This is a genomic window from Terrihabitans aquatilis, from assembly GCF_052542005.1.
In genome coordinates this window covers 944,981-1,000,546 of the sequence record NZ_JBOCUO010000002.1, presented here as the reverse complement: position 1 = coordinate 1,000,546, position 55,566 = coordinate 944,981, and the positions used below count along the sequence as shown (strand labels likewise).

The 55,566-nt window shown below is 65.7% G+C and carries 55 protein-coding genes and 1 pseudogene (2 of these 56 only partly in view); 21 read left to right on the top strand and 35 right to left on the bottom strand.

Annotated features, from left to right (window positions below):
• The 5 genes from selA to fdnG all read right to left on the bottom strand — a co-directional run.
• On the bottom strand, positions 1-1,362 hold the 5' portion of the coding sequence (gene selA / locus ACQ6S1_RS10915; RefSeq protein WP_445041200.1) for an L-seryl-tRNA(Sec) selenium transferase. 45 nt of this gene lie to the left of the window's left edge; 1,362 of the gene's 1,407 nt are visible here — the first part of the coding sequence; the start codon lies at positions 1,360-1,362; its stop codon lies off the left edge, out of view.
• A 15-nt stretch (positions 1,363-1,377) separates the two neighbouring features.
• Positions 1,378-2,298, bottom strand: coding sequence for a formate dehydrogenase accessory protein FdhE (gene fdhE / locus ACQ6S1_RS10910; protein WP_445041199.1), 921 nt, complete (start codon positions 2,296-2,298; stop codon positions 1,378-1,380).
• A 101-nt stretch (positions 2,299-2,399) separates the two neighbouring features.
• Positions 2,400-3,104, bottom strand: a complete 705-nt coding sequence (locus tag ACQ6S1_RS10905; protein ID WP_445041198.1) for a formate dehydrogenase subunit gamma — start codon at positions 3,102-3,104, stop codon at positions 2,400-2,402.
• A complete protein-coding gene (gene fdxH / locus ACQ6S1_RS10900) occupies positions 3,088-4,005 on the bottom strand; it encodes a formate dehydrogenase subunit beta (RefSeq protein WP_445041197.1) in 918 nt (305 codons plus the stop codon). The genes ACQ6S1_RS10905 and fdxH overlap by 17 nt, the downstream gene beginning before the upstream one ends.
• A 10-nt stretch (positions 4,006-4,015) precedes the next feature.
• Positions 4,016-7,099, bottom strand: a complete 3,084-nt coding sequence (gene fdnG / locus ACQ6S1_RS10895) for a formate dehydrogenase-N subunit alpha (protein WP_445041196.1) — start codon at positions 7,097-7,099, stop codon at positions 4,016-4,018.
• 378 nt (positions 7,100-7,477) lie between these two features.
• On the opposite strand from fdnG, the gene ACQ6S1_RS10890 reads away from it, so the two are divergent.
• The 3 genes from ACQ6S1_RS10890 (at position 7,478) to ACQ6S1_RS10880 (ending at position 9,370) form a co-directional block, all read left to right on the top strand.
• A complete protein-coding gene (locus tag ACQ6S1_RS10890; protein WP_445041195.1) occupies positions 7,478-8,668 on the top strand; it encodes a PRC-barrel domain-containing protein in 1,191 nt (396 codons plus the stop codon).
• Positions 8,669-8,810: 142 nt separating this feature from the next.
• On the top strand, positions 8,811-9,008 hold the full coding sequence (locus ACQ6S1_RS10885; protein ID WP_445041194.1) for a hypothetical protein: 198 nt from the start codon (positions 8,811-8,813) through the stop codon (positions 9,006-9,008).
• Between the two features lie 146 nt (positions 9,009-9,154).
• Positions 9,155-9,370 carry a hypothetical protein gene (locus ACQ6S1_RS10880; RefSeq protein ID WP_445041193.1) on the top strand — a complete coding sequence of 72 codons (216 nt, stop codon included), beginning with the start codon at positions 9,155-9,157 and terminating at the stop codon, positions 9,368-9,370.
• Positions 9,371-9,372: 2 nt separating this feature from the next.
• Here ACQ6S1_RS10880 and ACQ6S1_RS10875 read toward each other — a convergent pair whose 3' ends face one another.
• The gene (locus ACQ6S1_RS10875) at positions 9,373-9,558 is read right to left on the bottom strand and encodes an MgtC/SapB family protein (RefSeq protein ID WP_445041192.1); all 186 of its coding nucleotides are present in this window, start codon (positions 9,556-9,558) and stop codon (positions 9,373-9,375) included.
• 842 nt (positions 9,559-10,400) lie between these two features.
• On the opposite strand from ACQ6S1_RS10875, the gene ACQ6S1_RS10870 reads away from it, so the two are divergent.
• From ACQ6S1_RS10870 to ACQ6S1_RS10860, 3 genes are all read left to right on the top strand, one after another.
• Entirely contained in the window at positions 10,401-11,066 is a 666-nt protein-coding gene (locus ACQ6S1_RS10870; protein ID WP_445041191.1) for a cytochrome c oxidase assembly protein, read from the top strand.
• The gene (locus ACQ6S1_RS10865; protein ID WP_445041190.1) at positions 11,053-11,244 is read left to right on the top strand and encodes a hypothetical protein; all 192 of its coding nucleotides are present in this window, start codon (positions 11,053-11,055) and stop codon (positions 11,242-11,244) included. The genes ACQ6S1_RS10870 and ACQ6S1_RS10865 overlap by 14 nt, the downstream gene beginning before the upstream one ends.
• A gap of 96 nt (positions 11,245-11,340) precedes the next feature.
• Positions 11,341-12,669 carry a PQQ-dependent sugar dehydrogenase gene (locus tag ACQ6S1_RS10860; RefSeq protein WP_445041189.1) on the top strand — a complete coding sequence of 443 codons (1,329 nt, stop codon included), beginning with the start codon at positions 11,341-11,343 and terminating at the stop codon, positions 12,667-12,669.
• 21 nt (positions 12,670-12,690) lie between these two features.
• On the opposite strand, the gene ACQ6S1_RS10855 is transcribed toward ACQ6S1_RS10860, so the two are convergent.
• Positions 12,691-14,004 carry a solute carrier family 23 protein gene (locus tag ACQ6S1_RS10855; RefSeq protein ID WP_445041188.1) on the bottom strand — a complete coding sequence of 438 codons (1,314 nt, stop codon included), beginning with the start codon at positions 14,002-14,004 and terminating at the stop codon, positions 12,691-12,693.
• A gap of 244 nt (positions 14,005-14,248) precedes the next feature.
• On the opposite strand from ACQ6S1_RS10855, the gene ACQ6S1_RS10850 reads away from it, so the two are divergent.
• The 4 genes from ACQ6S1_RS10850 to ACQ6S1_RS10835 all read left to right on the top strand — a co-directional run bounded on the left by ACQ6S1_RS10850 (position 14,249) and on the right by ACQ6S1_RS10835 (position 19,128).
• Positions 14,249-14,761, top strand: coding sequence for an RNA polymerase sigma factor (locus ACQ6S1_RS10850; RefSeq protein WP_445041187.1), 513 nt, complete (start codon positions 14,249-14,251; stop codon positions 14,759-14,761).
• A gap of 10 nt (positions 14,762-14,771) precedes the next feature.
• On the top strand, positions 14,772-15,761 hold the full coding sequence (locus ACQ6S1_RS10845; RefSeq protein WP_445041186.1) for a FecR family protein: 990 nt from the start codon (positions 14,772-14,774) through the stop codon (positions 15,759-15,761).
• 118 nt (positions 15,762-15,879) lie between these two features.
• Positions 15,880-18,495, top strand: a complete 2,616-nt coding sequence (locus ACQ6S1_RS10840) for a TonB-dependent receptor (RefSeq protein WP_445041185.1) — start codon at positions 15,880-15,882, stop codon at positions 18,493-18,495.
• Positions 18,496-18,534: 39 nt separating this feature from the next.
• On the top strand, positions 18,535-19,128 hold the full coding sequence (locus ACQ6S1_RS10835; RefSeq protein ID WP_445041184.1) for a biliverdin-producing heme oxygenase: 594 nt from the start codon (positions 18,535-18,537) through the stop codon (positions 19,126-19,128).
• Between the two features lie 34 nt (positions 19,129-19,162).
• Here the strand turns inward: ACQ6S1_RS10835 and ACQ6S1_RS10830 are convergent, their stop codons facing one another.
• Both ACQ6S1_RS10830 and ACQ6S1_RS10825 read right to left on the bottom strand, forming a co-directional pair.
• Entirely contained in the window at positions 19,163-19,366 is a 204-nt protein-coding gene (locus ACQ6S1_RS10830; RefSeq protein ID WP_445041183.1) for a hypothetical protein, read from the bottom strand.
• Between the two features lies 1 nt (position 19,367).
• On the bottom strand, positions 19,368-19,556 hold the full coding sequence (locus ACQ6S1_RS10825) for a hypothetical protein (protein WP_445041182.1): 189 nt from the start codon (positions 19,554-19,556) through the stop codon (positions 19,368-19,370).
• Positions 19,557-19,689: 133 nt separating this feature from the next.
• On the opposite strand from ACQ6S1_RS10825, the gene ACQ6S1_RS10820 reads away from it, so the two are divergent.
• The 3 genes from ACQ6S1_RS10820 to copM all read left to right on the top strand — a co-directional run bounded on the left by ACQ6S1_RS10820 (position 19,690) and on the right by copM (position 21,758).
• Positions 19,690-19,932, top strand: coding sequence for a hypothetical protein (locus ACQ6S1_RS10820; RefSeq protein ID WP_445041181.1), 243 nt, complete (start codon positions 19,690-19,692; stop codon positions 19,930-19,932).
• Between the two features lie 118 nt (positions 19,933-20,050).
• On the top strand, positions 20,051-21,283 hold the full coding sequence (locus ACQ6S1_RS10815; RefSeq protein WP_445041180.1) for an MFS transporter: 1,233 nt from the start codon (positions 20,051-20,053) through the stop codon (positions 21,281-21,283).
• Positions 21,284-21,365: 82 nt separating this feature from the next.
• Positions 21,366-21,758 (top strand): CopM family metallochaperone, encoded by a 393-nt coding sequence (gene copM / locus ACQ6S1_RS10810; protein WP_445041179.1) that lies wholly within the window; start codon positions 21,366-21,368, stop codon positions 21,756-21,758.
• Positions 21,759-21,765: 7 nt separating this feature from the next.
• Here the strand turns inward: copM and ACQ6S1_RS10805 are convergent, their stop codons facing one another.
• The 8 genes from ACQ6S1_RS10805 to urtA form a co-directional block, all read right to left on the bottom strand.
• The gene (locus tag ACQ6S1_RS10805; RefSeq protein WP_445041178.1) at positions 21,766-22,542 is read right to left on the bottom strand and encodes an MOSC domain-containing protein; all 777 of its coding nucleotides are present in this window, start codon (positions 22,540-22,542) and stop codon (positions 21,766-21,768) included.
• A 52-nt stretch (positions 22,543-22,594) separates the two neighbouring features.
• Entirely contained in the window at positions 22,595-22,930 is a 336-nt protein-coding gene (locus ACQ6S1_RS10800; protein WP_445041177.1) for an FmdB family zinc ribbon protein, read from the bottom strand.
• Between the two features lie 2 nt (positions 22,931-22,932).
• The gene (gene fmdA, locus ACQ6S1_RS10795) at positions 22,933-24,162 is read right to left on the bottom strand and encodes a formamidase (protein WP_445041176.1); all 1,230 of its coding nucleotides are present in this window, start codon (positions 24,160-24,162) and stop codon (positions 22,933-22,935) included.
• A 55-nt stretch (positions 24,163-24,217) separates the two neighbouring features.
• A complete protein-coding gene (urtE, locus tag ACQ6S1_RS10790; RefSeq protein WP_445041175.1) occupies positions 24,218-24,907 on the bottom strand; it encodes an urea ABC transporter ATP-binding subunit UrtE in 690 nt (229 codons plus the stop codon).
• 10 nt (positions 24,908-24,917) lie between these two features.
• A complete protein-coding gene (gene urtD / locus ACQ6S1_RS10785; protein ID WP_445041174.1) occupies positions 24,918-25,697 on the bottom strand; it encodes an urea ABC transporter ATP-binding protein UrtD in 780 nt (259 codons plus the stop codon).
• Positions 25,698-25,711: 14 nt separating this feature from the next.
• Positions 25,712-26,851: an urea ABC transporter permease subunit UrtC gene (gene urtC, locus ACQ6S1_RS10780; protein ID WP_445041173.1), complete on the bottom strand. Its 1,140-nt coding sequence runs from the start codon at positions 26,849-26,851 to the stop codon at positions 25,712-25,714.
• Positions 26,852-26,858: 7 nt separating this feature from the next.
• Entirely contained in the window at positions 26,859-27,785 is a 927-nt protein-coding gene (gene urtB / locus ACQ6S1_RS10775) for an urea ABC transporter permease subunit UrtB (RefSeq protein ID WP_445041172.1), read from the bottom strand.
• Positions 27,786-27,875: 90 nt separating this feature from the next.
• On the bottom strand, positions 27,876-29,135 hold the full coding sequence (urtA, locus tag ACQ6S1_RS10770) for an urea ABC transporter substrate-binding protein (RefSeq protein WP_445041171.1): 1,260 nt from the start codon (positions 29,133-29,135) through the stop codon (positions 27,876-27,878).
• A 216-nt stretch (positions 29,136-29,351) separates the two neighbouring features.
• Between urtA and ACQ6S1_RS10765 the strand changes: the two are divergent.
• Together ACQ6S1_RS10765 and ACQ6S1_RS10760 are read left to right on the top strand one after the other, a co-directional pair.
• Positions 29,352-32,704: pseudogene (locus tag ACQ6S1_RS10765) on the top strand (hybrid sensor histidine kinase/response regulator).
• Between the two features lie 58 nt (positions 32,705-32,762).
• Positions 32,763-33,611, top strand: a complete 849-nt coding sequence (locus ACQ6S1_RS10760; protein WP_445041273.1) for a response regulator — start codon at positions 32,763-32,765, stop codon at positions 33,609-33,611.
• 138 nt (positions 33,612-33,749) lie between these two features.
• On the opposite strand, the gene ACQ6S1_RS10755 is transcribed toward ACQ6S1_RS10760, so the two are convergent.
• The gene (locus ACQ6S1_RS10755) at positions 33,750-33,947 is read right to left on the bottom strand and encodes a hypothetical protein (RefSeq protein WP_445041170.1); all 198 of its coding nucleotides are present in this window, start codon (positions 33,945-33,947) and stop codon (positions 33,750-33,752) included.
• Position 33,948: 1 nt separating this feature from the next.
• Here ACQ6S1_RS10755 and ACQ6S1_RS10750 point away from each other — a divergent pair, with 1 nt between their 5' ends.
• Positions 33,949-34,119 carry a hypothetical protein gene (locus ACQ6S1_RS10750; RefSeq protein ID WP_445041169.1) on the top strand — a complete coding sequence of 57 codons (171 nt, stop codon included), beginning with the start codon at positions 33,949-33,951 and terminating at the stop codon, positions 34,117-34,119.
• A gap of 50 nt (positions 34,120-34,169) precedes the next feature.
• On the opposite strand, the gene ACQ6S1_RS10745 is transcribed toward ACQ6S1_RS10750, so the two are convergent.
• Together ACQ6S1_RS10745 and ACQ6S1_RS10740 are read right to left on the bottom strand one after the other, a co-directional pair.
• Positions 34,170-34,775: a helix-turn-helix domain-containing protein gene (locus ACQ6S1_RS10745; protein WP_445041272.1), complete on the bottom strand. Its 606-nt coding sequence runs from the start codon at positions 34,773-34,775 to the stop codon at positions 34,170-34,172.
• 6 nt (positions 34,776-34,781) lie between these two features.
• Positions 34,782-34,970: a hypothetical protein gene (locus tag ACQ6S1_RS10740; protein ID WP_445041168.1), complete on the bottom strand. Its 189-nt coding sequence runs from the start codon at positions 34,968-34,970 to the stop codon at positions 34,782-34,784.
• A 265-nt stretch (positions 34,971-35,235) separates the two neighbouring features.
• Between ACQ6S1_RS10740 and ACQ6S1_RS10735 the strand changes: the two genes are divergently transcribed.
• Entirely contained in the window at positions 35,236-36,867 is a 1,632-nt protein-coding gene (locus ACQ6S1_RS10735; RefSeq protein WP_445041167.1) for an alpha-D-glucose phosphate-specific phosphoglucomutase, read from the top strand.
• Positions 36,868-36,874: 7 nt separating this feature from the next.
• On the opposite strand, the gene ACQ6S1_RS10730 is transcribed toward ACQ6S1_RS10735, so the two are convergent.
• The gene (locus tag ACQ6S1_RS10730; RefSeq protein ID WP_445041166.1) at positions 36,875-38,188 is read right to left on the bottom strand and encodes an MFS transporter; all 1,314 of its coding nucleotides are present in this window, start codon (positions 38,186-38,188) and stop codon (positions 36,875-36,877) included.
• Between the two features lie 14 nt (positions 38,189-38,202).
• Positions 38,203-38,598 (bottom strand): MarR family winged helix-turn-helix transcriptional regulator, encoded by a 396-nt coding sequence (locus ACQ6S1_RS10725; protein ID WP_445041165.1) that lies wholly within the window; start codon positions 38,596-38,598, stop codon positions 38,203-38,205.
• Between the two features lie 120 nt (positions 38,599-38,718).
• Between ACQ6S1_RS10725 and ACQ6S1_RS10720 the strand changes: the two genes are divergently transcribed.
• Entirely contained in the window at positions 38,719-38,934 is a 216-nt protein-coding gene (locus tag ACQ6S1_RS10720) for a hypothetical protein (RefSeq protein ID WP_445041164.1), read from the top strand.
• Here ACQ6S1_RS10720 and ACQ6S1_RS10715 read toward each other — a convergent pair.
• Positions 38,920-40,095 (bottom strand): acetate/propionate family kinase, encoded by a 1,176-nt coding sequence (locus ACQ6S1_RS10715; RefSeq protein ID WP_445041163.1) that lies wholly within the window; start codon positions 40,093-40,095, stop codon positions 38,920-38,922. The two genes, ACQ6S1_RS10720 and ACQ6S1_RS10715, sit on opposite strands and share 15 nt — an antisense overlap.
• Before the next feature lie 10 nt (positions 40,096-40,105).
• Positions 40,106-40,924, bottom strand: coding sequence for a Cof-type HAD-IIB family hydrolase (locus tag ACQ6S1_RS10710; RefSeq protein WP_445041162.1), 819 nt, complete (start codon positions 40,922-40,924; stop codon positions 40,106-40,108).
• A 260-nt stretch (positions 40,925-41,184) separates the two neighbouring features.
• Here ACQ6S1_RS10710 and ACQ6S1_RS10705 point away from each other — a divergent pair, with 260 nt between their 5' ends.
• Positions 41,185-43,596, top strand: coding sequence for a phosphoketolase family protein (locus ACQ6S1_RS10705; RefSeq protein ID WP_445041161.1), 2,412 nt, complete (start codon positions 41,185-41,187; stop codon positions 43,594-43,596).
• A gap of 78 nt (positions 43,597-43,674) precedes the next feature.
• Here the strand turns inward: ACQ6S1_RS10705 and ACQ6S1_RS10700 are convergent, their stop codons facing one another.
• From ACQ6S1_RS10700 to ACQ6S1_RS10690, 3 genes are all read right to left on the bottom strand, one after another.
• The gene (locus ACQ6S1_RS10700; protein ID WP_445041160.1) at positions 43,675-44,883 is read right to left on the bottom strand and encodes a porin; all 1,209 of its coding nucleotides are present in this window, start codon (positions 44,881-44,883) and stop codon (positions 43,675-43,677) included.
• A 161-nt stretch (positions 44,884-45,044) separates the two neighbouring features.
• Positions 45,045-45,662 carry a class I SAM-dependent methyltransferase gene (locus ACQ6S1_RS10695; RefSeq protein ID WP_445041271.1) on the bottom strand — a complete coding sequence of 206 codons (618 nt, stop codon included), beginning with the start codon at positions 45,660-45,662 and terminating at the stop codon, positions 45,045-45,047.
• A 26-nt stretch (positions 45,663-45,688) separates the two neighbouring features.
• Entirely contained in the window at positions 45,689-46,939 is a 1,251-nt protein-coding gene (locus ACQ6S1_RS10690) for a BtaA family protein (RefSeq protein WP_445041159.1), read from the bottom strand.
• 172 nt (positions 46,940-47,111) lie between these two features.
• On the opposite strand from ACQ6S1_RS10690, the gene ACQ6S1_RS10685 reads away from it, so the two are divergent.
• Positions 47,112-47,363, top strand: a complete 252-nt coding sequence (locus ACQ6S1_RS10685; RefSeq protein WP_445041158.1) for a DUF3297 family protein — start codon at positions 47,112-47,114, stop codon at positions 47,361-47,363.
• Here the strand turns inward: ACQ6S1_RS10685 and pqqE are convergent, their stop codons facing one another.
• From pqqE to ACQ6S1_RS10655, 6 genes are read right to left on the bottom strand one after another with little or no spacing between them, the layout of a single operon-like run.
• Entirely contained in the window at positions 47,364-48,458 is a 1,095-nt protein-coding gene (gene pqqE, locus ACQ6S1_RS10680; RefSeq protein ID WP_445041157.1) for a pyrroloquinoline quinone biosynthesis protein PqqE, read from the bottom strand.
• Entirely contained in the window at positions 48,455-48,733 is a 279-nt protein-coding gene (pqqD, locus tag ACQ6S1_RS10675; protein ID WP_445041156.1) for a pyrroloquinoline quinone biosynthesis peptide chaperone PqqD, read from the bottom strand. The genes pqqE and pqqD overlap by 4 nt, the downstream gene beginning before the upstream one ends.
• A complete protein-coding gene (pqqC, locus tag ACQ6S1_RS10670; protein ID WP_445041270.1) occupies positions 48,730-49,446 on the bottom strand; it encodes a pyrroloquinoline-quinone synthase PqqC in 717 nt (238 codons plus the stop codon). Before pqqC ends, pqqD begins: the two co-directional genes overlap by 4 nt.
• A 5-nt stretch (positions 49,447-49,451) precedes the next feature.
• Complete coding sequence (gene pqqB / locus ACQ6S1_RS10665) at positions 49,452-50,351, bottom strand: pyrroloquinoline quinone biosynthesis protein PqqB (RefSeq protein ID WP_445041155.1); 900 nt, start codon at positions 50,349-50,351, stop codon at positions 49,452-49,454.
• A 36-nt stretch (positions 50,352-50,387) separates the two neighbouring features.
• Positions 50,388-50,477, bottom strand: a complete 90-nt coding sequence (gene pqqA / locus ACQ6S1_RS10660) for a pyrroloquinoline quinone precursor peptide PqqA (protein ID WP_445041154.1) — start codon at positions 50,475-50,477, stop codon at positions 50,388-50,390.
• Between the two features lie 32 nt (positions 50,478-50,509).
• The gene (locus ACQ6S1_RS10655; protein ID WP_445041153.1) at positions 50,510-52,849 is read right to left on the bottom strand and encodes a glucose/quinate/shikimate family membrane-bound PQQ-dependent dehydrogenase; all 2,340 of its coding nucleotides are present in this window, start codon (positions 52,847-52,849) and stop codon (positions 50,510-50,512) included.
• A 221-nt stretch (positions 52,850-53,070) separates the two neighbouring features.
• Between ACQ6S1_RS10655 and ACQ6S1_RS10650 the strand changes: the two genes are divergently transcribed.
• Complete coding sequence (locus ACQ6S1_RS10650) at positions 53,071-54,204, top strand: helix-turn-helix transcriptional regulator (RefSeq protein WP_445041152.1); 1,134 nt, start codon at positions 53,071-53,073, stop codon at positions 54,202-54,204.
• A 26-nt stretch (positions 54,205-54,230) separates the two neighbouring features.
• On the opposite strand, the gene ACQ6S1_RS10645 is transcribed toward ACQ6S1_RS10650, so the two are convergent.
• Positions 54,231-54,470, bottom strand: coding sequence for a BrnA antitoxin family protein (locus ACQ6S1_RS10645; RefSeq protein ID WP_445041151.1), 240 nt, complete (start codon positions 54,468-54,470; stop codon positions 54,231-54,233).
• 17 nt (positions 54,471-54,487) lie between these two features.
• Positions 54,488-55,566: the 3' portion of an ATP-binding protein gene (locus tag ACQ6S1_RS10640; RefSeq protein ID WP_445041150.1), read on the bottom strand. Its footprint extends 418 nt past the window's final position; only the last 1,079 of its 1,497 coding nucleotides appear in the window; its start codon lies off the right edge, out of view; it ends in the stop codon at positions 54,488-54,490.

Sequence of the window (55,566 nt, the reverse complement as noted above, 5' to 3'; positions counted from 1 at the left end):
GGCCGCGAAGCCCGCTTCGTCTTCCAGGCAGCGCAGGTCGAAGACGAGCGCGCCTTCGGCGATGCGGCCGATGACCGGCACCGGCAGCGTGCGGAAGGCGGCGGCGAGATGCTCGACCGCCGCGCCGGACGCCTTCCCCACCGGGCGGATGGAGAGGCCCGCGCTGGGAAGGGTTTCGAGGGGCAGCGCGCCGGAGCCGATCTGGCTGGCGCAGGAAATGATCTCGACGGACCAGGCCTCGCCCAGCGCCTCCCGCAAGGGCGGCTGCAGGCGACCGGCCAGGGCCTGAAGTTCCGAGGCGGGGCGGGTGAAGAGCCGCAGGGTGGGCAACCGCTCGGCCAGACGATCGGGATCGCGGTAGAGCTTCAGCGTGGCTTCGAGCGCGGCGAGCCGCAGCTTGTCGAGGCGCAGCGCGCGCTTCAGCGGGTTTTTGGCAAGGCGCTGAACGAGATCGCGACGGCCGGCCACGATGCCGGCCTGCGGGCCGCCGAGCAATTTGTCACCCGAGAAGGTGACGAGGTCCGCACCGGCCTTCAAGGCGTCCTGCACCGTCTTTTCACGGCGCAGGCCCCAGCGCGACAGATCGATGAGGGTGCCCGAGCCGAGATCGTCCACGAACGGAAGCTCGTGCTTTCGGGCCAAAGCCGCGATCTCGTGCGGCGCGACCTCGGCGGTGAAGCCCTGCACCACGTAGTTCGAGGTGTGGACCTTCATCAGGAGACCGGTGTCGGGCCCGATGGCCTCGGCGTAATCCTTGAGGTGGGTGCGGTTGGTGGTGCCGATTTCGCGCAGCGTCGCACCCGCGCGGGCCATGATGTCCGGCATGCGGAAGGCGCCGCCGATCTCGATCAGCTCGCCGCGCGAGACCAATGCCTCGCGATCCTTGGCGAGCGTGTTGAGGACGAGAAGGACGGCCGAGGCGTTGTTGTTGACGAGGACGGCGTCCTCCGCCCCGGTCAGTTCCTGGATGAGGCCACGCACATGGGCGTCGCGTTCGCCGCGCTTGCCGGTCTCGACGTCGTATTCGAGGTTGGTGGGCTGGCGCATGGCCGTGACCACCGCCTCGATGGCGGCCTCGGGCAGGAGCGCGCGGCCGAGATTGGTGTGCAGCACCGTGCCGGTGAGGTTGACGACCGGGCGCTGGGAAGGTGCGTCCGCGCGCTCCAGCACGGCGAGCGCATGCTCGGCAATGACGCCGGCCGCCGGCACCTCCGTGAGGCCGGCGCTGCGGGCGCGACCGAGCACGACGCGAATGGCGTCGGTGGTGGCGGCACGGCCGTGCCGGGCGATGGCGAGACCGGCGGTCGTGCTTTGCAGCACGTCATGGACGGCGGGAAGACGGATGGGTGCCGGAGCGGTCATGGCGCGGGGCTCCGTTCAATAACCGAGCAGGAACGGATTGACCGCGGCGCGCCGCCAGCCGGCCTCGACCACCAGAATGTCGAGCCCGAGGCTCGCCACGTCGTCGGCCACGGGATCGAGCGTGTTGTCCTTGTTCTGGTAGAGCACCTTCGTGTAGGTGCGGCACTCGTCGCAGGTTTCGGCCTTGATGGTGTCGGCAACGCCGTCGATGACCTGATAGGCGATGCCCGAAGTGGAGCCGCAGGTGACGCATTTGACGCGCACATGGTTCCAGCGGCTGGCGCAGAGCGAGCACTGAACGTAGCGGTTGTTCTCGGCGTTGGGCCAGCCCACGACGGCGCTGGTGACGGGCGGGCCACCGCAGCAGGGGCAGACGCCATCGGCCACGGGCTGCGGCCAATCCTCCGGCACCCGCGCTGAGCGGAGCGCGGCCACGATCTGCAGCGCGGCGGCGACGAAGACGTGCTCCGCCACCTCCTCCGCCGGAATGGCGTCGCTGAGCACGGCGGCCAGCATGGAGCGGCGCGCGGCCTCGTCCAGGGTTTCGAGCCGGGCGAGCGCGGCGGCGGCGATCTCCGGCATGGCAATGTTGCGGGCGCGGGCGATGAGGCGATCGAGGGCGTCGAGCGCCAGCGGCTCGGCGGCGAGATCCTCGCGCGGGACGACCGGCATGTTGTTGACGCCGCGCATGCGGATCTCGCGCTCGGTGGGCATTGCGGGCGATGGCAGCGCGCGGGCAATGGCGTCCTGCGCGCCGGACAGATCGGCGAGGAAGATCAGGAACGCCGACAGCTTGTGGTCGGGCGCAAGGGTGCGGAAGCGCGCGGCACGGTTGGCGAACAAGCTCGCCGGCTCCGGCATGCGGAGGAAAGGCGGCTTGTCGCGCTCGGGGATGCCGACCTCTTCGAACGTGGCGGCATCGTTGTCATCGGTCATGGCAGCACTCACGAACCCAACGGGTCACGTTGATAGGGTGGCGCGACGCCACCGAGGGGGTCACGTTCTACATGGGGCGGCTCGGGCGCCGCCCCAAGAGATCATTCGGCGGGGTGGTTGATGACGCCGCCTGTGCGGTCGTGGTGGCCGCCCGGGACTTCCTTCACGCCCTTGTCGGCTTCCTCGCGGAGCCAGCGGCGATGATGGCGGAAAGCCCAGCCGCCCGACACCTTGCCCTGCGTCATCGCATCGATCGTGCCGCGCACATAGAACGCGGCGTAGATGTGGACGACGACGATGAGGATCATCGCGATAGCCGCCAGCGCATGGACGATATGGCCGATGCGCTGCTGCTCGATGGTGAAGGCCGCGCCGAAATATTCGTACCAGATGACGATGCCCGACACGAACAGGATGAGGATGAACAAGGTCATCGACCAGAAGATGAGCTTCTGGCCGGCATTGTACTTGCCGACCTCGGGCACCTTCTCCTCATCACCGGCGATAACCTCGCCGATGTGACGCATCCAATTGTTGTCGGCGCGGGTCCACAGATTGTGGTGCACCATCTGCACGAACAGCACCGCGAAGCTGATGAGCAGCACGACACCGATCCACGGATGCAGCATCCTGGTCATCGACCCACCGCCGAACAAAGCGGTGAGGCCGAAGAAGGCCGGGTGGAACAGGGCCGTGCCGCTGACGACGAGCGCCAGAAGGGTAATGGCGGTCACCCAATGGTTGACGCGCACATGCCCCTTGTAGCGATCGACCGTGGTGCGGCCTTCCTCACGACGTACGGCCATCGGCACGCTCCTTCACCAGTTCGTCGGCATGCTCCTCGTCGGCGCGCGATACCGCATTGCGGCGCGCGACCGTGGCGTGGACGAAGGCGAAACACGCCGCCGCCGCAACCGCGCCCATGCCGGCATACTTCGTGATGCCCTTCCACAGCTCGACCACCGGAGAGATCTTCGGATTGAGTGGAAGATTGGCGTAGAGCTGCGGCCGGTCGTTGTGGTGCAGCACGTACATGACATGCGTGCCGCCAACGCCCGGCGGGTCATAGATGCCCGCATTGGCGAAGCCGCGCGACTTCAGGTCGGTGATGCGGCCCTCGGCATAGTCCAGCATGTCCTTCTTGGTGCCGAACACGATGGCGCCGGTGGGGCATGCCTTGGCGCAGGCCGGAGCCTGACCGACCGAGACGCGGTCCGAACACAGGGTGCATTTGTACGCCTTGTGGTCGGTCTGGCTGATGCGGGGAATGTTGAAGGGACAGCCCTTCACGCAATAGCCGCAGCCGATGCAGTTCTCCGACACGAAATCGACGATGCCGTTGTTGTACTGCACGATGGCGCCCGGCGCCGGACATGCCTTGAGGCAGCCGGGATCGGAGCAATGCATGCAGCCATCCTTGCGGATCAGCCATTCGAGATTGCCGCTGTCGGGGTTCTCCCATTCGGTGAAGCGCATCAGCGTCCACGTATTGGGGGTGAGGTCGTGCGGGTTGTCGTAGACGCCCGTATTGACCCCAACCTCCTCGCGCAGATTGTTCCACTCGAGGCACGCCGACTGGCACGCCTTGCAGCCGATGCACTTCGAGACATCGATGAGCTTCGCCACCTCGAAATCGTGGCGCACCTCCGGCGGCCGGAACGTGGTGGCCGAGATGCGGGCGAAGTCCTGGCTCTGTAATCCTGCCATTGTCGCCTCCTCAGCTCACTTCCGGCCCGTTGCTGGGCTCGACATTCACCAGGAACGCCTTGAATTCCGGCGTGTCGGTGTTTGCATCGCCCACGGCAGACGTCAGGCTGTTGGGGCCGAAGCCCTTCTTTGCCGCGCCCGTGAAGCCCCAATGCAGGGGTATGCCCACGATGTGGACCATCTTGCCGTCGCAGATCATCGGCTTGATGCGCTTCGTCACCATCGCCTTGGCGAAGACCTCGCCACGGTTGGACGACACCTTCACCCAGCCGCCGGGCTGGATGCTCTTCTCCGCCGCCAGCTCATGGCTGATCTCGACGAAGAATTCGGGCTGAAGCACCGCATTGACCCAGACGTGCTTGGTCCAGAAGTGGAAGTGCTCGGTGAGACGATACGACGTCGCGGCATAGGGGAACCTGGCGGGATCGCCGAGCGCCTCCATGTCGGCCTTGAAGATGCGCGCGGCAGGATTGCCGCGGATCTGCGGGGCGATGACGTTCTTGATCGGGCTCTCGAACGGCTCGTAATGGACCGGGAACGGCCCCTCCTTCAGCATGCCGCGCGAGAACAGGCGCGCCGTTCCCTCCGCGTTCATGATGAACGGACCGACGTCGCGGGGCTTCGCGGTGAGCGCGATGTCCGGCACGTCGAAGCCCGACCAGCGTTCGCCGTCCCATTCGATCAGCTTGCGCTTGGGATCCCAGGCGCGGCCGTCCATGTCCGCCGAGGCACGGTTGTAGAGAATGCGGCGGTTGGCCGGCCATGCGAACGCCCAGTTGAGGTAGGTGCCCGTATTGCCGGGATCGCTCGTCTCGCGACGAGCCATCATGTTGCCCTTCTCGGTGTAGCAGCCGGAATAGATCCAGCAGCCGGCCGCCGTGGTGCCGTCGTCGCGGAGCTGCCCGAAATTGTCGACCTGCTTGCCCTTTTCGAGCAGCTTCTTGGTCGGGTCGAGCGGGTCCATTACGTCGGCGAGGACGTAGCCGTTCATCTCCTTGGCGAGTTCGTCCGGCATCGGATCGTCCGGGATACGGTACGGCCAATGCAGGTTGGTGAGCGGATCGGAGAACGCGCCGCCCTCCTCCTCGTACATCCGGCGCAGGCGCAGGTGCAGCTGCGCCATGATCCAGACGTCGCTCTTGGCTTCGCCCGGAGGCTCCTGGCCCGGCCAATGCCATTGCAGCCAGCGGCCGGAATTGACCAGCGCGCCCTCATCCTCCGCGAAGCAGGACGTGGGCAGCTCGAACACCTCGGTCTGGACCTCCTCGGGGGCCACGTCGTTGTGGACGCCCTCGTCCTTCCAGAAGCGCGCGGTCTCAGTCTGGAGCGGATCCATGACCACGAGATATTTCAGCTTGGACAGGCCCGCCGTGACCTTCCCGCGATTGGGGATGGACAGGAGCGGGTTGAAGCCCTGGCAGAAATAGCCGTTCATCTGACCCTGGTTCATCATCTCGATGGCACGCAGGATGTCGTAGGCCGGCACGTCGAGCTTCGGCAGCCAGTCGTAGGCGAAGTTGTTCTCCGGCGTCGCCGCCTTGCCCCACATCGCCTTCAGGAAGCTCACCATGAACTTCTTGTAGTTCTGCCAATAGCTCATCTGGTTCGGGCGCATCGGCTTGAACGCCCGCTTGTCGATGTAGCCCTGGAAATCGGGCTCCTTCTCCGTCGGCAGCGTGAGATAGCCGGGGATGAGGTTGGACATCAGGCCGATGTCGGTGAGGCCTTGGATGTTGGAATGACCGCGCAAGGCGTTCATGCCACCACCGCGCACGCCGATATTGCCCAGCAGGAGCTGGAGCATGGCCATGGTGCGGATGTTCTGCGAGCCCTTCGAGTGCTGCGTCCAGCCAAGCGCGTACATCGACGTCATGACCTTGTCGCGCGCCGAGGTCTCCGCGATCATCTCGCAGATCTTGAGGAACTTGTCCTTCGGCGTGCCGCAGATGCGCTCGACCAGTTCGGGCGTGTACTGCGCCACATGGCCTTTCAGCAGCTGATAGACCGAACGCGGATGCTGCAGCGTGTCGTCGACGACGACATAGCCGTCCGGCCCGATCTCATATTCCCAGGTCGAGCGGTCGTAATCGCGCTTGGCCTCGTCGTAGCCGGTGAACAGGCCGTCCTGATAGCCGAACCCTTCCTTCACGAGATACGGGGCGTTGGTGAAACCGCTCACGTACTCATGCTGGATCTTGTCGTTCTCCAGGCAATATTTGATCACGCCCAGCAGGAAGGCGATGTCGGTGCCCTGCCGGATCGGCGAATAGAAATCCGCGACCGACGCCGAGCGCGTGAAGCGCGGGTCGACCACGATGAGCTTGGCGCCACGCTGCGCCTTGGCCTCCGTCACCCATTTGAAGCCGCACGGATGCGCCTCAGCGGCGTTGCCGCCCATGATGATGACGAGATCGGTGTTCTTGATGTCCGTCCAGGGGTTGGTCATCGCACCGCGACCGAATGTTGGGGCCAGACTGGCCACCGTCGGTCCGTGTCAGACGCGTGCCTGGTTGTCGAACACCAGCATGCCCGCGCTCCGCACCACCTTGTAGGTGAGGAACGCGGTTTCGTTCGTTGTGGCCGACGCGGCGAGGAAGCCCGTGGTCAGCCAGCGGTTGACGGTGGTGCCGTCCTTGTTGGTCGCGATGAAGTTCTTGTCGCGATCGTCCTTCATCAGGCGGGCGATGCGATCCAGCGCCTCATCCCAGGAGACGCGCTTGAACTCGCGCTCGCCGGGGCCGCGCCGCATCGGGTATTTCGTGCGGGTCTCGGAATGCACGAAGTCGAGCAGCGCCGCACCCTTCGGGCACAGGGTGCCGCGATTGGTCGGATGATCCGGATCACCCTCGATGTGGATGATGGCGGAATGGGCGTTCTTCGACTTGTCGCCCATGCCGTACATGATGACACCGCAAGCGACCGAGCAATACGGGCAGGTATTGCGGGTTTCGGTGGTGCGGGACAGCTTGAACGGGCGAACAGCCTGAGCATGCGCCTCCTCGGCGCCACCGAAGCCGAGTGCCGCAATGGCCGTCCCCGCTGCACCTGTGCCCGCGCCGCGCAGGAACTGCCGGCGTGAGACCTCTTGTAACATCCTCGTCCTCCTGATCGGACAGCACCGACCTTCAAACTATTACAATCTAATTTCGCCACGATGACGTCAAGTTCACGAAAGGGCTGATCCGGATTTTGTGAAGAAGCCGAAAGGGGTGAGGCGCAGGTGAACCTTGGCATCCTGTATACCAGAAAAAGCGGCGCTGTTTCTGACGCATCCGGCTATTGATTTTCTTGGTGTCTTCTTTGTTCCCGCTCAAATTGAGGTACTTGAATGGCACCCGCGGACAGAACAGCGAAGTCTTCACACAAAAATACATTTAATGAGCGCAGTCTCCGGCAGGCCCCGGAACCGTCTTCCGAGGCGCAACGTTGTGCCCGAGAGTCCTCCGTGCGAGGCGACGCAGGAGATGACGTGATGCTCAAGCAGATTTTGCTGTCCGGAATAGCCGCAACCGCGTTCGCCTCGGTGGCGATCGCCCAGGCGCCGACCAGTTCGGGCACCGGCGCCACCCCGTCGGCGGGCGTGACCGCGCCGGCCGCAAGCCAGACCGATTTCGCCGATCTCGACGGCAAGGACATCATCGGCGACGGCGATGCCAGCATCGGCACGCTGGATGATGTGTTGCTCGACCGGCAGGGCCGCATCACGGGCCTGATCGTAGCACAGGGCGGCGTTCTGGGCATCGGCGCGACCCGCCGGGAGATCCCCTCCACCGGCCTGCCGCCTGTGCAGGACGGCAAGGTGCGGCTGGCCGGCCAGACGAAGGACAGCGTGGCCGCGCTGCCGGAGTTCAAGAGCCCCGAGCCGGACGCTGCCGAAAAGACGGCGATGAACGGACCTGCGCCGCAATCGGGCGCCAACCAGCAGGCGCCGCAGGCCGCCGACAGCCACGTACCGGCGGCGCCGAACGTCACGCCCGATCCGAATGCGCCGACCGCGCCCCTGCCGGATTCCTCGGCCGTGCAGAACGACCGCGCCTCCGGAACGAGCCCGCTGAACGCGGAGGAAAGCGCCGCGGGCTCCGGCAGCAGCGGCATGGCCCCGCAACAGGGCACCGGCACGGGCGCAACGCAGAATGTGGGCGACCACGCCAACGAACAGGGCGCACAGCCGAACGAGGGCAATTCAGCCGGCGACGAGCCGGGCTTGCGGGAGCAATATGGCCGCGACCAGCAGCCCACGAACCAGCCCCGGAACGAGGATTCCGCCGCCCGCGCAACCGCTGGCTCCCAAGGCGGCGACGGGGTGCCGGCCGGCTCGCTGCTGGCCAGCCGCGACGAAAGCCTGGGCGGGCGGGAAACCGGGCCTGCCTCCTCGCTGCGCCCCGACGACGGCACGCGCTATCTGGCGGGGCCGCTGATCGGCACCACGGTCAAGGGCGTCGATGACGGCATCAAGATCGACGCCATCGTGTTCGACGCCGACGGCATCGCGAATGTGCGACTGACGCCCGGACGCGCGGGGGCGAACCAGGACAGCCTCCTCTCGTTCGACCAGCTGAACATCGCCGGCACGCCCGACAAGCCGGAGGTGGCACTGAATGCCTCGACCACTGGCCGGCCGCTGACGCCGGGCGTGGCCGCGCCGGACGAGATCAGCCGCTAAGCCATTTTCCCAGTTGAGAAAGCACGGTTTCAAGGGGCGCATCCGCGCCCCTTTTCCTGTGCGCGCGTCGGAAACATGCCCGGGGCAGGAACCATTACAGGCCCGCCACACGTTGACTCTCCGCAGCAAAGGAGAGCCTGAAATGGCCGATCAACGCCTCGCGAAGTTCACCATCGACCCTGCCGGGGAGGAATTCCGCGTCCGCATCGAAAGCGAGAGCGGACGGGAGATGGAGTTCATCGCCACTTACGATCAGCTCGACATTCTGGCCGATCAGATCGACGAAGTGCTGGATGCCGAAGAGGATGTGCTCGAAGTCGAGGGCGCGTTCCAGAAGTGATGTTCGACCTCTCATCGCGGGAGCCGAGCACGGCGCATGGATGAACCCCGTCGATCCGACGGACGTTGATCCAAAACCAGCCGATCTGCCGGGGTGGACGCCGCAAGGCGCACGGGAACCCGGCCCCCTTCCTGAGGAGAAACGATATGGCGAATGCCAGCCACAAGCATATGGGCGCAGGCGCGCAGGGCAAACGTGACGGCTCGGGCGCGAACACCGAACTCGACAAGGATGTGGTGCCCGAGAACATGATCCTGTCGAACCGCGACAAGGCCCAGCATTCGGGCGAGCGCGGGTTGGACGGAAAATGGGTGCAGACCGAACAAGGTCAGGATCACCCCGAGGACCGCAACGAGGATTGAGCCTAATCCTCCGAGGCCTTTGGGCTTCCGGGCAGACGTTTTTCGATCAGCGACCCGCCGGTGAGGATCAGGAGGCCGAAGGCGATCCCAACCAGCGCGAACTGGCCGGCGCCCGACGCGATGCCGACCGCGGCGGCGACCCATATGTTCGCCGCCGAAGTGAGATTCTTCACATCGCCCTTGGCCACGAAGATCGCGCCTGCCCCGATGAAGCCGATGCCTGCGCCAGCCCCTGAACGACGCGCAGAGGGTCGATATCGGCGTTGCCGTCGTTTTGGCGCAGGACCTCGTAGAGAAGCATCGCAGAAATGGTAATGGCCGCCGAACTGAGGCTGACCATTCCATGCGTGCGCGTGCCGGCCGCGAAGCGCGAACCTCACGATCGAGCCCAAGCAGCACGCCGGCCAGAGCGGCCGTGCCGAGGCGCAGGAACATGTCGACTCGGCTCATGACGTCATCTTTTCACCAGGCCGAGGGGCGTTTCGATCAACAGGGTGAGGGGGAGGCCCGTGACGGGGGCAAAGGCTTCGCACAAATCAAAGCATTGTCCCGACTTCGAGGAGAACCTGCGCCAAAGGGCGAAATCGTGCAATCATCCTGATGTGTAGCTTTTCACCTATGCGCTCTAATCGAAGACAGCCTTTAGGTCCAAAATGTCACAACACAGGTTTGATCCTGAAAAGATACGCCTCCAATTCCTCAGCGATCCGGATTATGATTATCTGGTTGCAGAGGTTTTTTATGATGAAAAGTATCTGTTCATGCTTCACCGCCTGGAATCCGGCAGGATCATGATAAATATGACCTCACAAGTCGTAGATCCTTACGAAGGCGATTTTTATCTGGAGGATTATCAAGCCCTCGTAGAAGTTGTCGCTCGGAAATACAGGGATTGGTTCTTGTAATATTTTACTCTGCCGGGAGCCATCAAGCATCCGGCTTTTTGGCCTTGAGGGTTGCCGAAGCATGATCCTTTACGGTTTCACCCATAGTGTGAGTGGTGTTTCCTTCCGTTTCCGGAGCAGGCAGCGTGCCTTTTTCAGCGACCGATAGCCGACCGGCCCTACCCGCGCTCATCAGCGCGGGTTTCGTCGTTGCGGCCGGGATGCTGATCCTGCCGTTCCAGGAGATGGGACCGTTGTCGGTGCAGATGGCGCTGCACATCGCGGTGATGAACGTGATCGCGCCGCTTGCCGCACCGTTCGTGATGCGGGCGTTTCCCGACGCGCTGCACCGGCCCGGAATGCTGGCGCTGGCCGGCATCGCACAGATGGCGCTGCTGTGGGGCTGGCATTTGCCGGCGGTGCAGCACGCCTCGGCCGCGTCGCCCGCGCTGCACGTCGGCCTGTTCGCGCTGCTGGGCATGACGGCGCTCGTGTTCTGGGGCCTGCTGCTGAGCCTGCATGCGCGGGCGCGCTGGCGCGGCGTCGGGGCGCTGCTCATCACCGGGAAGCTCGCGTGCCTGCTGGGCGGGCTGATGGTGTTTGCGCCGCACGATGTCTACGCGCTGCCGGCGATCAATTTCCTGCTTTGCACGACCGGCCCGTCGACGGCGGCCGACCAGCACCTCGCGGGGTTGCTGATGCTCGTGGCCTGCCCGCTGAGCTATGTGCTGGCCGGCGTGGTGGTGGCGGGGCAGATGCTGGGCGACCTCGAACGGCGCGATGGGTTGAGAGGGCCCTTTGCGGCGCATTAGCCAGCTTCTGCTGGTGCTGTGGGACGTGCAGGTGCTTCAGGCGCGGACGGACCACCCGCGCACAGGCGGACCGCTCATGGACGCGCTCGCCATCGGGCTGGGCGTCGCGAGCCTCGTGGCGGTGGCGTGGAGCGGGCTCGTCTCGACGATGATCCCGGCCTGCATGCTGCCGGTCTAGCGCCCTCCCGCCGGGACAAACCTTCGTGTTGAAAGGAACCCCGGTCCCGCGCGGGATGTTTCGCCTGAGAAGATTTCCATCAAGATCGGTGAAGTGATGCCCCTGTCCGTCCGTCGCGCCGCGCTCCTCAGCGCTCTCTTCCTGCCGCTTGCCGCTTGCGGGGAGCAGGCGCAGGTGCCTGTGGAACAGGGTTATGGCGCGAACCCGACCCTGCCGGAGCCGCGCTCGTCATGGATCCCCACGATCCACATCGCCGACGCCAAGGGCTGGCCTGAGGACGGCAAGCCCGTGGCCGCGCAGGGCTTCGCCGTGGAGGCGTTCGCGCGCGGGCTCGACCATCCGCGCACGGTCTACACGCTGCCGAACGGCGACGTGCTGGTGACCGAAACCGACGCACCGCCCAAGCCCGAGGCGAACAAGGGCATACGCGGCTGGATCCAGTCCTTCATGATGAAGAACGCCGGCTCCGGAACGAAGCCGAGCGCCAACCGCATCGCACTGCTGCGCGATGCCGACGGCGACGGCACGCCCGAGACACGCACCGTGTTTTTGGAAAACCTGAACTCGCCCTTCGGCATGGTTCTGGTGGGCGACCAATTCTACGTGGCGAACACCGATGCCGTGGTGCGCTTCCCCTATCAGGAGGGCACGACCGAGATCCGCGAGGCGGGCACCAAGCTGGCGGATCTACCGGGCGGGCCGATCAACCACCATTGGACGAAGGACCTGACCGCCTCGCCGGACGGCACGAAGCTCTATGCGACCTCAGGCTCCAACAGCAATGTGGGCGAGCGCGGGATGGAGGCGGAAACGAACCGCGCCGCCGTGCTGGAGATCGACGTGGCGAGCGGCGAATCCCGATTGTTCGCGTCGGGCCTGCGCAATCCGAACGGCATCACTTTCCACCCGCAGACGGGCGACATCTGGGTGGCCGTCAACGAGCGCGACGAGATCGGCAGCGACCTCGTGCCCGATTACATGACGCGTGTGAAGGACGGCGGCTTCTATGGCTGGCCCTATTCCTGGTTCGGCCAGAACGTGGACGAGCGCGTGCAGCCGCCGAACCCGGATCTGGTGGCAAAGGCCATCGTGCCCGATTACGCACTGGGCGCGCACACCGCCTCGCTGGGCCTGGCGTTCTACACCGGCAGCCTGTTCCCCGCCGAATACGCCAACGGCGCGTTCGTCGGCCAGCACGGCTCGTGGAACCGCAAGCCGCGCAGCGGCTACAAAGTGATCTTCGTGCCGTTCGAGAACGGCCTGCCCAGCGGCCAGCCGCGCGATATCCTGACCGGGTTCGTGGACGAGAAGAACGACGAGGCGTTCGGCCGCCCGGTTGGTGTGGACATCGACCGGAGCGGCGCTCTGCTGGTGGCCGACGATGTCGGCGGCATCGTATGGCGAGTGACGCCCTCGGCCCAGTAAGCCGGACTGGAACGGGCCGCCTCAGGGACGGGCGGCCGCTTCGTCCTCCGGCAGGTCGCGGCCCGAACGGCCACGGCCGAGGATCTGGGTGAGCACGATGGCCGCGATCGTGGCCGTGCCGATGCCGGCCACCGGGAAGCCGCCGAACGAGACCGTGAAATCGCCCGCGCCGAAGACCAGCGCGACGCCCACGGGAATGAGGTTGCGCGGATCGGAGAAATCCACACGGTTTTCCACCCACAGCCGCACCATGGCGGCGGCGATGAGGCCGAAGACCAGAACCGCGAGGCCGCCGAGCACCGGCGGCGGAATGGTGCGCAGCAGGGCGCCGAACTTGGGCGAGAAGCCGAGCGCGATGGCGACCACCGCCGCGACTACGAAGATAAGCGTGGAATAGACCCGGGTGACGGCCATGACGCCCATGTTCTCGGCATAGGTGGTAACACCTGTGCCGCCGCCCGCGCCCGAAACCATGGTGGCGATGCCATCGCCGATGAAGCCGCGCGCCAGATAGGGGTCGAGATTGCGGCCCGTCATGGCGCCGATGGCCTTGATGTGCCCGAGGTTCTCCGCGACCAGCACGAAGGCGACCGGCGCGATGAGAAGCATGGCGCCCGCCTCGAAACTGGGCGCCTGGAACGCCGGCACGCCGACCCACGGGGCTGCCGCGAGCTCGGTGAAATTCACCGCCGGGAGAATGCCGCCGCCATTGGCCAGCGCGAGGTAGAGCGCGTAAGCGGCGGCGATGCCGAGCAGGATGGACAGGCGGCGCAACTTCACCGGCGCGTAGACGGCGATGAGCGCGGTGGCGAGCAGCGTGAACATGCTGACCATGGTGTGCGCGGGCGTGCCCTGCACGCCTTTGACCGCGATGGGCGCGAGATTGAGCCCGATGGCCGCCCCGATGGCGCCGGTGACGGCCGGCGGCATCAGCCGCTCGATCCAGCCGGTGCCGGCCGCCATGGCGATGAGGCCGATGACGAGGTAGAGCGCGCCGGCCGCGATGATGCCGCCGAGCGCCGCGCCCGTATTGAGGTTCGGGCCCGTGCCCGCATAGCCGCTGACGGCGATGACCACCGCGATGAAGGAAAAGGACGAGCCGAGATAGCTGGGCAGGCGCCCGCCCACCGCGACGAAGAAGATGAGCGTGCCGATGCCCGAGAACAGGATGGCGAGGTTGGGATCGAAGCCCATCAGCAGCGGGCCGAGAATGGTGGACCCAGACATGGCGACGAGATGCTGGATGCCCATCATCCCCGTCTGATCCCAGGGGAGACGTTCGTCCGGCGCGACCACCACGCCGCGCGCGAGCGGCCATTTCGGAAAATACGACATTGCGTGCCCCAACCCAGCCCGGCGGAAACCAGCCATTGATGGTTCTATCGCTGGCGCGGGCAGATGGAAGCCGCAAGCGCCGCGCGGATTTATCCCCCATTTGCTGTGGCTTCACGACCACAGCGCCGATCGTCATGCGCTTGTCTAGAAGGGATCTAAATTACTGTTATTGCATGTGAAAATGGTTTTTCCTAGAACCTGAGGCAGCGGGCGCTCCATTCGGGGGCCCGATGTTCGGACGTTCATGACCGGAATGACGGCGCATATCGCGGATCTTTTCTCGACGGAGCACCTCAGGCTGCTGCGGCTGATCGCGCGTGTCGTCCGCTGCCGCACCGCCGCCGAGGATCTGGTGCAGGACGTGTTCGTGAACCTGCTGGGCGGCCCCGCCCGCCGGATCGACAATCCCCGGCATTATCTGGCGCGGGCCGCCACCAATCTCGCCATCGACCATTTGCGGCGCGAACGGGTGCGCACGGCCCGTATGGCCGAGGGCCTGACCGGAGACGAACCGGATGCGGCGCCGCTACCCGACGCCGTGCTGCAGGGACGCCAGGAACTGGCCCTGCTGCGGACGGCCGTGGACCGGCTGCCGCCGCGCTGCCGCGCGGTGTTCCTGCTGTCGCGCGAGCACGGACTGACCATGCGCGAGATCGCGGCGAAGCTCGACCTCTCCGAGAAGACGGTGGAGAAGCACATCGGCCGGGCGCTAGTCGAGCTTCGGCGGGAGCTTGCCGCCGCCGGCCGCACCTTCTAGGCCTCTCGACATGGCCAGCGAGCGCGCATCCCCGTCCATTCCGGAGCCCCTGTTCAGGGAGGCGGCGCTGTGGCTGGCCAGGCTGGACGACCCGACGCTGGACGACCGCACGCGCGCGGCGTTTCACGATTGGCTAGCGCGCGACGACCGCCACCTCGCAGCCTACGACCAGGCCGAACGGGTCTGGACCGGCGCATCCGCAAACACGCCGTCCGGACCACGCGACGACGCCGCCATCGAGGCGCTGGTGCGCGGCGCCAAGCGCGGACGCGGCCGCAAGCGCGCCGCGCGCACACTGGCGGCCGGGCTGTGCGCCCTGATGCTGGCCGGCGGGGGCGAATGGGTGCGGCGCGGCGGTCTCGACGATCTGCGTTCTGATTATGTCACGGCGCCGGGTGCCCGGCGCATCGTCGAGCTGGCCGATGGCTCCGTCATCCGCCTCAACACCGACAGCGCCCTGGCCGTGGAGCTCGAGCCGCGCCAGCGCCGCGTGCGCCTGTTCCGGGGCGAGGCTTTCTTCGAGGTGGCCCATGACCCGGCACGCCCGTTCGTCGTCGTGACCGACCATGGCGAAACCCGGGTGACGGGCACGGCCTTCAACCTGCGTGAAACCGGCGACGAGACCCGGGTGAGCCTGGTGGAAGGGCGCGTGCGCCTGTCTCCCCTGGAGAGCCCCGGCAATTCGGTGGCGCTGGCGGCCGGGCAGGAAGCGGAGGTGCGCCCCGACCGCGTGGGGATGCCACGCGCGTTCGACGCCGAGAGCGCCACGGCCTGGCAGCGCGGCCAGATCGTGTTCTTCCAGACAAGGCTGGCCGACGTGGTGGAGGAACTCAACCGCTACCAGAGGGGCCGCATAATGGTGCTGGGCGAGCGCCTGCGCGCGCAGCCGGTGACGGGCGTGTTCGACAGCCGCGATCCCGATCAGGCGATCGCCAACATCGAGGCAACGCTCGGCGTCTCCGCTCTGAGGCTCGGCGGGGCGCTGACGATTTTGCGCTGACCGAAATTTTTTCACTTGGGGACTGGGGGACACCCCCGACCCGTTTCGTCCTACCCAACGAGATCCCGCAGAAGGCCCGCAAGAGGCCTTGCGGGCGGTGTTGAGTGGGTTGGGGATCATGACGATACTTCGCGGGAAAGGCGGCGTGAGCCGCATGCGCACGGCCGTGCTGGCCGGCGTGGCGTTGATTGCGGTGCAGGCGGCAGCGCCGGAGGCACGGGCGCAGGGAGCCGGCACGGCGGTGACGCTCGACATTCCCGCCAAACCCCTGCCCCGCGCCCTGGCCGACCTTTCGGCCCGCACCGGCCTGCAGGTGCTCTACAGCGGCAACACCGCCCAGGGCCTGACGTCGCGCCCGCTGCGCGGCACCTATTCGGCGCGCCAGGCGGTTGCGATCCTGCTGCAGGGCACCGGCATCGCCTATCGGTTCGTAGGCCCCAATTCGGTGAGCCTCGGCGGCCCCGCCGTCGATAACGGACCTGCGACGACCGGCGCGGTCGACGACGGCATGATCCAGCTGGAGACCATCGAGGTCGGCGGCGGCGGCGGTGCGCCCTCGAGCGGCGGCATTCCGGATTCGGCGGACGCGCCCTACGAGATGGCCGGCTCCAAGAGCTACATCACGATGGAGCAGGTGCAGCAGAATTCCGGGCAATCCTCGGGCGATATCTTCAAGTCGACGCCCGGCGTCATCGCCGCCGGCAACCGCAACGGTTCGGCCCTCGACGTCAACATCCGCGGCATGCAGGGGCAGAACCGCGTCAAGGTGGCGATCGACGGCACCCAGCAGACCTCGACGACGTGGCGCGGCTATATCGGCGTGGACGAGCGCGTCTACGTCGACCCCGACATGATCGGCGGCGTGGGTATCTCCAAGGGCCCGACGGGTGGCGCGGAGGGCGCGGGATCGACCGGCGGCGTGGTGGCGATCCGGACGCTGAACGCGAACGACATCGTCAAGGACGGCAACGAATACGGCGTGCGGCTGCGCGCCAGCACGAACGACAATGCCGTGTCGACGGCCAATCCGCTGACCTTCGATCCGCGCACGGACGGCAGCGATTTCGACTTCACGAACGGCTCGATCAGCGCAGCCGCAGCGACCGTGAAGGAGAATTACGACTTCGTATTCGCCGCCGCCAAGCGCACGAACGGCAATTACTTCGCCGGCAAGCACGGCGACAGCACGTATGCCTTCGGGTATCGCCCGGATTATCCGCTGTCCTTCACCGGCCCCGGAGAAGAGGTGTTCAACAGCTCGGAGGACACCCTGTCCTTTCTGGCAAAGGGCACGCTGCGCTGGGCGGACGATCACAGCCTGCAACTGGGCTACGTGCACTACGAGAGCGAGTTCGGCGAATCCATGGGCTCGATGTTCTTCCAGCAGGCCGACGGCTGGCGTCAGGTGAAGCTGGCGAACATCATCACCGACACCTACACCGCCCGCTATCGCTGGAACCCCGGGGACGATCTGTTCGACCTGCGCGCCAACATCTGGGCCAGCGACGTGCGGGGAACGACCCGTTCGGTGACCGGCGGCCCCCGGCTCGATTATCCCGGCTACGAACTGGCGGACAACCCGCGCTATTCCGAGACCTGGACCTATGGCGGCGACGTCACCAATACGAGCCGGATCGCGACCGGCTTCGGGGATTTCAGCGTCGATTACGGCGCGTCGTATCTTCTCGAGGACGCGAACGGACACGCCTATTGCAGCGCCACCTTCGTTCGCGACACGTGCTTCCCGAGGCAGGGCGGCGCGGTGGAGATGCAGCCCAGCGTCGGCACGCGCGAGGTCGGCAGCGTGTTCTCCAACGGCACGTGGGAAGTCACCGACTGGCTGAAATTCGACGCGGGCCTGCGCTACGACACCTATCAGCTGAAGGACGAAAGCCCGATGGCCCGGGCCGGCCGGGACGAGCACGATGGCGCTCGCCTAAACCCCAGCGCCAGCGTGACCGTAACTCCCATCCAAGGCCTGCAATTCTTCGCAGCGTATTCGGAAGGCGTACGCCCACCGACATTGCGCGAAACCATGTTCAGCGACGGCAACGTACTGGCAAATCCGGGCCTCGATCCGGAACTCGCGAAAAACTGGGAATTCGGCATCAACGGCAAGGCCGACGGCTTGTTATTCGCGCAGGACAAAGCGCGCGTGAAACTGGCCTATTTCGACAACAATTATGAGGACTACATCTCCCGGCGGTCGTTCTCAGGCCCCTGGGAACCGGGCGAACCCCGCTGGGCGTTTACGTTCGAGAACCTCGACCGCGCCGCCTTCTCCGGCATCGAGCTTTCCGGCTCCTACGACACCGGAATGTTCTTCTCGCAATGGGCGTTGACCTATTACACGGACTTCGAATTCTGCCGCACCTCGGGCTCGTGCGAGGGCAATACGCAGGACTCCGATTATGCGGTGAACCATCTGCCGCCGGAAATCGCCGCCAGCCTGACGCTTGGCATGCGGTTGTTCGACGAGAAGCTGCAGTTCGGCACGCGCATCATCCACAATGGCGAGCGACTGGCCCCGCTCAAGCAGAGCGACCGCCAGCGCACGGCCTACTGGCTGCCCTACACCGTGGTCGACGCCTTCGCGAGCTACAAGATCAACGACGAGGTGACCGTGGACGTGAAGGCGGAGAATTTGTTCGACCGCTATTACGTCGATGCGCTGGACGGCTGGATGCCTTCGCCGGGCCGCACCATCCGCGCCACCATGACCGCCCATTTCTGATGCCTTTGCGCGGTCTGCGCGCCTTTCTGGAACACGACGATGACCCTTCTCGATGAAGCTCCGACCCGGTCCGGCGAAAGCCGGCTGAAGCGGCTGAAATCCGCCACGAACGCGGTGCACGACCGCCTCGACAAGCGCATCATGGAGCACAACCCCTTTGCCAGCCGGGAAAGCTATGCACGCTTCCTGCGCATGCAGCTGGCGCTCCATGAGCGTGTCGAGGGTGCTTACTGGAACGCGGAGCTGAACGGCCTCATTCCGGGCCTTGCCGACCGGGCGCGGCTGGATGACGTGAGGCAGGACATGGACGACCTCGGTGTCGAGGTGCCGGCACCGGAAGCGGCCCCTGCCATGAGCAAGGCCGAGGCGATGGGCTGGCTCTATGTGACGGAAGGCTCAAATCTGGGCGCGGCCTTCCTGCTGAAGGCGGCGGCAAAGCTCGATCTCACGGAAGAGTTCGGCGCACGGCATCTGGCGCCCCATCCGGAGGGACGCGGCCTCAACTGGCGGCGGTTCTCGGCGGCGTTCGATGCGATCCCGCTGACGCCGGACCAGGAAGACGAGGCCGACCGCGCGGCGCAGGCGGCCTTCCAGTTCGTGCACGAAAAGGTGCGGCAGGAATTCGAGGCCTGAGGCCCGCCGCGACGCGCGGCGAGCCTGCGTCTCTTTATTGTTCTCCGCCCTTTCGGGTCGGATCGTGAGTGTGGTGGCTGTCGGCCTCGCCACCGCCACCGGACACTTTACTTTGCTGCGACGTGCGGTCCGGCCGCGTCGGCGAGCCGGGACCCGAGGGCGAGGGCGGCTTCTCGTGGTTCTCGTGGCTTGCGCCCGGACCGCCGATGCGCTCGGCATCCTTGTGTTTATCCGGCATGTCAGCGGTCCTGCTGATGACCCTGATTGGTCGTATTCTGCTTGATGTTAGCGTTGGCGCCGCGCTCTTCCGGATTCTTGCTGGCCGCATGATCCTCGCGGATCGACGTATCCTTCGGTGCGGCGTCCGAGCCCGCACCCGGCACGGGCGGCCGGTTCTCCGGCGGGATCGGCGGTGGACGATTGCTCATCTCGTTTCCTCTCCGTTTTTGGTCCCTGACCAACACCCGGCCGCGGTGAGGGTTCCGCCCATCACAACCGCGCCGCAGGAACCACAAGGCGGGACACGGCATTCTTCCCGGACTCCATGGGAGACCTTCCGAGATGCAGATCAGCGACACTGTGACCGCACTCGTCTCTATCCCGACGGATATCGACGATGTGCTGAACGAGTGGATGGCCGAACAACGCGATCCTACCCTGACCAAATCGACCGTTATCAACCTCGCGATCCGCGAGTTCCTGCTGAGCCGGGGCGCGCTGAACCCGCCCGGGCCGCTGCTGCAGGTGGAAGACGAGATGCTGAAGCTGGTTGAAAAGGCGTTCTCCGACGAACGCACCGCCTGATCGCAAGCCCATGCAAAAGTGCATGGGTGCCCCTTCCCCATGCGGTGTTTACGGGCGGGGGGCCAGCGGTCATATCCCGAATTGACGCGCGTTGCGGCGCTCGATCCCGGGATATACTATGCTTCAACCGAGCCAGTCCGACGCCGGACCGAAGACGGCTTCGCCCTCGCCCCGCCAGGCTCGACTGGTCCTGCTGGCTCTGGCGACGGGCGGGTTCGCGATCGGCACCGGTGAATTCGCGATCATGGGCCTGCTGCCGGACATCGCCAGCGAGTTCGAGGTGAGCACGCCCGAAGCCGGCTATGCCATCAGTGCCTATGCGGCCGGTGTGGTGGTCGGCGCGCCGATTATCGCCATTCTGGCCGCAAAGCTGCCGCGCAAGACGATGCTGATCGGGCTGATGGCCTTGTTCGCGCTGGGCAATCTGTGCAGTTCGCTGGCGCCGAGCTTCAATTCGTTCCTGCTGCTGCGCTTCCTGACCGGCCTGCCCCACGGGGCATTCTTCGGCGTGGCGGCGCTTGTGGCCGCATCGATGGTGGAGCCCGGGCGGCGGACGCAGGCCGTGGGACGGGTGATGCTGGGGCTCACCGTGGCGACCCTCGTGGGCACGCCCATCGCCACCTTTGCCGGGCAGATCGCGAGCTGGCGGCTGATGTTCGCGGCCGTGGGCGTCATCGCCATATTGACGGTGATCCTTGTCGGCGCCTTCCTCGCCTTTCAGCCGGCGGCGGCAGGAGCGAGCCCCTTGCGCGAACTTGGCGCGTTCCGGCGCAGCCAAGTGTGGCTGACGGTGGCGACAGGCGCGGTGGGATTCGGCGGCCTGTTCTCGGTGTTCTCCTACATCGCCCCGATCGTGACGGACGTGGCGGGCCTGCCGGCAAGCTATGTGACGATCTACATGGCCGTGTTCGGCGCGGGGATGGTGGCCGGCAACACGATCGGCGCCTGGCTCGCCGACCGCTCGCTGATGCGAACCCTTGGTGGCATCCTCCTGTTCGCGATCGTGGTGGAGGCGCTGTTCTCCTGGTTCTCCGCCAGCCCGATGCTGATGGGATTTTTCCTGTTCCTGACCGGCAGCACGGTGGCGGTGGGCCCGGCGCTCCAGACCCGGCTGATGGACGTGGCCGAGGATGCGCAGACACTGGCCGCAGCGCTGAACCATTCGGCGTTCAACATCGCCAACGGGCTCGGCGCGTGGCTCGGCGGGCTCGCGATCCTGAACGGCTATGGCTATGAATCGACCGGCTTCGTGGGGGCCGCGCTGGCGGCGGGCGGTTTCCTGATTTTCTGCGTGTCTTGGGTGATGATGGAGCGGGAGCGGGCGGCACGCGCCTGCGCGGCGTGCTCCTGACCACCGCAATGTGCCGGACTTGCCGGGCGGCAGGCATCGCGAAACAATCATCGCCGACACATCACAGGTCAGGAGTTGTCCGTTGTCGAAAATCCTTGTTCCCGTCGCCGCGATCCTCGCGCTGGCACTGACGGGCGTCGCTTCCGCCCAGGACGCCACGCCGGGCCATAGCGGCCATGGCAGCCATTCCGCGATGGAGACGCCGCAGTCCGAGACAGACAGCGCGTCCACGCGGGATTTCAAGGCGGCGGATACGGCCATGATGAAAAGCATGGCCATTCCCTATACGGGCGATGCCGATGTCGATTACCGCGAGCACATGATCCCGCACCATCAGGGCGCGATCGACATGGCGAAAGTGGCCCTGAAGCATGCCAAGAACGCCGATACGAAACGGCTGGCGCAGAAGGTGATCGACGATCAGGAGAAGGAGATCGCCGAGATGAAGGACTGGCTGGCGAAGAACAAGAAATAGCGGCGCGTCAGCCGGACGTTGCGACGCAATCTCCGATCGTCACTTCGCCATCGTCGAGCGCTTCGAGATAAATGCCGAGATCGGTGTGGCCGAAGCCCTTCTGCAGCGCCTTCGGCAGGTTTTCGTCGCGCTCTGCGGTGTCCGGGTTGACGTTGACGGCGCCGCAGCGCGGCGTGCGGGCGAGGCCACGAAAGCGCATTCCGCCGATCTCGATCTCGCGGTCGACCCAGCCGAGCTCTTCCCACGGGTTGAGCCCATCGAGGTAGATGTTGCCGCGGAAGCGGAGCGGATGCAGCTCCCGGCCAAGCGCGCTCGACAGGGCCTGGACCGAGGCAAGATTGATGACGGAAATCGCCCGCATCATCACCGGCGACATCACGCTGGCATCGGTGAATTTGTGGCCCGCGCTCTGCACCAGACGTGGCCGCCCCTTGGTGGCGGCGCCGAGATAATCCTCCATGAAGGCCTCGATCGCGGCACGGCCATCCGGAGTTCGAAGATCCGCCGAGACGAGGGGTTCGCCGCCTCGTGAGACGGCCAGCACGCCGGTTTCCGGATCGAACCGCGTCGTCAGCGCAGCCAGCTGCTCGTTGTTGCGAAGCATCAGGAAGAAGCCCTTGTCGAGCGGTTCCGGATGTTCGGAATCGAAGCGGGTCGTGCCGAGCGCCAGCGCATATTCCCGATCGAACGGCAAGCCTGAGGCGCGGCTGATCTCCATCCGGTCGAGCGGTTCCGGCGAGAGGCCCTTCACCGGATATCTGTAAAGCTCGGAGACCTGCGCCATCTCTTGGTCCTTGAGGAAACGGCGCGGATCGAAATCCGCGCCGCTGTGTTTTTCAATGGCTGATCATCCACGGCCGCGCCGCGGGGAAGCTTTTCGACCCGTCGGGCCGATAGAGCGTCTTGCGGTTCTTCTTGCCCGAGCCGCAGCAGGAACAGCCCGCGCCGTGGCCGAGGCTCTTGGAGCTTTTCGGCGCGTGCTGGCTGCGCTCGTTGGTGGCGAACGCGTTGCGGCGTGCGGGGTCCATGCCCGCCATGGCCGGCGCCGTCAGCATGACGCGGGGTGCGCTTTCCGCGCATTCCGGACAGGGCTGCGGGTCGGCATATTCGGCCATGGGACGGAGCGCGGCGAAGGGGCCGCACTCCCGGCACTGATATTCGTAGACCGGCATGATCAGAGATCCGGCGCGAGCGGCACCTGAACGGAGCCGTCGAGTTCGATCTTCGGTCCGTCGGCGCCGGGCATGATGTCGAACTTGAAGATCTCGTTCGGAATCCAGAGCGTGGCGCAGGCGTTCGGGATGTCGACGACGCCCGAAATGTGGCCCTGCACCGGCGCGGTGCCGAGGATGGAATAGGCCTGGGCGCCCGAATAGCCGAACTTCTTCAGATATTCGATGGCGTTGAGGCAGGCCTGCCGGTAGGCGACGTGAACGTCGAGGTAATGCTGCGTGCCGCCCTCGTCGACGGAGATGCCCTCGAAGATGAGGTAATCGTTGTAGACGGGCTTGATGGGCGACGGCTTGAAGACCGGGTTCTTGATGCCGTACTTCGCCATGCCGCCCTTGATGAGGTCGACCTTGAGGTGCAGCCAGCCGGCCATCTCGATGGCGCCGCAGAAGGTGATCTCGCCGTCGCCCTGGCTGAAATGCAGGTCGCCCATCGAGAGGCCACCGCCGTCCACATAGACGGGGAAATAGCATTTCGCGCCGCGCGACAGATCCTTGATGTCGCAATTGCCGCCGTGCTCGCGCGGAGGAACGGTGCGTGCGCCGGTGGCCGCCGCCTTCTCGCGCGCCTCGCCCTTGAGGCGGCCGAGATGGGCGTTGCTGGGCTCCGGCGGCAGGCCGAGCGCCGGCACGCGATCCGGATTGGTGTCGATGAGCGCCTGCTCGCGCGCGTTCCAGGTTTCGAGCATCTTGTGATCGGGCAGGCAGCCGATCAGGCCGGGATGAATGAGGCCTGCCCACGACACGCCGGGCACGTGCCGGCTTTCGGTGAACATGCCCTTGAAGTCCCAGATCGTCTTCTGCGCCTCGGGGAAATGCTCGGTGAGGAAGCCGCCGCCGTTCTTCTTCGAAAAGAAGCCGTTGAAGCCCCATTGGCTGTCGGGGAAGGCACCGATGTCGAGGAATTCGACGATGAGAAGGTCGCCCGGCTCGGCGCCCTTGATGCCGACGGGGCCGGACAGGAAATGGACGTGGGTGAGATCGACGTCGCGCACGTCGGCGGCATCGTCGTTGTTCTTAATCTGGCCGCCGGTCCAGTCGACCGTCTCGATGATGAAATCATCGCCGGGGCTCACCCATTCCACGATCGGAATATCCGGGTGCCAGCGGTTGTGGATCTTGTCGTTGTCGAAGGCGGAGCCGTTGATGTCGACCTTGATCAGCGTGTCAGCCATGATTCTCCCCTTGAACCCTCAGGTTGTGAAATCCCCTTGTGGCGCGCACATTCCATCACACGGAAAGGTAGCTGGCCACTTTCTTCTCATCCACGTCGGCGCGGGTGTCGTCGCGCACGATCTCGCCGTTCTCGATGACGAGGACGCGGTCGGCGATGTCGAGCGCGAAGCTCAGGACCTGCTCGGAGACGACGATGGACAGGCCCTTCTCGTCGCGGATGCGCTTCAGGGTGCGGCCCATCTCGCGGATGATGGAGGGCTGGATGCCCTCGGTCGGCTCATCCAGCAGCAGGACCTTGGGCTTCGAGGCGAGCGCGCGGGCGATGGCAAGCTGCTGCTGCTGGCCGCCCGACAGATTTCCGCCGCGCCGGCCCTTCATTTCCAGAAGAACGGGGAACAGCTCGTAGATGTCTTCCGGCACCTGGCTCTCGCCGGTAACGGTGAGGCCCGTCTCGATGTTCTCCTCCACCGTCATGGTGGAGAAGATCATGCGGCCCTGCGGCACATAGGCGATGCCACGGCCGACGCGCTCGTAGCTCTTCAGGGTCGTGATGTCGGCCTCGCCCACTTTGACGTGGCCGCTCTTCGTCGGCACGACGCCCATCAGGCTCTTCATAAGCGTGGTCTTGCCCATGCCGTTGCGGCCCATGATGGCGACGATCTCGCCGGGCTTCACATCGAAGGAGAGGCCGTGGAGCACCTCGCTCTGGCCGTAGGCGACGTGCAGATCCTGTACGTTCAGCATGTCCGCGCCCTCAATGACCGAGATAGACTTCGACGACCTTGGGGTCGTTCTTGACGCGCTCCATCGAGCCCTCGGACAGCACCTTGCCCTGGTGCAGCACGGTGACCTTGTGGGCGATGTCCTCGACGAACTTCATGTCGTGCTCGATGACGATGATGGAGCGGTCGGCGATGATCCTGTTGAGCAGCTCGGCGGTCTTCTTGCGCTCGGACACGCTCATGCCGGCGACCGGCTCGTCGAGCATCAGGAGGTCGGGGTCCTGGATCAGCAGCATGCCGATCTCGAGCCATTGCTTCTGGCCGTGGCTGAGGAATTCGGCGCGCTCGTCGAGCAGGTTTTCGAGGAAGATCATCTCGGCGACCTCCTGCACACGCTCGCGCACGGCCGTGTCGCGCTTGAACATCAGCGCGCCGAACACCGATCGACCCTTGGGATAGGAGATTTCCAGGTTCTCGAAGACGGTGAGGTCGTCATAGATGGACGGCGTCTGGAATTTCCGACCGACGCCGGCCTGGACGATCTTCGATTCCGTCATCTTGGTGAGTTCCTGGCCGCGGAACTTGATCGAGCCGGAGGTGGCCCGCGTCTTGCCGCAGATCAGGTCGAGCACCGTGGTCTTGCCGGCGCCGTTGGGGCCGACGATGACCCGGATCTCGCGCTCGTCGACATAGAGTGAGAGATCGTTGACGGCCTTGAAGCCATCGAAGGAAACCGTGAGTCCTTCCACCGTGAGGAGGAAATCCGGGTTCATCTGGTCCGAGATCGGGCCGCGCGCGACAGCAGCATTCATGACCGTCTCTCCTCTTATTCGGCGGGCGAGCCCTGCGGCACCCCGGCCGGCAGGGAGGAATTGGTGGACGCGCGGCGGGCCGTGCGCTTCAGGCGCGGCGCGATGTGGGTGGCGTAAATGCCGGCCAGCCCGTTGGGGAAGGCGAGCACGACGGCGATGAACAGGCCGCCGAGACCGAGCAGCCAGAGCTCGGGGAAGCTTTCGGAGAAGGCGGTCTTGGCCCAGTTGACGAGCAGCGTGCCGTAGATGGCGCCCAGGATGGAGAGGCGCCCGCCCACCGCCGTGTAGATGACCATCTCGATGCTGGGCACGATGCCCACGAAGCTCGGCGACATGAAGCCGACCTGCAGCGCGAACATGGCCCCGCCGATGGCCGACACGCCCGCCGCCAGACAGAACACGAAGATCTTGAACCCGGCGACGCTGTAGCCCGAGAAGCGGACGCGGTCTTCCTTGTCGCGCATGGCCAGCAGGATGCGGCCGAGCTTGGAATGGCGCACGAAATAGAGGGCCAGCACGCAGGCGATCAGAAGGCCGGCATTGACGAAATACAGGATCGTCTTGGCGTCGTCGGTGCGGATGTCCCAGCCGTTCAGCGTGCGCAGATCGGTGATGCCGTTGATGCCGCCCGTATAGCCCTGCTGGCCGACGATGAGGATGGTGAGGATGGCGGCGATGGCCTGGGTGATGATGGCGAAATAGGTGCCGCCGACGCGCCGGGTGAACATGGCGAAGCCGAGGATGAAGGCGAACAGAACCGGCACCGCGATGACGAGGACGAGCGTGGCCGGCAGCGAATGGAACGGCTGCCAGAACCAGGGCAGCGCGGTGATCTGGTTCCAGTCCATGAAATCCGGAATGCCGGGCGTGGACTGGATCTTCGTGTTCTCGACGCTCGAGGCTTCGAGCTTGAGGTACATGGCCATGCAATAGCCGCCCAGGCCGAAGAAGATGCCCTGGCCGAGGCTGAGGATGCCGCCATAGCCCCAGCACATGACGAGGCCGATGGCGACGAAGGCGTAGGTCAGGTACTTGCCGATGAGGTTGAGCCGGAAGGCGTCGACCCCGAGCGGCAGGATCACCAGGATCAGCGCCGCCAGGATGGCGACACCGATCAGTTCGGAACGGGTGAGGAAGGAGGTGTGGTTCATCATGGCCTCCTCAGCGCCGGACCTTGAGGGTGAACAGGCCCTGCGGGCGCAGCATCAGGATGCCGACCACGCCGAGCAGCGTGAGAACCTTGGCCATGGAGCCGGACAGGAAGAATTCCATGGTCGACTGGGCCTGGGAGATGGTGAAGGCCGAGGCGATCGTGCCAATAAGGCTGCCGGCGCCGCCGAACACCACGACGAGGAAGGTGTCGACGATGTAAAGCTGGCCGGAGGTGGGACCGGTGGAGCCGATCATGGTGAAGGCGGAGCCCGCGACGCCGGCAATGCCGCAGCCGAGACCGAAGGTGAGGCGATCGACCCGCTCGGTGTTGATGCCGACCGCGCCGGCCATCACGCGGTTCTGCACCACGGCGCGGACCTGCTTGCCCCAGCGCGAGCGGTACATCAGCACGGCGACGACGATGGTGATGACGGTGGTCAGGCCCATCACGAACAGACCGTTGATCTGGACCTCGATCATGTCGGTGAGCGGGATCGAGCCCATCATCCATTGCGGCAGCTCGACGCCGACCTCACGCGGACCGAAGAAGGTGCGGTAGAGCTGCTGCAGGATGAGGCTGAGGCCCCAGGTGGCGAGCAGCGTGTCGAGCGGGCGCTTGTAGAGGTGTCGGATGAGCGCCCATTCGATGAACATTCCGAGCAGCCCGGCGGCCACGAAGGCCAAAGCCATGGCCACGAAGAAATAGCCGCCGAACAAAGCCGGCATGTGGTTCAGGAAGAATTGCGAAGTGAAATAGGTGACGTAGGCGCCCAGGATCATGAATTCGCCGTGGGCCATGTTGATGACGCCCATCTGGCCGAAGATGATGGCAAGGCCAAGCGCCATCAGGACGAAGACCGAGAACAATATGAGCCCGGCAAAGCCCTGCATGGCGAAGATGGAGCCCAACTCCGTCAGCGAATATTCGGAAAACATGATCCCGCCCCCTTCCGTGCCCCGCACGGCGCCGCCAGCACGCAAAAACCTGTCAGGAGGCGCCCATGGCGCCTCCCGCTTTGCTGCAACTTATTGATATCCCTCAGGGAAGGGGTTCGGCTCGATGAGGTCGGCCGTCTCGTAGACCACCTTGAACTGGCCGTTGGACTGGGCCTGGCCGACGCGCGTCTTGGACCACAGATGATGGTTGTCGTGGACCTTGACGTAACCTTCCGGCGCCTTGTCGAATTCGATGCCGCCCGAGGCCGCCGCGATCTTGTCGACGTCGAAGGAGCCGGCCTTCTCGACCGTCATTTTCCAGAGCCACGGGCCGAGATAGGCGGCCTGCGTGACGTCGCCGATGACGGTCTTTTCGCCCCACATCTTGTGGAAGGCCTCGACGAATTCCTTGTTGTTCGGATTGTCGAGCGACTGGAAGTATTTCATGCAGGAATAGGCGTTGGCGATGTTCTCGCCGCCGATGCCGTCGATCTCGTCTTCCGTGACCGAGATGGTGAGCAGGGTCTGCTTGGACAGGTCGATGCCGGCTGCCTTGAGCTGCTTGTAGAAGGCGACGTTGGAGCCGCCGACGACCGCGGCGTAGATCACGTCGGGCTTGCGCAGCTTGATCTTGTTGATGACCGAGTTGAACTGGGTGTGGCCGAGCGGGAAGTATTCCTCGCCCGAGACCGAGCCGCCGAGCTTGGATTCGATGTGCTTGCGCGCGATCTTCATGGAGGTGCGCGGCCAGATGTAATCCGAGCCGATCAGGTAGAAGCTCTTGGCGCTCTTCTCCTTGTTGACCCAGTCGAGGCCGGCGAGGATCTGCTGGGTTGCTTCCTGGCCCGTGTAAATGACGTTCTTCGACTGCTCCAGGCCTTCATAGAAGGTCGGGTAATAGAGCATGCCGTTGTACTGCTCGAACACCGGCAGCACCGCCTTGCGTGAGGCCGAGGTCCAGCAGCCCATGACGGCGGCCACCTTGTCGTTGACGAGCAGCTTGCGCGCTTTTTCGGCAAAGGTCGGCCAATCGGAGGCGCCGTCTTCCTGGATGTACTTGATCTTGCGGCCGAGCACGCCGCCCGCCGCGTTGATCTGCTCGATGGCGAGCTTCTCGGCCTGCACCGAACCCGTCTCGGAGATGGCCATGGTGCCGGTGACGGAATGAAGGATGCCGACCGTGACCTCGGTGTCGGTGACGGCAAGGCCCGTGGTGTTGACCGCAGCCGTGGCCGGGGCCTGCGCATAGGCGAATTTCGGCAGCAAAGCCGCCGCCGGAAGCGCCGCCATGCCCATCAACAGCTTGCGGCGAAGCGCGGATTCGAGCCCCTGTCCCTTGTCGTCTGCCATGTTCGATGACCCCCTTGCTGAGGGACGCGCCCCGCGCCGCCCCTGTTGAAGGCCAGTGTCTGCGGACATGAAAACCCGTGGTATACGTCAATTGCCGTATGCCACTTGCCCGAGGGGGCCGGGCATGCTGCGACACACAATGCTCAAGCGTCTGGCGCGGAACGGTTCTTGCTTCCATCCGGGATGAACGAAGAAGGATCTTCCGCGGGCATGGGCATTTCGGGCCCGCAACGCATCGTGCGCGTGCGGCGGCAATACAACCAATGGGTCGCGAACCAGACCCTCGAAGATTATGCGCTGCGCTTCACGGCGGAGAGCGCGCGGCGATGGTCGGCCGTGCGGGTGGGCCACACGGCGCTGGCCGCCATCTCGTTTCTGGCGCTGGAGGCGATCGGCGGCACGCTGACCCTGACCTACGGCGCGACGAACGCCATCGCCGCCATGGCGTTCGTGTGCGCGCTGATCTTCCTGATCGGCCTGCCGATTTCCTATTACGCCGCCAAATACGGCGTGGACGTGGACCTGCTGACCCGGGGCGCGGGGTTCGGCTATATCGGCTCGACGATCACCTCGCTGATCTATGCGAGCTTCACCTTCATCCTGTTCGCCATCGAGGCCGCCATCATGGCGCAGGCCCTGAAGATGTGCCTGGGGATCGAGCTGCCGCTGGGCTACCTCATCTCATCGGTGGTGATCATCCCCATCGTCACGCACGGCATCACCTGGATCACACGGTTCCAGCTGTGGACGCAGCCGTTCTGGATCGTGCTGCACATATTGCCCTTCGCGGTGATCTTCTGGTCGGCGCCGGAGGCGGTCACGTCCTGGCTCGACTTTCCGGCGGATGGCGGCGGGCCGTTCAACCTCGTGCTGTTCGGCTCGGCGGCCGGCGTGGTGCTGGCGCTGGTGGCCCAGCTCGGCGAACAGGCCGACGTGCTGCGCTTCGTGCCGCGCGCACGGACGGGCAACCGGGCCAAATGGTGGCTGTCGGTCATCGTCGGCGGGCCCGGCTGGGTGGTGCCGGGATTCGTGAAGCTGATGGCCGGCTCGCTGCTGGCGGTGCTGGCGGTGCATCACGGCCTCGACTTCAGCGACGCCGCCGAGCCGACGCAGATGTATATCTCGTGGCCTTCGGCTACGTGACCTCATGGGAGGGGCTGGCGCTGCTGCTGACGGGCGCGTTCGTCGTGATCTCGCAGCTCAAGATCAACGTGACGAACGCCTATGCCGGCTCGATCGCCTGGTCGAACTTCTTCTCGCGCCTGACGCACAGCCATCCCGGACGCGTGGTGTGGCTGGTGTTCAACGTGGCGATCGCGCTGATGCTGATGGAGCTCGGCATCTACCGCGCGCTGGAGCAGACGCTCGGGCTCTATTCCATCGTGGCGGTGGCCTGGATCGGCGCTCTGGTGGCCGACCTCGTCGTCAACAAGCCGCTCGGCCTCAGCCCGCCGGGCATCGAGTTCAAGCGGGCGCACCTCTACGACATCAACCCCGTGGGCCTGGGGTCGATGCTGCTGGCCTGCGTGCTGGCGTTGACGGCGTTCGGCGGAATGTTCGGCGATGTGGCACAGGCGCTCGCGCCGTTCATCGCGCTCGCGGTGTCGTTGGTCGCGAGCCCTCTGATCGCGGCGGCCACGCGGGGGCGCTATTACCTTGCCCGCCGGCCCAAGGAGGATTGGGCCGGCGCGGCGCTGGTGCCGTGCTGCGTGTGCGAACATTCGTTCGAGCCGCAGGACATGGCGGGATGCCCGGTCTATTCCGGCCCGATCTGCTCGCTGTGCTGCTCGCTCGACGCGCGCTGCCGCGACGGCTGCAAGCCGCACGGCCGCCTCTCGGCGCAGTTCGGCAGCCTGACGCAGGCGCTGCTGCCGCCCCGGCTGGCGCAGGTGCTGAATTCGGGCGTGGGACGCTTCATCGGCGTGTTCGCGCTGAGCACCGCCGCGATCGGCATCATGCTGGCGCTCGTCTTCTTCCAGGCCACGATCAACGCCGCCGACCACAAGCCGATCATCGCCCATACGATGTGGGTGGTGTTCTTCATCCTCGTGATCGTGGCGGGGATCGTGTCGTGGCTGTTCGTGCTGGCGCATGAGAGCCGCCGCGTGGCCGAGGAGGAATCCGACGGGCAGACCCGCCTCCTCCTGCGCGAGATCGAGGCGCATGAGGAAACCGATGCGGAGTTGCAGAAGGCGCGCGACGTGGCGGAGGCCGCGAACCAGGCCAAGAGCCGCTATGTGATGGGCATCGGCCACGAATTGCGGACGCCGCTCAACGCCATACTCGGCTATGCCCAGCTGATGGAGCGCGACGAGCGCATTCCCGCCGCGCGGCAAAGCGGCGTGCGGGTGATACGACGTTCGGCCGAGCATCTTTCCGGGCTGATCGACGGGCTGCTCGACATCTCGCGCATCGAATCCGGCCGCCTCCAGCTCAGCCGCGACGTGGTGCGGCTGCCCGAATTCCTGGAACAGATCGTCGAGATGTTCCGCCTGCAAGCGGGGGCCAAGGGGCTCGATTTCCGCTTCAGCCGGCCCGAGCGCCTGCCCGCGCTCGTCTCGACCGACGAGAAGCGGCTTCGGCAGGTGCTGATCAACCTCCTGTCGAACGCCATCAAGTTCACCGAACACGGCCATGTGGCCCTGACGCTGACGATGCGCAGCGGCGTGGCGGAATTCCAGATCGAGGACAGCGGACCCGGCATCCCGGCCAGTGATTTCGAGCGCATCTTCGCGCCGTTCGAGCGCGGATTCGGGCTCGATGCCGAGATGACGCCGGGCATCGGGCTGGGCCTGACCATCACGCAATTGCTGACCGAGATCATGGGCGGCGCGATCCAGGTGCGCAGCACGCTGGGTTTGGGCACGGTGTTCACGGTGCGGCTGCTGCTGGCCTCGGTCGAGACACCGCTGGCCGTGACCGCGCCGCAGAGACGCATCCTCGGCTATCAGGGGCCGCGCGTCACCGTTCTGGTGACGGACGACGACCCCAACCATCGCGATCTGATGCGCGAGGTGCTGGTGCCGCTGGGTTTCGTGCTGCTGACGGCGCCGGACGGCGCAACGTGCCTGAAAATGGCCCGCGACGTGCGGCCGGACCTGTTCCTGCTCGACATCTCGATGCCGGGTATGAGCGGGATCGAACTTGCCGGAACGCTGCGGGCGGCGGGGCATATCGAGGCACGCATCCTGATGGTGTCGGCCAACATGACCGATCCCAGCGCCCGGCATGGCGGCGAGATCTACGACGACCTTCTGCCCAAGCCGGTGGACATGGAAAAGCTGCTGGAGCGCATCCGCGACCTGCTGCGGCTGGACTGGATCTATGAAGGGGCACAGTCCCCGCCCGTTGCACCGAACCCGGAAACGCGCACACTGGCGCAGCGGCACATCGACGAGCTGAAGCGGCTGGGCACGATCGGCTATATTCGCGGCATCGAGGCCAAGCTGCAGGAATTGCGCGAGGAATCGCCCGGCAACCACGCGCTGGCCGACGATTTGGGCGACCACATCCGCAATTTCGACCTCAAACGCTACATGTCCGCACTGGAGACATTGACCGGTGAATGAGACGCCGCACCCTCGCGACATCGTCCTCGTGGTCGAGGATTCGCCCGACAATCTCAGCATGCTGACAAGCGCGCTGGAGGAAGCGGGCATGACGGTGCTGGTGGCGCTCGACGGCGACAGTGCGCTGAAGCTCGTGGAACAGATCACGCCGGACATCATCCTGATGGACGCCGTGATGCCGGGCATCGACGGCTTCGAGACGACGCGGCGGCTCAAGCGCAGCGAGGGCCTCTCGCACGTGCCGATCATCTTCATGACCGGCCTGACCGAGACCGAGGACGTGGTGCGAGGACTGGGCGCGGGGGGCGTCGATTATGTGGTGAAGCCCATCGTGCCCGACCAGCTGATCGCGCGCATTCGCGTCCACCTCGCCAATGCCCGAGCCGCGCAGAGCGCACGCATCGCCCTCGACGCCAGCGGGCGCTTCCTCTTGTCGACGAACGCACGCGGCGACGTGGTGTGGGCGACGCCACAGGCGCGGCGGCTTCTCGGCGAGCTGTTTCCGGCGTTCGCGGCGGGCGCGCCGGCGATGCCCGGGGAGGTTCAGGCCTGGATCGCCACGCTCAGCGGTGGCGGCGCGCCGCAGATCTCGGTCCTGAGCGGCGACAGACGGCTTCAGGTGTCGTTCCTGGCCCGGACGGGGCCCGACGAACTCTTGCTGCGGATCGCCGAAGAGCGCACGGCGCTGCCGGAAGCGGTGCTGCGCGAGCGGCTGTCTCTGACCGTCCGCGAGGCCGAGGTTCTGCTGTGGCTGGCGCGCGGGAAGGCCAACAAGGACATCGCCGAGATCCTCGATCTCAGCCACCGCACGGTGAGCAAGCATCTGGAGCAGATCTTCACCAAGCTCGGCGTCGAGAACCGGGCCTCGGCGGCGGCCGTTGCGATCCGCACCATGGCGGATTCGTGACGTCGGCGCGGCCCCGCTTCGCTGCTAAAGCGGATGATCCGCCGCGATTCTAGCCGCCTGTCCAATCCTTTCGACGCCTCTTCCGATGCAGCGGAGGAAAGTGAATCCGGGCCCCAGATCCCGATTGTTCAGGCCGTTTCAGGGGCCTAGCACCCCCTTCAGCGAACGCGGGGGCGCGTTCACGGAAACCCAGGACCGGAGCACGATCATGAACAATGCGATGCAGGCGATGATGCCCATGAACATGATGATGGGCGGAATGATGCCGATGAACATGATGGGCGGCATGCCCATGAACGGCATGATGCCGATGATGATGTGCAAGATGACCTGCACGATGACCGCCAACGGCATGACCTGCGAAATGATGCCGATGGACGAGTCCATGAAGGACATGTTCATGGCCTGCTGCCAGCAGATGATGAACATGGGCATGATGGGCATGCCGATGATGATGAATTGCTGCGGCATGACGATGATGTGTATGCCGGAGAAGGCGGCCGCCTGATCCCCGCTTCGTCGCGGAGAAAAGCCGGCCTCGCGGCCGGCTTTTTCATGTCAGCCGACCGGCTCCACATAGGTCATGACGAGATAGACCACCGCCTCCGTCGGCCCCAGGTTCCGGTAGGCGTGCGGGACGTCGGCATCGAACAGGATGGCGTCCCCCTCCGACAGGACGACCGGGGCATGGTCGGCACAGCGGATCTCGAGCGTGCCCGCCTCCACGATCAGATTTTCCCGCGTGCCCGGGGCGTGCGCCTCGGCGTTCTCCCGATGATGAGCCGCGATCCTCAGCTTGTAGAATTCGACATTGCGCGCCTCGTTGAACGGAAACAGCGCGCGTGAGGTGAACTTGCCGTCGCGCGAGGCGAGGATCTTGGCGTCCTCGCGGCGCAGCACCGAGGTGCCATGGGTGGCCTCGGCCACCAGAAGGTTGGCGAAGGGCACGCCGAGCGCCGTCGCCACCTTCCACAACAGGCCGATGGTGGGCGCGCTCTTGCCCGTCTCGATCTGGCCCAGCATTGCGCGGCTGACACCTGACAGCTTGGCGAGACGCTCCAGAGAATGTCCGCGCCGGGTGCGCAAGCGCCGCAGATTGCGGCCGACGATGTGCGGGAGCTCAGCCGATGGATCCTCGACGCCGTCGAGCGCGTGGGTTTCCATCACGGGTCACGCCTGATGCTGCGAGCCCACCATCCCGAACGGGGCACAGAACCAGACCGGCATCCAGACCATGGGAACGAACATCGGCGCGACGAAAACAGGCATCTGCGCCGTGGCGGACGGCCCCATCTGCCGGCGGCGACGAGCTTCCCGATAAGCGGCGAGATCGATGATTTCGGCAGCGGATGTCTGCACAGGCCATGCTCCTGTTAGGAAGCGTTATTCTGTCTCAAATTACGTGATGGTCAAGCAGTCTTTGTTTATATACTTTTTTCTTCTGTTTTTTGATCTCGCCCCAGATGCGACGTCGGTCTCGGCCTTCCAGCTGTGCTGAGGAATGGTCAGGATGCCGAGCCTCTTGCCATCCGGCGGGGCTGCGGGTTTCTAGAGGCGGCTCCCGTCCGAATCGGACCTCGATGCCGGTGCTCCCGCGGGATGGTTCATTGACGAAGGGTCGAACATGACGATCGAGACGATCACGACAGCCCCGATCGAGGGCCAGAAGCCCGGCACTTCCGGACTGCGCAAGAAGACCTCCGTGTTCATGCGGCCCGGCTTTCTCGAAAATTACGTCCAGGCCATCATCGATGGTATCGGCGGGGTGAAGGGCCGCACCATCGTGGTGGGCGGCGACGGGCGCTTCTTCAACGACACTGCGATCGGCATCATCCTGCGCATGCTGGCCGCCAACGGAGCCGCGCGTGCCATTGTAGGCCAGGGCGGCCTGCTCTCGACGCCGGCCGCTTCCAACGTCATCCGCAAGCGGAAAGCCGATGGTGGGCTCGTCCTCTCGGCCAGCCATAATCCCGGCGGTGAGCACGGCGATTTCGGCCTGAAATTCAACACGCCGAACGGCGGCCCGGCTCCTGAAAACGTGACGGACGCGATCTTCGCCCGCACCAAGGCGGTCGATTCCTACAGGATCCTTTCCGAAGATGCGCCGGCGCTGGGCACGATCGGCGAGACGAATTTGGCTGGCCTCGCGGTCGAGATCATCGATCCCGTCACCGATTACGTGGAGCTGATGGAAAGCCTGGTCGGTTTCGACCGCATCCGCGCCCTGTTCGCCTCCGGCTTCCGCATGCGGTTCGACGCCATGCACGCCGTGACCGGACCTTATGCCAAGGTCATCCTGGAGGAGCGGCTGGGCGCGCCGGCGGGCACCGTGGTCAACGGCACGCCCTCGCCGGACTTCGCCGGGCACCACCCCGACCCGAACCCGGTCTATGCCAAGGAATTGTTCGACCTGATGTTCTCGGCCGACGCGCCGGACATGGGGGCCGCGTCCGACGGCGACGGCGACCGCAACATCGTGCTGGGACGCAATCTATCCGTCTCCCCCTCCGACAGCCTGGCCGTGCTGGCCGCGAACCTGCACCTCGCCAAGGGCTATACCGGCGGCATTGCCGGCATCGCCCGCTCGATGCCGACCAGCCGCGCCGCCGACCGGGTGGCGGAGAAATTGGGCGTCGGCATGTTCGAGACGCCGACCGGATGGAAGTTCTTCGGCAATCTCCTCGACGCCGGCCGCGTGACGATCTGCGGCGAGGAGAGCGCGGGCACCGGCTCGTCCCACGTGCGGGAAAAGGACGGGCTCTGGGCCGTTCTCGTGTGGCTCGACATCGTCGCCGCACGCGGCCAGAGCGTGGCCGACATCCTGCGCGACCATTGGCGCACCTATGGCCGCGATTACTACACCCGCCACGATTATGAGGGCATTGCGCAGGAGGCCGGCGATACCCTGATGGCCGATCTGCGCGCACGGCTCGCCGATCTGCCGGGGCAGAGCTTTGCCGGGCTTGCTGTACGCAGCGCCGACGATTTCGCCTATGCCGACCCGACCGACGGCTCAGTGAGCCGCAATCAGGGTGTGCGCGTGCATTTCGAGAACGGGGCGCGGGCCGTGTTCCGCCTGTCGGGCACCGGCACCGAGGGCGCGACGCTGCGCGTCTACCTCGAGGCCTACGAGCCGGACGCGACGAGGCATGACCTCGATCCGCAGGAGGCGCTGAAGGACGTGATCGCCGCCGCCTGCGAACTGGCGGACATCAAGACACGCACCGGCCGCGAGGCGCCGGACGTCATCACCTGACGCAGCCTTAGGCAGCCTGCTCCACGAGCGGCGCCGAGATGTGGCGCTTGCGGAGCAGGACGAACGAGGCCGAGGCCAGCATGCAGAGGATGCCGGCGGCGAAGAAGGCCGGGAGATAGGTGTCGAACGTGGTGCGGGTGAAGCCCGCGCCATAGGCGGCGAACGCCGCGCCGAGCTGGTGGCCGGCGAACACCCAGCCGAAGACGAGATTGGCGCGGTCTCCGAAACGGTCGGCCGCGATCTTCACCGTGGGCGGGACGGTGGCGATCCAGTCGAGGCCATAGAAGACTGCGAACAGCGACAGGCCGTAGAAGCTGAAATCGCTGAACGGCAGATAGAGCAGCGACAGCCCCCGAAGGCCGTAATACCAGGCGAGCAGCCAGCGCGCGTCGTAACGGTCGGACAGCCAGCCGGAGCCGAGCGTGCCAACGAGATCGAACATGCCCATGGCCGCGAGCACCCCCGCCGCCGCGACGGGCACGATGCCGTAATCGCCGCACAGCGCGACGAAATGGGTGCCGATCAGGCCATTGGTGCTGGCGCCGCAGACGAAGAATGTGCCGAACAGAACCCAGAAGGTGCGCGAGCCTGCCACGTCACGCAGCGTGCGCAGCGGCGAGAGCAGCATGGCGCCGAGGCTGGACGGGGCGGGCGGACCGGGATCGACGACATCATCGCCATAGCGCGGCAGGCCGAGATCGGCCGGGCGGTCGCGCATCAGAGCAAGGACAGTGATTGCGGCGACGAGCAGCATGGCAAGCACAACGACCAGCGCGCTGCGCCAGCCCACGCTTTCGGTGAGCGAGGCCAATGCCGGCAGGAAGACAAGCTGCCCCGTGGCCGTGCTGGCGGTGAGACCGCCCATGACGAGGCCGCGACGCTGGGCGAACCAGCGGGTGGCGACGGTGGCGCCGAGCACCATGGCGGTGAGGCCGGTGCCGAAGCCGACAACCACGCCCCACAACAGGAAGAGGTGCCAAAGCCGCGTCATGAAGAACGAGCCGAGCACGCCCGAGGCGATGAGGATGAGCGCCACCGAGGCGACCCGGCGGATGCCGAAGCGGTTCATGAAGGCGGCGGCGAACGGGCCCATGAGGCCGAACAGGACGAGCCGCACCGCGAGCGCGGACGAGATGTCGGCGTTGGCCCAGCCGAATTCCTCTTGAAGCGGCACGATGAGGACGCCGGGCGCGCCGACCGCACCGGCCGTGACCAACATCGTGAGAAAGGTGACGGCCGCGACGACCCAGCCGTAATGCACACCGCGCCGGGCAAGGGCGGCCGCGAGCGGGGAAGATGCCGGATGTGCGGGAATCGTCATCGTTCGTCTCGCGGTCAGAGGGCCGTCATCAGGGAATGGAGGCCGTCGCGGACGGCAGGGGTCATGTTGCCTTCCAGGCGGTTCTGCACGCCCTCCCACAAGGGCAATGCGGCAGCCAATACGGCTCGGCCATCGTCTGTCAGCACCACCTGCGCCTCGCGCGCATCCTTGCCGCGATGGAGGCCCGCCAAGCCCATTTTTTCCAGCACGCGCACATTGCGGCCGATCGTGGAGCGATCGAGATCGGCCTGGCGGCCAAGCTCCGTCAATGCGGACGGGCCGGTGCGTGCGAGAAGGCGCAGCAGCCGGAACTGGGCGATGTTGATGCCGACCGGCGCCAAGGCCTCGTCATAGGCGTTGGTGAGACGGCGGGCGGCGTCGCGCAGGAGGTTGCAATAGCATTCGCTCATAATGCGGGCATATACCCATATCTTTGGCCGCGCAAGCTGAGACGGTTCGTTTACGTGGCGGGGCCGCTTGCCTCCAGGCTCGTTTCCGGACGATGCTCCCGGCTCGGCGGGGGGCAGGACGTGACGACATCGGGCTTTATCTGGAAAGGCGCTCTGGCGCTGATCGGCTGCATGCTCGCCGCGTATGTGGGCGACGAGGTGCTGGGCGGCGGCGCGCTGGGATGGACGATCGGCGGCGCGATCCTCGGCGGCACCTGCGCGCCGTTGTTCAAGACGCTTTTGGCCATCAATGCGGCGCGCCAGCAGCGCCGGCAATCCGGACTAGAACAGGACTGAGACCGCCTCGTCGGCGATGACCTGTTCCTCGTCGGTGGGGATGACGAGGGCCCGCACGCGGCTGCCGTCGGCCGAGATCACGGCCGCGTTCCCGGTATTGCGTTCCTCGTCGAGATCCAGCCCGAGCCAGGCCAGACGGCGGGCGATGGCGGCGCGGACCGGGGCCTGATGCTCGCCGATGCCGGCGGTGAAGACGAGGGCGTCGAGGCCGCCGAGCGTGTTCGCCAACCGCGCGACCTCTCCCGAAATGCGGAAAGTGAAGAGATCGAGCGCCTCGGCGGCTTCCGGCCGATCGCTTTCAAGAAGCACGCGACTGTCGGCGCTGATACCGGATACGCCGAGCAGTCCGGCCTCGTGATAGAGCATGCGCTGGACGGCTTCGAGATCGCGCTTTTCCTGCCCCAGGAGATGCAGCAGCACGCCGGGATCGAGCGCACCGCAACGTGTGGCCATGGGGATGCCATCGAGCGGGGTGAAGCTCATGCTGGTGTCACGGCTGCGGCCCTCGTGCAAGGCGCACAGGCTGGCGCCGCTGCCGAGATGAGCGACGACCACGCGGCCGTCGGCGATGTCCGAAGCCCGATTCCGCAGGGAGCCGGCGATGGACGCGTAGGACAGGCCGTGGAAGCCATAACGCTTGATGCCGCGCTCGTGCATGGCGCGGGGCAAAGCGAAGCGGCGCACGAGATCGCTGGCGGTGCGGTGGAAGGCGGTGTCGAAGGATGCGCTTTGTGCCAAAACGGGACGAAGCCGACCCACCGCCTCGATCAGCCGGAGGCTTTGCGGCTGGTGAAGCGGGGCGAGATCGACCAGCTCACGGATTTTGGCGATGGCGGCATCGTCGATGCGGACGGGACCATCGAACAGATCGCCGCCATGGACGACGCGGTGGCCGATGGCGGCCACGCCCGCCATATGGAAATGCTCGGCCAAGAGCGCGAACGTCTCGTCCAGCATTTCGTGCAGGTCTTCGGTGATTGCGGCCTTCAGCGTGAGGTCCTCGACGCGCGGCCCTTCCGTCAGATGCAGGACGAGCGGGGAGCTGCGCAGGTCGATCATGCCCTTGCCGATGCGGGACGCCTGCCCTTCCCTCACCTCGAACAGGCCGAGCTTCAGCGTGGACGAGCCGGCATTGAAGGTCATCAGGAGATCGCCGCTCATGGCCCTCTCCTCAGGCCCGAGCGGCGACGAATGGCAGGATCAGCCGGTCGATGGCGTCGGCCAGACCGTCCTCGTCGTTCGGCCCCGTCCGATGGGTTGCGGCGCGGAGCACCTCGTCCGGCGCCTGCCCCATGGCAATGGACAGGCCGGCGCGGGCAAACATGGGCAGATCGTTGCGCATGTCTCCGGCGACCGCCGTGTTCGCGAGATCGACGCCGATGGCGTTGGCGAGGAAGGCCAGGCCGTTGCCCTTGTTCGCAACCTTGTGGGTGATGTCGAGGTAATAGGGCTGCGAGCGGGCGATGGTGGCGTCCGGCAGCTCACGCTGCAAATCCTCTTCGAGGCCGGCCAGCAGGGGCTCGTCGTCGCTGACGCCCACGATCTTGTCGATGCGCGGAAGGATTTCGGAAACGTCCCCGATGAGGGTCGGGTCAAGGGCGGCGGCGAGGCGTTCGCGGTCGAAATGCGGGCCATCCAATTCGCTGGCGAACCATTTTCCGTCTGCGAAGATCCAGCGCGTCACGCCGTCCGCTTCCAGCCGCCGCAGCACTGCCTTGGAAACTTCGACCGGCACGTGATTCTGTTCGAGGATGGTGCCGTCGCGACGGAAGAGGGTACCGCCGTTGAAGGCGGCCAGCGGCAGATCGATGCCGAGCGTTTCCGCGAGGCCGCGAATGCCGCTCGGCGGGCGGGCGCTGATGAGCGTGACCGGGAGCCCCGCTCCCTGAAGGCGCGCAATGGCGGCGGCCGTGACGTCGGAGAGGGATTTGTCGCCACGCACCAGGGTTCCATCGACGTCCGAAACGAACAGGCGGATGGGCGTGGTCATGATGACATCTCCGGGACGAGGTCCGCTATGGGCGGCGCGGGGGATTCCGGCGTGAGCTTGCCAGGCCTCACGACGGGACGCGGTAAGTGGGCCGGGAGTCTGGCATGCGAGGCGCCAGCGCGCAAAGATCACATGACAAGCACGAATGTGTGACGGAAGGTCTCTGGCGCGAACATTGCGTTCACGGGAATGGGTCGTACTTTGGTCATGGCCCGACCGTAACCTGCTCGCTCACAGTCGATATTTCAGGAGACCGCCCGATGGACGATCATGCCCGGACCCGTACGAAGGTTCTCGATGCCGAGGAGTTGCGGCTGACGCAGCTGTACTGGCAGGCGGCGAACTATCTGTCGGTGGGGCAGATCTACCTGATGGACAATCCGCTGCTGCGCGAGCCCCTAAAGCCGGAGCACGTGAAGCCGCGCCTTCTGGGCCATTGGGGCACGACGCCGGGGCTGAATTTCATCTACGCGCACCTCAACCGCGTCATCAAGGCGCGCGATGTGAGCGTGCTCTATGTGTGCGGGCCGGGCCATGGCGGGCCGGGCATGGTGGCCAACACCTATCTCGAAGGCACCTACAGCGAGGTCTATCCGGAGATCGCCGAGAACGTGGACGGCATGCGCCGGCTGTTCCGCCAATTCTCGTTCCCCGGCGGCATTCCGAGCCATGTGGCCCCGGAAACGCCCGGCTCGATCCATGAGGGCGGCGAGCTGGGCTACGCCCTGATGCACGCGTTCGGCGCGGTGTTCGACAATCCCGATCTGATCGCCGCCTGCGTGGTGGGCGACGGCGAGGCCGAGACCGGGCCGCTGGCCGCCTCCTGGCACTGCAACAAATTCCTCAACCCCGTGCACGACGGGGCGGTGCTGCCGATCCTGCACCTCAACGGCTACAAGATCGCCAACCCGACCGTGATGGGCCGCATGCGCGACGATGAACTGCGCAGCCTGTTCGTCGGCTATGGCTACGACCCCATCTTCGTGGAAGGCCACGAGCACGAGCCCATGCATCAGGAGATGGCGGGCGCGCTCGACATCGCGTTCGACCGCATCCGCGAGATCCAGGCCGGGGCGCGCGAGGACGGCTATGTCAACGAACGTCCGCGCTGGCCGATGATCGTGCTGCGCAGCCCGAAGGGCTGGACCGGCCCGGCCGAGGTGGACGGCAAGAAGGTCGAGGATTTCTGGCGTTCCCACCAGGTGCCGGTGGCCACCGCGCGCGAAAACGACGACCACCGCCGCGTGCTGGAAGATTGGCTGAAGAGCTACAATCCGGGCGAATTGTTCGATGCGGACGGACGCCTCAAGCCCGAGATCGCGGCGCTGGCGCCCGAGGGCGAGCTGCGGATGGGCGCCAATCCGCACGCCAATGGCGGCAAGATCCGGCGCGATCTGGAACTTCCCGATCCGCGTCATTACGCCGTGGACGTGCCGCATCCCGGCGGGTCCATCGCCGAAGCGACGCGCGTGATGGGCCAGTACATCCGCGACGTCATCAAGCTCAATGAGGAGGCTCGGAACTTCCGCCTGTTCGGACCCGACGAGACGGCCTCCAACCGCCTCGATGCCGCGTTCGAGGTGACGGAGCGGGTGTGGATGGAGCGCATCGAGCCCTACGACGTCCACCTCGCGCAGGACGGACGGGTGGTCGAGATCCTCAGCGAGCATCTGTGCCAGGGCTGGCTGGAAGGCTATCTGCTGACCGGCCGCCACGGACTGTTCTCGTGCTACGAGGCCTTCATCCACATCGTGGATTCGATGGTGAACCAGCACGCCAAATGGCTGAAGGTAACGCGCCACATCGACTGGCGTCCGCCGCTGGCGTCGCTGAATTACCTCCTGACCTCACATGTCTGGCGGCAGGACCACAACGGCTTCAGCCATCAGGACCCTGGCTTCGTCGACTTCCTGGCCAACAAGAAGGCCGACACGGTGCGGCTGTACTTCCCGCCGGATGCGAACACCTTGCTGTGCATCACCGACCATGTGCTGAAGACCTATCACCGCATCAACGTGATCGTGGCGGGCAAGCAGCCGGCCCCGCAATTCCTGACGATGGAGCAGGCGATCGCCCATTGCGAGAAGGGCATCGGCATCTGGCACTGGGCGGGCCGCGAGATAGACGGCCAGGAGCCGGACGTGGTGATGGCCTGCGCCGGCGACGTGCCGACGCTGGAAACGCTGGCCGCGGTCGATCTGCTGAAAACCCACGTTCCGGACCTGAAAATCCGCGTGGTGAACGTGGTGGACCTAATGAGCCTGCAGGACCGGGAACAGCATCCGCACGGCCTGCCGCATGCCGAATACAATGCGCTCTTCACCACCGACCGGCCGGTGATCTTCGCCTATCACGGCTATCCCTATCTCATTCACCGCCTGACCTATAAGCGCACCGGCCATGCCAACATGCATGTGCGCGGCTTCCACGAGGAAGGCACGACCACGACGCCGTTCGACATGGTGGTGATGAACGAGCTCGACCGCTACCATCTCGCGCTCGAGGCGATCTACCGCGTGCCGGGGCTGGCCGACCGCGCGGAAGCCGCCGTGCAGCATTGCCAGGCCAAGCTGGACGAGCATCAGCGCTACATCCGCGAGCACGGCGAGGACATGCCGGAGATCCAGAACTGGACGTGGCCCTACAAGACGGCGGCGGAAGCCGGCGACTAGCCCGGCCGCGAAGAGCCGATCAGACCTCAAAGAGAAGGGAGCCCGCGGATTGCCGGCTCCCTTTTCTTTTCTTCCAGCTCAGAAAGTGCGCGCCAGACGGGTGACAACCGCGAGGTGATCGTCCTTGCCCATATTGGGCGCAAGCGGCGAATCCAGATCGAGATGGCCATATTGCGCGGCGACGATCAGATCCGCGTTGGGCACGATGTTGAAATAGGTGTTGGCCTCCGCGAAGAAGTAGCGGAAATCCTCCCCGGCGCGGCCCGCCGCGCCATCGGGCCGGTCGACGTCGGTGTAGAACAGGGCCAGGTTCGAATTCAGCTTCCCGGTCCAGTACCAGCCGATGCCGGTGCCCAGACTGAGGACGCTCGCATTCTCGAAGCGCCCGTCGACGAAGCTCTGGTCGCTGAGATTGCCGAGCGTGAAGTTCCGAAAGGTGCCGCTGAAAGCTTCGGCGCCGACATAGGAACCCGCGCCCTCGGAATAGCCGGCCTCGAACCAAACCGCGCTGCCCTTGATCTTCGACGGAAGGTTGAGGCTGACGCCGGCCAGGGCCGCCCAGCCGAGCTCATCGCCGCCCGGACCGACCCCGACATCGCCCTCATTGTCCTGCACGACGGCCGAGACTTTCGCATCGCCCCATGCGCCCTTGGCGCTGACGGTGGCGAAGAGGCTCGGCCAGGTCTGATCGAGTCCGCGCCCGCTGCCGTCCGAAAAGGTGCCCGGCGATGCGCGGAAATATTTGTCCTCGACGCCGACGGTGAATTCGTAACCGCCCGCTACGCTGGCGGTGTAGGCCAGCGTGTTGACCTGTTCGGTCGAAAACAGATCGCTCATCGTTCGGTATGGGACGTAGTCGAAGAGCGATTGGCTGACCTTGCCGGCGGTGAAGCCGGCGAATTGCACGAAGGCCGCGCGATAACCCGTGCTGAGCGCACCGTTCGGATAGTCCGGCGCGCTGCCATTGCCCGCCGTGCTGTCGGCGCGGCCCTCTATCTCCATGAAGCTGCGCAGCGTGCCGTAATCGGTCTCGGAGCGGGCGTCGATCTGCATCCGCGCGCGCGTGTCGGTGTAGACATTGCTCGCCGCCTCTCCGGCGGTGCTGTTGTCCTGTTCCCAGCGGCGGTCGGACCGGACGATGCCGGAAATCTTCAGGCAGGTGTTGGTGCCGGGAAGGGCGAAGAAGCGAATGCCGTAGGTCTCGCAGACCTTCACATGGTCTACAGGCTCGGCGAGCGGCAGATCCGCGGCCAGAGCCCCATGGGCGAACGACGAACATGCGACCAACGTCGCCAACCCGAAACAAGCCTTCACTGCACAACCCCCGCACTTTTCACGCATGTGAACCCGTGCAGCGACAGACTGCTATTTCGGTATTCACCCAAGCCCCGCGGCCCGATAGCACCGCTCCATGACCTCCCTATGTCTCGGAGGCAGGCCGGGCGCGATCAGGCCGGGCGCGTGAGCTGCGCGCGGACGGCATAGCCCCGGAAGGGGTGGGTGCAACGAACTGAGACGCCGCGCGCCTGGGCGATGGCGGTGATTTCCGCCTCCAGATTCTGGCGCGGCGTGACGTGGAACAGCGAGAGCCAGCGGTTCAGAAGCGCACGGAAGAACGGCGGAAGGCCCTGCTGGTGGCCGAAATCCACGATGTGCAATTGCCCGCCGGGGGCGAGATGGCCGAGCGCGGAGGCCAGCACCGCCTGCCAGGGCGGGATCATCGACAGGGCATAGGAGATGACGATGCGATCGAAGCCCTCGATACCGAACAGCACGTTGGGGTCGAAATCGGTGGCGTCGGCCTGTGCCAGGCGGATGCGGCCGGAGAGACCGACGCGATCGATGGACGCCGAGGCTGTGGCGAGCATGGCCTCCGACACATCGAGGCCATGGCAGCGTGCCGAGGGATAGGCTTGCGCGATGCGGACGAGGTTGCGCCCCGTGCCGCAACCGATTTCCAGCACGCTGCCTCCCTCGGGCGGCGCAAGGTCGGCGATCAGCCCGTCGCGCCCGAGCAGGTAGAATTTGCGGCTGGCGTCGTAGATGTGCCGCTGGTGGCGGTACATCCGGTCCATCAGGGCCGCGGCGTCGCTCACGGCAGCGGCGCCAGAGTGTAGAGGTGGAATGCGCCGTAGATGGAGGAGCGGTCCTCGCGGCTGAGGCGTTGGCTCGTTTCCGCCTGATAGGTCCAGCGCGATAGGAAATCCGACGCGACACGGCCCGGCAGACAATCCTCCTCGGCCGCCGTGCGGAAGATGACACGCGCGCCGGGCTTGGCCGTTCGAGTGATCTCGCGCCACAGATCGGTGAGCTCGGTCTCGTTCATCCAGTCCTGAGCATCGAGCAGGACGACGCAATCGGTGCTTTCGGCCGGGCTGGTGCGCAGGAATTCGGTGACCGATTGCTGGCGATAGGCCACGCGGTCGGCACGATCTCGCACGGTCTCGAAATTCGCCATTTGCAGATAGGGCGGCAGAGAGGCGTCGGGCGCGGGTTCGTAGCGGCGGCCGAAGGCCTGCCAGGCGAAGTAATTGCCGCGCAAATCGAAGCCGCAGGCCAGGCGCTCCAGGCGCTGGCGCAACACCTGCGCCATGCCGTCCGGCTGGTCTCCGCACAGAGCGCGGAACTGCGCCGGCGGTATGCCGAGCCCGTACAGTGAGGCGGGCTGGCGCATCAGCCAGCGCAGCGAGCGCTTTTCGAACAATGGCGCGATGTGGCGATCGAACAGAACGCGCTGCTCCTCGCGGTCGTGCGCATCGAGCACCGCGCGCGGATCGCAGCCATAGAGGCGGGCCAGCGCGTGACCCGCGCCGATGAAGCGGCCGAGCAGGCCGTGACGGTAGAAATTGTCGGCGAACTGGTCGATGCGGCGGCGGCCGTTGGGACGGCGCGCTTTCCAATAGGCGCGGGACACCTCGTCGAGCGCGGGCGCGATGAGGCGGTCGAAGGTTTCGACATTGGCCTTGCCCTCGGACGTGCCGAAGAAGCGGAAGAAGGTGTCATGATCGGGCAGCGTGCGCAGCGCCGCGAGCTTCAGGCGGCCGAGCGCGACATGGGCCGCATTGAGGTCCACCGCCGTGATGCGGGCGGGACCGGCCGTGAGGTAGGACAGCACATTGCAACTCCCCGAGGCGATGGCGACGATGTGGTCGTCCGGCCGGACGTCGAGAGCTTCCATATCGACCAGCGGGTCTTCCCAGATCTGGGGATAGACCAGACCTTGGAAGGCAAGCGTGAACATGCGCTCCAGAACACCCGCTTTGGACATGGCCTTGTTGCGGTGGACCGCGTTCTGCAAGGTGGTGCTGGTGGTTCTTTTGGCGGCACGCAGGGAATGCGTCATCGGGAATCCGGATCGTTTTGCAATCCTTCGGCCCTATCGAATTCACGTGACCCGCATGTGACTTCATGAGACCGTCACGATCACCGGCCGAGAGCATGACTTCCCGCGCGCGCGGCTCTGCCCTATGAGATGCGGAGCATACCCTTTTCTCCACGGAGCCATTGGAGGCCCGATGACGACCGAAACCCTTCCCGACCGCCTCTGCGTCGAACCGACCAGCGAGTTTTACAACGAGGACCTGATCGCGCGTGGCGTGGGCATTCATTTCAACGGCGTCGAGAAGACGAATGTCGAGGAATATTGCGTCAGCGAGGGCTGGATCCGGGTGGCCGCCGGCAAGGCGCGCGATCGTTTCGGCAACCCGATGACGATGAAGCTGAAGGGGAAGGTCGAGCCCTTCATCCGCGAGGGCGTGGAAGGCTGATCAGGCCAGGCGGCGGTATTCGTAAACCGGCTCGCCCATCGGCGCCGCGATCTCACGCGTCAGATCTTCCATGACGTGATGGTGCGGCGACAACGTGCAGGCCGGATCGGTGGCCGCCGCATCGCCCACCAGAGCCAGAGCCTGACAGCGGCAACCGCCGAAATCGACGTTTTGACGGGGGCAGGAGCGACACGGCTCCTGCATCCAGTCGGTGCCGCGGAAGGCGTTGAATGCGGGCGAGTGCGTCCAGATCTCGCCAAGGGAGCGGTCCCGGCCCGACCAGAATTCGAGGCCGGGTATGGTCTCCGACGCGTGGCAGGGGAGCACCTTGCCGGACGGCGTGACATTGAACGTCTTGCGCGCCCAGCCGCCCATGCACGCCTTGGGATATTTGGCGTAATAATCCGGAATGACGTGGTCGATGGCGATGCGGCCGGCGAGATCGACCTTCAGCCGCTCGATCTCGGCCACGGCGGCGCGGGCGTCCTCCTTCGAGGGCATGAGGGCGTCGCGGTTCCTCAGCGCCCAGCCGTAATATTGCGTGTGGGCGATCTCGACGCGACGGGCGCCCAGTTCCATGGCGAGGCGCACCATATCGGCGGCGCGATGGACGTTGGCGCGGTGGATGACGGCGTTGACCGTCAGCGGCAGGCCGGCGGCGTTTACCCAGGACGCAACCTCGCGTTTGCGGGCAAAGGCGCCGCGATATCCGGCGATGCGGTCAGCCGTTTCGCTATCGGCTCCTTGTATAGACAATTGAACATGATCGAGGCCGGCGGCTTTCAGTTCGCCGAGCCGCGCCTCGGTCATACCGATGCCGGAGGTGATGAGGTTGGTGTAGAGTCCCTCCTCCGCGCAATGGCGCACCAGATCGATGATGTCGCGCCGCGCCATCGGCTCCCCGCCCGACAAATGGACGTGGAGAACGCCGAGAGCGGCCGCCTCCGAGAACAGGCGCTTCCAGGTCTCCGTGTCGAGTTCGAGATCCTTGCGCTCCATCTCGATGGGGTTGGAGCAATAGGGACAGCCGAGGGGACAGCGGTGCGTGAGCTCCGCGAGCATGCCGACCGGGGGTGGAACGACGTGCGCTGTCACAGTTCGACCAGCCCCTTTCCCGACATATCGTCCAGGAGCGCCCGGACATCCGTCTCGATGAGCGCACGTTCGGCGGTGAAAGCCTGCGCGAGATCGTCCACCACCTCATCCAGGGTGCGGCCATCCAGCCGGCGGATAACCTCGACGGCCACAGCATTGGGCTCGACCACGCTTTCCGGCGCAAGCAGGACCCAGACGTCGCGCACCTTATCGTGGCGCAGACGAACGCCGGGTGCGAGACGCGGGCGGAGGTCGGCGGCGATCTGCGCGGTCATGGCTCGGGCACCCAGACGCCGGGCGGGCGCCGGCCTTCGACGTAGGCATGCCAGAGCGCATCGAGCTGGGCCCAGAGCACGTCGGTCTTGAAGATCAGCGCGTTCATGACCCGGCGCTGCAGATCGGGCGTGGTCGCGTGCTCCTTGACGTAAGCAAGCGCGAATTCCGAATCCCGCTGGGCCTGCGGCGGCCGCGCGGTGAAATAGGCCAGGGTGCGTTCGTCCACGAAATCGTAATGAGCCAGCATGCCGGAGACGCGCTCGCCGATGACCTGCGGCGAGAACAGCTCCGTCAGGGAGGAGGCGATGGCTTCGAGCAGGGACCTCTCCGCGCAGAAATGGACATAGGCCTCTACGGCAAAGCGCGTAGCCGGCAGGATGCCCTCGGTGCTGGTGACATAAGCGCGGTCGAAGCCGAGCGAATCCGTCAGCACGAGCCAGCGCTCGATACCGCCCTCACCGTCCCGGTCTCCGTCGTGGTCGATGATGCGCTGACGCCATTCGCGACGCAGCGCCGAATCCTGCATGCGCGCGAGGATGGTCGCGTCCTTGATGGGGATCTGGGACTGGTAGAAATAACGGTTGAGCGCCCAGGCCTGCACCTCGGCCTTCGTGCATTCGCCGCCATGCAGGCGATGATGGAAGGGATGCCGGTTGTGGTAGCGCTCGGCGCCGATGTCGCGCAGGGCCCGTTCCAGTTCGTCCGGCGTCATCGCGTTCACAGGTCGATCCTCATGCCGTCATGGGCGACGTACCAGCCCGCCCGCTCGACCGCCGCGCGCTCGGGCGATCCATCGACGAGGGCAGGATTGCTGTTGTTGATGTGGATGAACACCTTGCGGCCAACATCGATTCCGGCAAGAGCCGCGAGCGAGCCTTCCGGGCCGTCCATCGCGACGTGGCCCATGCGCGCCGCCGTCTTGTGCGACAGGCCGAGGCGGGGCATCTCGTCGTCGGTGAAGGTGGTTCCGTCGAACATCAGGAGATCGGCTCCTTCGGCCCGGGTCCGGATCGCATCCGTGACATGGGCGCAATTGGCGATGAAGATGAGGCGGCGCCCGTTTGCCACGATATCCAGCCCGACCACACTATCGGTTTCCGCGCCGATGACGAGATCTGCGCCCTCCTGATAGAGCGGGACCTTGCCCGGAACCGGAAACGCCGTGACGGTGACGCCCACCACCGCCTCGAAGGGCGAACCGAACGCAAAGGACCGGCGCTCGACAAGGGCGGAATCCAGGACGCCGAAAATTGTGTTGGCGGCCAGGATATCGAGGCTCGCCGGGGTCGCGAACAGGGTCAGGTTCTGGCGCTCGCGCAATGTGAGCAGACCGGCCACCGCATCGACATCGCCATTGGTGAGGACGACGGAGCGGATGGGGCTGTGGCGCACGTCACCGGAAGGGCGCAATTCCGGATTTTGCAGGATCTGCTGACGCAGATCGGGCGACGCGTTTATGAGCGCCCAATTCTCTCCGTCCGCACTGACGGCAATGCCGGCCTGGCTGCGAGGGGCCACCCTTGGGTCGCCCCTCCACGCCAGTTGGCAGATCGGGCAGCGGCAGTTCCACTGAGGGAAACCGCCACCCGCCGCAGAGCCGAGAACGAGAACTTTCACGGCGCCCGCGTTGATTTCATGCCGCTACGAAAAGCCTCAATCGATGGTGTCGATATCGGCGGATTCGTAGCTGGTGACTTCCATGCCGCAGCGGGCTTCGGTAATGGCGGGGGTCGTCCAGGTCATGGCGTGCTCCTTTAGTAGTGCGACATTGTGTATCAATGAGCCTTTTTCAGGCGATAAGCAATCACATAATCCCCGGCGCGGGTTCCGACAGAGCCGTGACCGCCGGCGACAATCACAATGTATTGATCCTCACCCACGGAATAGGACATGGGGGTAGCCTGCCCTCCCGCCGGAAGCCGCGCCTGCCAGAGCTGTTCGCCGGAGGTGAGGTCGTAGGCGCGCAGATAATCGTCGATGGCCGCCGCCAGGAATGCGACGCCGCCGGCGGTGATCATGGGACCACCGATGCCCGGCACGCCCATCTTGATGGGAAGCGGGACGGGCGATGCATCGCGCACCGTGCCGTTCTTGTGCTTCCAGGCGATCTCGCCCGATTGAAGGTCCACGCCCGCGACATAACCCCAGGGCGGGGCCTGGCATGGCAGGCCGAGGGCGGACAGGAACGGCCCCATATAGACGCCGTAGGGTGAGCCTTCGTTGCGGTTGAGCCCCTGCTCGCTGCCCTTCTCATCATCGCCCGGAGGGGGCACCTGATCGCGCGGCACGAGGCGGGACGTGAAGGCGAGATAGGTGGGCATGCCGAACATGACCTGGCGCACCGGATCGACCGCCACGCTGCCCCAATTGAAGACACCGAAATTGCCGGGATAGACGAGCGTGCCCTTCACGGAGGGCGGCGTGTAGCGGCCGAGATAATTGAGGCTCTGGAACTGGATGCGGCACGACAGCTGGTCGAACATGGTGGCGCCCCACATGGACGCCTCCGTCAGCTTCGGCGGGTTGAAGGTGAGCGCCGACAGGGGCTGCGTCGGTGCTGAATGATCTTCGGGGATGGCGCCGCCGGGGGCCGGCTCCTCGGTTATGGGGATGATAGGCTCGCCGGTGCGGCGGTCCAGCACGTAGATGTCGCCCTGTTTGGTGGGCCCGATGAGCGCAGGCACCGGACCGGCCGGCATGTTGAGATCGATCAGGACAGGCTGGGCCGGCACATCCATGTCCCAGAGATCGTGGTGCACGGTCTGGCGCACCCAGCGCAACTGGCCGGTGGCGATGTCGAGCGCGACGATGGACGAGGAGAAGCGTTCCACGTTCTCCGAGCGGTTCATGCCGAGCTGATCCGGCGTCTGGTTGCCGAGCGGTATGTAGACGAGGCCGAGTTCTTCGTCGGCGCTGGAGATGGACCAGGAATTCGGCGAATTGGCCGTGTAGGTCTCATCGGGTCCGAGCGGGGCCGTGCGGTCCGGATTGCCGGCATCCCAGTTCCAGACCAGAGCGCCGGTGTTGACGTCATAGGCGCGGATGACGCCCGAGGGCGAGGTGTTGGAATAATTGTCGTTGACCGCACCGCCGACGATGACGAGCCCGTTGGCGATGACCGGCGGAGAGGTGGAATAATAATAGCCGTCCGGCTTGAACGGCATGTTCGTCATCAGATCGAGCGTGCCCTCATTGGCGAAGGTCGGGCAGACCTGGCCGTTGAGCGCATCGAGCGCGATGAGGCGGGCGTCCGAGGTCGGCAGATAGAGGCGCTGGGCACAGCTGGCGCCCGGCTGTGCCGAGGCGTCGGCGTAATAGGACACGCCGCGGCAGGTCTGATGCTGGCGCTGGTTCTCCATCGGCACCTTCGGATCGAAGCGCCAGCGCTCCTCGCCGGTTGCGGCGTCAAGCGCGATGGCAATGTGGTGCGGCGTGCAGAGATACAGAAGATCGCCGATCTTCAGCGGCGTGACCTGATAGGTGGTTTCGGGCACGTCCTGCGGGCCGCGTATGTCGCCCGTGCGATAGGTCCAGGCGGTTTCCAGCTGGCTGACATTGTCGGGCGTGATCTCGGCGAGAGGTGAATAACGCTGGCCGAAATTGGTGCGGCCGTATTGGTGCCATTCGCCATCCGGTACGGAGGTGGGTGTGGCCACCAGATTCGCCGCCAGCGGAAGGCGGCCCTCGACGCTGTGGGGATCGTTGAGCATGGATGCTCCGGCCACGACCAGCGCAATGAGGACACTGGCCGCCAGCGTGCCGCGCGCCCAGCGATCCGGCGTGGGATCGGTGACGGATTGCCGCCCGAAACCGGCACGGACCCACGGTGTGAGCAGCCACAGGCCGAACAGGATGATGATCCCGCCGCGCGGGGCGAGCTGCCACCAGTCGAACCCGACCTCATAGAGCGCCCAAAGCAGGGTGCCGATGACGAGGACGGCATAGACGAGGAGCGCCGAGCGCTGCCTGCGAAACAGCTGTACGCCCGTGAGCGCCATCAGGATGCCGGCGATGACGTAATACCAGCTGCCGCCGAGAGCGATCAGCCAGGCGCCGCCCGCCCCCAATGCCAAGCCCATGAGAAGCGCAAAGACACCCGTTATCGTGGAAATCACGGCAAACTCCCGATCCTGGCCGCGCCGCGGCACCTTCCCCAAAGGGGCATTCTGAGGGGGAATATAGGCCGTGCGTCGCAAAAGCCGAATGACCGCGATGGGAAAGCCCCGGGCGCGGGCCCACCCTTGGGTGGTACCCAAAATATAATACAACTTTTGATTGATTATGATTCTTCGTTGCCCTTTAACATGGCGGACCTTTTGACCTTGGACCCCATGCCGTGGACGACCGCCTACATCCCTGCATCGCTGCCCTTTACACAGCCGCCCAGACTCCCGCGCTGTGGCCGGATGCGCTCGACCTGATGGCGGGCCTGTTCGGCGCCGAGGCTGCCATGATCGGCCCCCTGGCGACCGACGAGCGGCGCAACGCGATGTCGTCATCGAAAGGCGCAAAGCGGGCGCAGGCGTATCAGGATCATTGGTGGGCGCATGACCGGCTTTACGACCTTCAGGCCATCCAACCCAGCCCGGTGTTCGACGAGGCACGGCTGCTGACGCCGGAGGAGCGGGCAACGCCGTTTCACGAGAATTTCGGTGGTGCCTTTGGCCTTGAGCCGCGCTTCGGCGTGACGTTCGAGGCCGCGCCCGGCCATTTCGTGGCGCTGTCGTTCAGCCGCACCACGCCCGGCGGGGTCAGCAATGCCGACACGACGTGCCTGATGATCCTGCGCGACCATCTGGAACATGCCAGCCGGCTTGTCGGATACGGCAGCCAGAATGCCGAAGGCATTTGGCACGACGTGCTCGACCGGCTGCGGGTGGGTGCTGCCCTCGTCAATGGCGATGGTGCGATCGCCTACGGCAACGCACCCTTGAAGGCGCTGCTGGGGACGGGGCTGGCGCTGACACGCGGCAGGATCCGGGTGAGCCGTCCCGACGACCAGTCCAATCTCGACGCCATGATCGCGGAAGCGCTGGCCGGGGTGAGCCCCGGCTGTGTGATCCCGCTCCGGCGTCCGAAACAGCGGCATCCCTTGTTCGTGTCGGCGCTGCCCCTGCCCGCCCCCGCCCAGATCGACCCGCTGCGGAAATCAGGCGAGGGTTCCGGAGCGCTCGTTCTGGTGATGGCGCCCGACCAGAACGCGGCGCGGCAGAAGGAATCCACCTTGCGGATGATGGGGCTGACGCCGACGGAAGCGCGGGTGGCGGCGCTGATCGCCGACGCACAATCGCCCGAGGCCATCGCCCGCATCTGCGACAGCGAGCCCTCGACGGTGCGGGTCCATCTCAAGCGGGTCTACGCCAAGCTCGACGTTGCCGGACAGGTGGAGCTCGCCGTACTGCTGGGCCGGATGAACGCGCCCCTCGCGCCGGTGCCGGCCATTCAGGCGAAAGCGGCGTTGGCGGGATAAGCCCGTGTAGCCGTCTCTGGCTCGATTCAGGCGAGGTCGGCAGCCTTGCGCAATGCGGCGTTGATGCGGTCCTGCCAGCCCGGGCCATCCTGCTGGAAGTGCTCCAGCACGTCGCGATCGAGCCGCAGGGAGACCATTTCCCGAGCGCCCGGAAGTGCGGGCGCCGCCACCGGCCCCTCGGCCGGCTTTGTCGTCGCCTTCTTGAACGCTGCCTCAGCCGTCTGACGGGCGTCTCCGCCGGGCCGGTTCCTGCTGTTGAACGCCATGGCCTTCTCTCTCCGACCTATTCCGCCGCGAGATTCGTGGCGTCGCCATCATCCGGTGCGTCCGGACGTCCGGGCGCGGTTTCCCAATCGAGGTCCGGGACGCCGACAACGCGATTGCCGCGCCGGTCCGTGCGCACCGACACGAAGCCCTTCTCTTCCATATAGGTGAGAAGACGGCGGGCGCGACCCGGCGAGCGGCTGCCGCAGATGCGCGCCATTTGCAGGTCGCCCGGACATGGCGCGCGCTCCATGGCCGCGCGGGCGAGGACGAGAAAGAGGCCCTGAAGGTCTTCCGAGAGCTGGGCGGACAAAGCCACCGCCGCGTCCCAATCCGTGCCGGCGGCGGCCTCGACCGTGACGCCCGCGCGGGCCACCGCGAGGCGGCGGCGGAATTCGGCCAGCTCCATCGGCGCGCCGGGGATTTTCTGGATGCGGCAGCGCACCACGAAATCCTGATAGAGCACCGCGATCGGGCGAAAGGAGGCTTCCGGCGTCTCCAGCACGGCCTGCAGCACCGCCTCGATGGCGGCATGACGGGCGGCGTGGTCGATCTCGGGCTCGTCGCTCTCGACGGGCGCGGGCTCGGCGGGGCGCGCCTGGGCGAGCTGGCGCAGCAGATCCGCCGTCGCCGTGGGGCGGGCATGAGCGCTGGCCGGACGCTCGTGCGTGACCGGGGCGAAGATGACGTCGGCGATATCAACCTTGGTTTCGGCCAGCGGGATGAGCTTTGGGCTGGTGGAGCGGGCGGCGGTCTCGACGCCGCCGATCTTGACCGTCACCGGGCGGCGCGACAAAGCCGGGCCGAGTGCGACGAAGCTGCCGCGCGGCAGATCGCGAAACGATTCCGCGCCCCGCCGGTCCATGCCCAGAAGGTCGGCCGCGCGGGCCATGTCGATGTCGAGGAAGGTGCGGCCCATCAGGAAGTTGGAGGCTTCCGCCGCGACATTCTTGGCCAGCTTGGCAAGGCGCTGGGTGGCGATGACGCCGGCGAGGCCGCGCTTTCGCCCGCGCGACATGAGATTGGCCATGGCGCCGAGCGAGAGCTTGCGGGCCTCGTCGGACACATCGCCGGCCGCCGCCGGGGCGAACAGCTGGG

Coding starts and splice junctions, on each gene's coding strand:
- fdhE (WP_445041199.1), bottom strand. CDS start 2,298: ATGACCGATGACAACGATGCCGCCACGTTCGAAGAGGTCGGCATCCCC.
- ACQ6S1_RS10905 (WP_445041198.1), bottom strand. CDS start 3,104: ATGGCCGTACGTCGTGAGGAAGGCCGCACCACGGTCGATCGCTACAAG.
- fdxH (WP_445041197.1), bottom strand. CDS start 4,005: ATGGCAGGATTACAGAGCCAGGACTTCGCCCGCATCTCGGCCACCACG.
- ACQ6S1_RS10890 (WP_445041195.1), top strand. CDS start 7,478: ATGCTCAAGCAGATTTTGCTGTCCGGAATAGCCGCAACCGCGTTCGCC.
- ACQ6S1_RS10885 (WP_445041194.1), top strand. CDS start 8,811: ATGGCCGATCAACGCCTCGCGAAGTTCACCATCGACCCTGCCGGGGAG.
- ACQ6S1_RS10880 (WP_445041193.1), top strand. CDS start 9,155: ATGGCGAATGCCAGCCACAAGCATATGGGCGCAGGCGCGCAGGGCAAA.
- ACQ6S1_RS10860 (WP_445041189.1), top strand. CDS start 11,341: ATGCCCCTGTCCGTCCGTCGCGCCGCGCTCCTCAGCGCTCTCTTCCTG.
- ACQ6S1_RS10855 (WP_445041188.1), bottom strand. CDS start 14,004: ATGTCGTATTTTCCGAAATGGCCGCTCGCGCGCGGCGTGGTGGTCGCG.
- ACQ6S1_RS10850 (WP_445041187.1), top strand. CDS start 14,249: ATGACCGGAATGACGGCGCATATCGCGGATCTTTTCTCGACGGAGCAC.
- ACQ6S1_RS10845 (WP_445041186.1), top strand. CDS start 14,772: ATGGCCAGCGAGCGCGCATCCCCGTCCATTCCGGAGCCCCTGTTCAGG.
- ACQ6S1_RS10840 (WP_445041185.1), top strand. CDS start 15,880: ATGACGATACTTCGCGGGAAAGGCGGCGTGAGCCGCATGCGCACGGCC.
- ACQ6S1_RS10835 (WP_445041184.1), top strand. CDS start 18,535: ATGACCCTTCTCGATGAAGCTCCGACCCGGTCCGGCGAAAGCCGGCTG.
- ACQ6S1_RS10830 (WP_445041183.1), bottom strand. CDS start 19,366: ATGCCGGATAAACACAAGGATGCCGAGCGCATCGGCGGTCCGGGCGCA.
- ACQ6S1_RS10825 (WP_445041182.1), bottom strand. CDS start 19,556: ATGAGCAATCGTCCACCGCCGATCCCGCCGGAGAACCGGCCGCCCGTG.
- ACQ6S1_RS10820 (WP_445041181.1), top strand. CDS start 19,690: ATGCAGATCAGCGACACTGTGACCGCACTCGTCTCTATCCCGACGGAT.
- ACQ6S1_RS10815 (WP_445041180.1), top strand. CDS start 20,051: ATGCTTCAACCGAGCCAGTCCGACGCCGGACCGAAGACGGCTTCGCCC.
- ACQ6S1_RS10805 (WP_445041178.1), bottom strand. CDS start 22,542: ATGGCGCAGGTCTCCGAGCTTTACAGATATCCGGTGAAGGGCCTCTCG.
- ACQ6S1_RS10800 (WP_445041177.1), bottom strand. CDS start 22,930: ATGCCGGTCTACGAATATCAGTGCCGGGAGTGCGGCCCCTTCGCCGCG.
- fmdA (WP_445041176.1), bottom strand. CDS start 24,162: ATGGCTGACACGCTGATCAAGGTCGACATCAACGGCTCCGCCTTCGAC.
- urtE (WP_445041175.1), bottom strand. CDS start 24,907: ATGCTGAACGTACAGGATCTGCACGTCGCCTACGGCCAGAGCGAGGTG.
- urtD (WP_445041174.1), bottom strand. CDS start 25,697: ATGAATGCTGCTGTCGCGCGCGGCCCGATCTCGGACCAGATGAACCCG.
- urtC (WP_445041173.1), bottom strand. CDS start 26,851: ATGATGAACCACACCTCCTTCCTCACCCGTTCCGAACTGATCGGTGTC.
- urtB (WP_445041172.1), bottom strand. CDS start 27,785: ATGTTTTCCGAATATTCGCTGACGGAGTTGGGCTCCATCTTCGCCATG.
- urtA (WP_445041171.1), bottom strand. CDS start 29,135: ATGGCAGACGACAAGGGACAGGGGCTCGAATCCGCGCTTCGCCGCAAG.
- ACQ6S1_RS10760 (WP_445041273.1), top strand. CDS start 32,763: ATGCTGACAAGCGCGCTGGAGGAAGCGGGCATGACGGTGCTGGTGGCG.
- ACQ6S1_RS10750 (WP_445041169.1), top strand. CDS start 33,949: ATGACCGCCAACGGCATGACCTGCGAAATGATGCCGATGGACGAGTCC.
- ACQ6S1_RS10745 (WP_445041272.1), bottom strand. CDS start 34,775: ATGGAAACCCACGCGCTCGACGGCGTCGAGGATCCATCGGCTGAGCTC.
- ACQ6S1_RS10735 (WP_445041167.1), top strand. CDS start 35,236: ATGACGATCGAGACGATCACGACAGCCCCGATCGAGGGCCAGAAGCCC.
- ACQ6S1_RS10730 (WP_445041166.1), bottom strand. CDS start 38,188: ATGACGATTCCCGCACATCCGGCATCTTCCCCGCTCGCGGCCGCCCTT.
- ACQ6S1_RS10725 (WP_445041165.1), bottom strand. CDS start 38,598: ATGAGCGAATGCTATTGCAACCTCCTGCGCGACGCCGCCCGCCGTCTC.
- ACQ6S1_RS10715 (WP_445041163.1), bottom strand. CDS start 40,095: ATGAGCGGCGATCTCCTGATGACCTTCAATGCCGGCTCGTCCACGCTG.
- ACQ6S1_RS10710 (WP_445041162.1), bottom strand. CDS start 40,924: ATGACCACGCCCATCCGCCTGTTCGTTTCGGACGTCGATGGAACCCTG.
- ACQ6S1_RS10705 (WP_445041161.1), top strand. CDS start 41,185: ATGGACGATCATGCCCGGACCCGTACGAAGGTTCTCGATGCCGAGGAG.
- ACQ6S1_RS10695 (WP_445041271.1), bottom strand. CDS start 45,662: ATGTACCGCCACCAGCGGCACATCTACGACGCCAGCCGCAAATTCTAC.
- ACQ6S1_RS10690 (WP_445041159.1), bottom strand. CDS start 46,939: ATGACGCATTCCCTGCGTGCCGCCAAAAGAACCACCAGCACCACCTTG.
- ACQ6S1_RS10685 (WP_445041158.1), top strand. CDS start 47,112: ATGACGACCGAAACCCTTCCCGACCGCCTCTGCGTCGAACCGACCAGC.
- pqqD (WP_445041156.1), bottom strand. CDS start 48,733: ATGACCGCGCAGATCGCCGCCGACCTCCGCCCGCGTCTCGCACCCGGC.
- pqqC (WP_445041270.1), bottom strand. CDS start 49,446: ATGACGCCGGACGAACTGGAACGGGCCCTGCGCGACATCGGCGCCGAG.
- pqqA (WP_445041154.1), bottom strand. CDS start 50,477: ATGACCTGGACGACCCCCGCCATTACCGAAGCCCGCTGCGGCATGGAA.
- ACQ6S1_RS10645 (WP_445041151.1), bottom strand. CDS start 54,470: ATGGCGTTCAACAGCAGGAACCGGCCCGGCGGAGACGCCCGTCAGACG.